At 38.6% G+C, this 50,994-nt stretch carries 40 protein-coding genes; 19 read left to right on the forward strand and 21 right to left on the reverse strand.

Annotation, left to right across the window (positions count from 1 at the left end):
- Positions 1-63: 63 nt before the first annotated feature.
- Both ACEW8U_RS17080 and ACEW8U_RS17085 read left to right on the forward strand, forming a co-directional pair.
- The gene (locus ACEW8U_RS17080; protein WP_373523267.1) at positions 64-1,410 is read left to right on the forward strand and encodes a PhoH family protein; all 1,347 of its coding nucleotides are present in this window, start codon (positions 64-66) and stop codon (positions 1,408-1,410) included.
- A 294-nt stretch (positions 1,411-1,704) separates the two neighbouring features.
- On the forward strand, positions 1,705-2,067 hold the full coding sequence (locus ACEW8U_RS17085) for a hypothetical protein (RefSeq protein ID WP_373523268.1): 363 nt from the start codon (positions 1,705-1,707) through the stop codon (positions 2,065-2,067).
- 84 nt (positions 2,068-2,151) lie between these two features.
- On the opposite strand, the gene ACEW8U_RS17090 is transcribed toward ACEW8U_RS17085, so the two are convergent.
- The 7 genes from ACEW8U_RS17090 to ACEW8U_RS17120 all read right to left on the reverse strand — a co-directional run bounded on the left by ACEW8U_RS17090 (position 2,152) and on the right by ACEW8U_RS17120 (position 11,432).
- The gene (locus tag ACEW8U_RS17090) at positions 2,152-2,907 is read right to left on the reverse strand and encodes a LytR/AlgR family response regulator transcription factor (RefSeq protein ID WP_373523269.1); all 756 of its coding nucleotides are present in this window, start codon (positions 2,905-2,907) and stop codon (positions 2,152-2,154) included.
- Between the two features lie 140 nt (positions 2,908-3,047).
- A complete protein-coding gene (locus ACEW8U_RS17095) occupies positions 3,048-3,782 on the reverse strand; it encodes a LytR/AlgR family response regulator transcription factor (RefSeq protein ID WP_373523270.1) in 735 nt (244 codons plus the stop codon).
- 13 nt (positions 3,783-3,795) lie between these two features.
- On the reverse strand, positions 3,796-4,848 hold the full coding sequence (locus ACEW8U_RS17100; protein ID WP_373523271.1) for a sensor histidine kinase: 1,053 nt from the start codon (positions 4,846-4,848) through the stop codon (positions 3,796-3,798).
- 95 nt (positions 4,849-4,943) lie between these two features.
- A complete protein-coding gene (gene uvrA / locus ACEW8U_RS17105) occupies positions 4,944-7,790 on the reverse strand; it encodes an excinuclease ABC subunit UvrA (RefSeq protein ID WP_373523272.1) in 2,847 nt (948 codons plus the stop codon).
- 101 nt (positions 7,791-7,891) lie between these two features.
- Positions 7,892-9,682: a hypothetical protein gene (locus ACEW8U_RS17110; RefSeq protein ID WP_373523273.1), complete on the reverse strand. Its 1,791-nt coding sequence runs from the start codon at positions 9,680-9,682 to the stop codon at positions 7,892-7,894.
- A gap of 65 nt (positions 9,683-9,747) precedes the next feature.
- Positions 9,748-10,695, reverse strand: coding sequence for a lytic transglycosylase domain-containing protein (locus ACEW8U_RS17115; protein WP_373523274.1), 948 nt, complete (start codon positions 10,693-10,695; stop codon positions 9,748-9,750).
- 2 nt (positions 10,696-10,697) lie between these two features.
- The gene (locus ACEW8U_RS17120; protein WP_373523275.1) at positions 10,698-11,432 is read right to left on the reverse strand and encodes a TIGR00730 family Rossman fold protein; all 735 of its coding nucleotides are present in this window, start codon (positions 11,430-11,432) and stop codon (positions 10,698-10,700) included.
- A gap of 264 nt (positions 11,433-11,696) precedes the next feature.
- Between ACEW8U_RS17120 and ACEW8U_RS17125 the strand changes: the two genes are divergently transcribed.
- From ACEW8U_RS17125 to ACEW8U_RS17140, 4 genes are read left to right on the forward strand one after another with little or no spacing between them, the layout of a single operon-like run.
- Positions 11,697-12,308, forward strand: coding sequence for a YkgJ family cysteine cluster protein (locus ACEW8U_RS17125; protein WP_373523276.1), 612 nt, complete (start codon positions 11,697-11,699; stop codon positions 12,306-12,308).
- A 53-nt stretch (positions 12,309-12,361) separates the two neighbouring features.
- Positions 12,362-12,718, forward strand: coding sequence for a phage holin family protein (locus ACEW8U_RS17130; RefSeq protein ID WP_373523277.1), 357 nt, complete (start codon positions 12,362-12,364; stop codon positions 12,716-12,718).
- A complete protein-coding gene (locus ACEW8U_RS17135; RefSeq protein ID WP_373523278.1) occupies positions 12,705-13,082 on the forward strand; it encodes a hypothetical protein in 378 nt (125 codons plus the stop codon). The genes ACEW8U_RS17130 and ACEW8U_RS17135 overlap by 14 nt, the downstream gene beginning before the upstream one ends.
- Positions 13,072-13,836 (forward strand): geranylgeranylglyceryl/heptaprenylglyceryl phosphate synthase, encoded by a 765-nt coding sequence (locus tag ACEW8U_RS17140; protein WP_373523279.1) that lies wholly within the window; start codon positions 13,072-13,074, stop codon positions 13,834-13,836. The genes ACEW8U_RS17135 and ACEW8U_RS17140 overlap by 11 nt, the downstream gene beginning before the upstream one ends.
- Before the next feature lie 123 nt (positions 13,837-13,959).
- Here the strand turns inward: ACEW8U_RS17140 and pheS are convergent, their stop codons facing one another.
- Positions 13,960-14,988 (reverse strand): phenylalanine--tRNA ligase subunit alpha, encoded by a 1,029-nt coding sequence (gene pheS, locus ACEW8U_RS17145; protein ID WP_373523306.1) that lies wholly within the window; start codon positions 14,986-14,988, stop codon positions 13,960-13,962.
- A 374-nt stretch (positions 14,989-15,362) separates the two neighbouring features.
- On the opposite strand from pheS, the gene ACEW8U_RS17150 reads away from it, so the two are divergent.
- A complete protein-coding gene (locus ACEW8U_RS17150; protein WP_373523280.1) occupies positions 15,363-15,929 on the forward strand; it encodes a fasciclin domain-containing protein in 567 nt (188 codons plus the stop codon).
- 346 nt (positions 15,930-16,275) lie between these two features.
- Here ACEW8U_RS17150 and ACEW8U_RS17155 read toward each other — a convergent pair whose 3' ends face one another.
- Complete coding sequence (locus ACEW8U_RS17155; protein ID WP_373523281.1) at positions 16,276-19,152, reverse strand: outer membrane beta-barrel protein; 2,877 nt, start codon at positions 19,150-19,152, stop codon at positions 16,276-16,278.
- Between the two features lie 148 nt (positions 19,153-19,300).
- Here ACEW8U_RS17155 and ACEW8U_RS17160 point away from each other — a divergent pair, with 148 nt between their 5' ends.
- The 4 genes from ACEW8U_RS17160 (at position 19,301) to ACEW8U_RS17175 (ending at position 21,649) form a co-directional block, all read left to right on the forward strand.
- Positions 19,301-19,426 (forward strand): hypothetical protein, encoded by a 126-nt coding sequence (locus ACEW8U_RS17160; RefSeq protein WP_373523282.1) that lies wholly within the window; start codon positions 19,301-19,303, stop codon positions 19,424-19,426.
- Positions 19,427-19,535: 109 nt separating this feature from the next.
- Positions 19,536-20,585, forward strand: coding sequence for an RHS repeat domain-containing protein (locus ACEW8U_RS17165; RefSeq protein ID WP_373523283.1), 1,050 nt, complete (start codon positions 19,536-19,538; stop codon positions 20,583-20,585).
- Positions 20,585-21,241, forward strand: a complete 657-nt coding sequence (locus ACEW8U_RS17170) for a hypothetical protein (protein ID WP_373523284.1) — start codon at positions 20,585-20,587, stop codon at positions 21,239-21,241. Before ACEW8U_RS17165 ends, ACEW8U_RS17170 begins: the two co-directional genes overlap by 1 nt.
- A 99-nt stretch (positions 21,242-21,340) precedes the next feature.
- Positions 21,341-21,649 carry a hypothetical protein gene (locus ACEW8U_RS17175; protein WP_373523285.1) on the forward strand — a complete coding sequence of 103 codons (309 nt, stop codon included), beginning with the start codon at positions 21,341-21,343 and terminating at the stop codon, positions 21,647-21,649.
- Here the strand turns inward: ACEW8U_RS17175 and aspS are convergent.
- A complete protein-coding gene (gene aspS / locus ACEW8U_RS17180) occupies positions 21,631-23,394 on the reverse strand; it encodes an aspartate--tRNA ligase (protein ID WP_373523286.1) in 1,764 nt (587 codons plus the stop codon). The genes ACEW8U_RS17175 and aspS overlap by 19 nt on opposite strands.
- 290 nt (positions 23,395-23,684) lie before the next feature.
- Here aspS and ACEW8U_RS17185 point away from each other — a divergent pair, with 290 nt between their 5' ends.
- The gene (locus ACEW8U_RS17185) at positions 23,685-24,959 is read left to right on the forward strand and encodes a peptidoglycan DD-metalloendopeptidase family protein (RefSeq protein ID WP_373523287.1); all 1,275 of its coding nucleotides are present in this window, start codon (positions 23,685-23,687) and stop codon (positions 24,957-24,959) included.
- Between the two features lie 223 nt (positions 24,960-25,182).
- Here the strand turns inward: ACEW8U_RS17185 and ACEW8U_RS17190 are convergent, their stop codons facing one another.
- From ACEW8U_RS17190 to ACEW8U_RS17215, 6 genes are all read right to left on the reverse strand, one after another.
- Complete coding sequence (locus tag ACEW8U_RS17190) at positions 25,183-25,347, reverse strand: hypothetical protein (protein ID WP_373523288.1); 165 nt, start codon at positions 25,345-25,347, stop codon at positions 25,183-25,185.
- 218 nt (positions 25,348-25,565) lie between these two features.
- Entirely contained in the window at positions 25,566-27,923 is a 2,358-nt protein-coding gene (locus ACEW8U_RS17195; protein WP_373523289.1) for an OmpA family protein, read from the reverse strand.
- 2 nt (positions 27,924-27,925) lie between these two features.
- A complete protein-coding gene (locus ACEW8U_RS17200; RefSeq protein ID WP_373523290.1) occupies positions 27,926-28,900 on the reverse strand; it encodes a type IX secretion system membrane protein PorP/SprF in 975 nt (324 codons plus the stop codon).
- A gap of 12 nt (positions 28,901-28,912) precedes the next feature.
- Complete coding sequence (locus tag ACEW8U_RS17205; RefSeq protein WP_373523291.1) at positions 28,913-33,211, reverse strand: gliding motility-associated C-terminal domain-containing protein; 4,299 nt, start codon at positions 33,209-33,211, stop codon at positions 28,913-28,915.
- Between the two features lie 19 nt (positions 33,212-33,230).
- On the reverse strand, positions 33,231-33,752 hold the full coding sequence (locus tag ACEW8U_RS17210) for a hypothetical protein (protein WP_373523292.1): 522 nt from the start codon (positions 33,750-33,752) through the stop codon (positions 33,231-33,233).
- A gap of 244 nt (positions 33,753-33,996) precedes the next feature.
- Positions 33,997-34,122, reverse strand: a complete 126-nt coding sequence (locus ACEW8U_RS17215; protein ID WP_373523293.1) for a hypothetical protein — start codon at positions 34,120-34,122, stop codon at positions 33,997-33,999.
- Between the two features lie 196 nt (positions 34,123-34,318).
- Between ACEW8U_RS17215 and ACEW8U_RS17220 the strand changes: the two genes are divergently transcribed.
- On the forward strand, positions 34,319-35,752 hold the full coding sequence (locus ACEW8U_RS17220; protein WP_373523294.1) for an aldehyde dehydrogenase family protein: 1,434 nt from the start codon (positions 34,319-34,321) through the stop codon (positions 35,750-35,752).
- Between the two features lie 228 nt (positions 35,753-35,980).
- Positions 35,981-37,084, forward strand: coding sequence for a P1 family peptidase (locus ACEW8U_RS17225; protein WP_373523295.1), 1,104 nt, complete (start codon positions 35,981-35,983; stop codon positions 37,082-37,084).
- 9 nt (positions 37,085-37,093) lie between these two features.
- Here ACEW8U_RS17225 and ACEW8U_RS17230 read toward each other — a convergent pair whose 3' ends face one another.
- The 3 genes from ACEW8U_RS17230 to lysA all read right to left on the reverse strand — a co-directional run bounded on the left by ACEW8U_RS17230 (position 37,094) and on the right by lysA (position 42,480).
- Complete coding sequence (locus tag ACEW8U_RS17230; RefSeq protein ID WP_373523296.1) at positions 37,094-38,623, reverse strand: cryptochrome/photolyase family protein; 1,530 nt, start codon at positions 38,621-38,623, stop codon at positions 37,094-37,096.
- 45 nt (positions 38,624-38,668) lie between these two features.
- Positions 38,669-40,552: a gliding motility-associated C-terminal domain-containing protein gene (locus ACEW8U_RS17235; protein WP_373523297.1), complete on the reverse strand. Its 1,884-nt coding sequence runs from the start codon at positions 40,550-40,552 to the stop codon at positions 38,669-38,671.
- A 692-nt stretch (positions 40,553-41,244) separates the two neighbouring features.
- Positions 41,245-42,480: a diaminopimelate decarboxylase gene (lysA, locus tag ACEW8U_RS17240; protein ID WP_373523298.1), complete on the reverse strand. Its 1,236-nt coding sequence runs from the start codon at positions 42,478-42,480 to the stop codon at positions 41,245-41,247.
- 214 nt (positions 42,481-42,694) lie between these two features.
- Here lysA and ACEW8U_RS17245 point away from each other — a divergent pair, with 214 nt between their 5' ends.
- From ACEW8U_RS17245 to ACEW8U_RS17255, 3 genes are all read left to right on the forward strand, one after another.
- On the forward strand, positions 42,695-44,407 hold the full coding sequence (locus ACEW8U_RS17245) for a sensor histidine kinase (RefSeq protein ID WP_373523299.1): 1,713 nt from the start codon (positions 42,695-42,697) through the stop codon (positions 44,405-44,407).
- Positions 44,404-45,096, forward strand: a complete 693-nt coding sequence (locus tag ACEW8U_RS17250) for a response regulator transcription factor (RefSeq protein ID WP_373523300.1) — start codon at positions 44,404-44,406, stop codon at positions 45,094-45,096. Before ACEW8U_RS17245 ends, ACEW8U_RS17250 begins: the two co-directional genes overlap by 4 nt.
- An 89-nt stretch (positions 45,097-45,185) precedes the next feature.
- Complete coding sequence (locus ACEW8U_RS17255; protein ID WP_373523301.1) at positions 45,186-46,325, forward strand: exo-alpha-sialidase; 1,140 nt, start codon at positions 45,186-45,188, stop codon at positions 46,323-46,325.
- 290 nt (positions 46,326-46,615) lie between these two features.
- On the opposite strand, the gene ACEW8U_RS17260 is transcribed toward ACEW8U_RS17255, so the two are convergent.
- Together ACEW8U_RS17260 and rlmH are read right to left on the reverse strand one after the other, a co-directional pair.
- The gene (locus ACEW8U_RS17260; protein WP_373523302.1) at positions 46,616-47,443 is read right to left on the reverse strand and encodes a hypothetical protein; all 828 of its coding nucleotides are present in this window, start codon (positions 47,441-47,443) and stop codon (positions 46,616-46,618) included.
- Positions 47,444-47,889: 446 nt separating this feature from the next.
- On the reverse strand, positions 47,890-48,363 hold the full coding sequence (gene rlmH, locus ACEW8U_RS17265; protein WP_373523303.1) for a 23S rRNA (pseudouridine(1915)-N(3))-methyltransferase RlmH: 474 nt from the start codon (positions 48,361-48,363) through the stop codon (positions 47,890-47,892).
- 231 nt (positions 48,364-48,594) lie between these two features.
- Between rlmH and ACEW8U_RS17270 the strand changes: the two genes are divergently transcribed.
- Positions 48,595-49,554, forward strand: a complete 960-nt coding sequence (locus tag ACEW8U_RS17270; protein ID WP_373523304.1) for a S41 family peptidase — start codon at positions 48,595-48,597, stop codon at positions 49,552-49,554.
- Positions 49,555-49,694: 140 nt separating this feature from the next.
- Positions 49,695-50,528, forward strand: coding sequence for a TlpA family protein disulfide reductase (locus tag ACEW8U_RS17275; RefSeq protein ID WP_373523305.1), 834 nt, complete (start codon positions 49,695-49,697; stop codon positions 50,526-50,528).
- The last annotated feature ends 466 nt before the right edge of the window (positions 50,529-50,994 follow it).

The following is a 50,994-nucleotide window of genomic DNA, read 5'->3' on the forward strand; positions in this document are numbered from 1 at the left end:
ATGGTAATCCTATATTTAAATTTCTATATTATTCCCAATAATCATACAGTAACATTTTAACTTATGCCAAGAGCTAAATCCGATAAAGACCGAAAAATTTTTGTGTTGGATACCTCAGTCATCCTCTATGCACATAACTCCATCATGAACTTTGCGGAACATGATGTAGTCATCCCGATTACGGTATTGGAAGAGCTCGATCAGTTTAAAAAGGGCAACGACACCAAGAATTTTGAAGCCAGAGAGTTTATCCGTTTGTTGGATAAATTGTCAAAGGATAACATGATTCACAATTGGACACCCTTGAATGGAAAGACAAAAGGTTTTTTCAAGGTTTTGATGAATCCGGATAATTCCATCAATGCCAACCTGGTGTTTGGAGAGGAAAAAAACGACCATAAAATCTTGAATGCGGCCCTCCATCTTCAGCAAAAAGAGAAAAACAGAAAGGTCATCCTTGTCAGTAAGGACATTAACCTGAGACTTAAAGCGAAGTCTCTGGATATTCATGCGGAGGATTACGAAACAGGGAAAATCAAAAACATATCTGAACTTGAAAATACCGGAAAATATTACCTAGATGGCATTGATCAGAATGTCATCAACAACCTGTACGAAAGCCATTCGGTAGAAGCAAAGTCTGTTTTGGGAACAAGAAAGCGAAAGGCCAATGCTTTTTATATCCTCAAAAGTGAAAAGAATTCTGTCCTTGCTTATTTCAATTCCGAGGACAACACCATGGAAAGGGTGGATAAAAAACTGGCCTACAACATCAAGCCGAAAAATGCAGAACAGACCTTTGCCCTTCATGCCATATTAAACCCAAGAATTAAGCTTGTTTCCATCCAAGGAGTGGCTGGTACAGGAAAAACATTGTTGGCCTTGGCAGGTGCTTTGGAGCAAAGGAGGGATTTTAAGCAGGTCTTTCTGGCGCGTCCAATTGTTCCGCTCAGCAACAAAGACATCGGTTACCTCCCTGGCGATATCAAATCCAAATTGAACCCTTACATGGAGCCTCTTTGGGATAACCTGAAATTCATTCAAAATCAGTTCAAAGAATCTGACAAAGAATATCAGAAGATCACTGAAATGATCAATCAGGAGAAATTGGTAATTCAGCCTTTGGCTTATATCAGAGGCAGGTCTCTTTCGAACATTTTCTTCATAGTGGATGAGGCGCAAAACCTTACTCCTCATGAAATCAAGACCATCATCAGTAGGGCCGGAGAAAATACCAAGATCATCTTCACAGGGGATATTTTCCAAATTGACACTCCCTACCTGGACAGCCAAAGCAACGGACTTTCTTATTTGATTGATAGGGTAAAAGACCATCCCCTTTATGCACATATCAAATTGGAAAAAGGAGAAAGATCCGAATTGGCCAACTTAGCCAACGACCTGCTGTAATTACAATTGTTTTTTTTAAATGAGCCGATAAAATATACCCATATTTTATCGGCTTTTTGATTTTTTTAAAATCCGGATGCAACCTCTTCTCCGGAATTTGAATCAGAATAACTGTATCACAAAACAAAAGGGTGTGTACGCCACCGTACACCCATTTATAGTAAAATAACCTTTAATATCTTGATTTTCAATTATTTACAAAATTAGGATCAGATTTTGGCATATACCTGATACCATGCAGCCATCGAGCTGACAAAATAAACAGAAACCAAGTCAAACAAAAAAAATACGAAAATGAAAACGACTATTTTAACTCAGAAAAATGTTTGTGCCTTTTTAGGATTATTAATGGCATTGACAATCTTGTGGTCTGCACAGGCAGTAGCGAAAGTTGATACAACTATCAATGAGGTAATCCCAATGGAAATTGAAATTGAAATGGGATTAGGATCAGTACAGGAAGAAGCCATCCAAATGGAAAATATTGATCTTTCTGATATTAAAGAAATTCCGACCATCACCATTATCAATAAATATGGAGATATCGTGGCGGAATTTTATGGAGAAAAATCCGAACTGGAAAAAAAATTCAAGGAAACATTTAAAAAAGGACAATTCGTTACCGCTTCAGGAAAACACGAATTTTACTTAATATGACAGTTTAGTTGATTGTTTGGTTTTTGAAAATAAAAAAGGTGGGTCATACCCACCTTTTTTATTGCTATTATTTAATTCGGAAAATTAACTTTCAGTAATGGTGTTCAATTTGGCCAAAAAGCTGTTATAATATTGCCTTCCAACCTGAACCACAGAACCCATATGGAGTGTGATGTCTTTGGTGTTGAAACTTTCGATTTGTCCCAATTGGACGATGAAAGATTTCTGAACCCTCAGGAAAAGATGTGAAGGGAGTTTTTCTTCCATGTCTTTCATCGACTTTCTGATGGTGAAATTTCTATTTTTGGTAAAGATGGTAACCATGTTTCCATTTGCCTCCACATAGAAGATATCCTCATAAGGGACTCTTTCATAAGCATTGTCAGCTTTAATGAATACGGCATCAGTGACGAGGTAAGGACTTTCATCCTTAGACCTGACTACAGCTGTTTCGGGCGCAGGTTTTGCCCTTTTGTTGTAAAGAACAATTTCAACGATGGCATGTATATCATTGGTGTTGAAAGGCTTTACAATAAAGCCAGCAGGATTGATTCTTTTAGCCCTTTCAATAATGGTAGGGTCACTATAAGAGGTGACAAAAACCAAAGGAGCATCCACCATTTGTTTGATGATTTCACCCAATTCGATTCCGTCTTTATCACCTTTTAGTTTGATATCCATAAAAACCAAATCCGGCCTATATTTTTTGACCACCTTGATGGCTTGATTGGCTGAATTAGCAATATCAATATTGACATAACCTAAAAGTTCTAAAATTTCCTCAATGTTTTCTGCAATATTAATGTCATCTTCAACGATCAGGATTCTTTCCTCTTTCATAGTGTTTTATGGGAAATAATACGTTATAATAAATATTAAATAGATTTTTATATAATTAAAATAATAGCCACTATTTACAAAATTTAGTTTTGTGAATCAATATTTATTTAAATTTTCTGAAATAATCAACTTTCTAATTCCTACAAACTCATCATGTCCTTAAATCTAGCGGCTTGTCTTCTGCTGACCTCTATTCTGTCACCTCCTTTAAGAGTGACCACGAGGCCACCATTAAACCAAGGTTCGATGGCTTCCACCCAACTGAGGTTGATGATATGTTTTCTACTTGCCCTGAAAAAAGACTTTTCATCCAATCTTTCATCCAATGCATTGAGAGACTTGTGGATCATAGGTTTATTGTTATCAAAATAGACTTTGATATAATTCCCATCAGATTCAAATAGCCTTACGTTGGACAATTTTACAAACCAACATCTATCACCGTCTTTTACAAAAACCTGATCATCCAAAGTCAGTTTTTTGGATGAAAAAGCATCACCGTCATCAGACCTTTCCGGTGCTTCATTGAGTTTTTTGAAAAGTCTTTCAATGGCTTCATTCAATCTCTTAGGCTCTATGGGTTTGAGAAGATAATCAAGGGCATTTACCTGGAAAGCCTTCAGGGCATATTCATCATACGCCGTGGTGAAGACCACATGAGGTACATTATCCAATTCTTCCAATAAATCAAAGCCTGTTTTTTCCGGCATCTGAATATCGAGAAATACCACATCAGGCGACAATGCTTCTATTTTTTCTTTGGCATCATCGACGTTATTGGCTTCTCCTACGACTTCAACCTGATCATATTGGGACAATAAATTGATTAGCTCTTTTCTTGCCAGTCTTTCATCATCAATTACTAGTGCTCTCATTTTAGTTGGATTTTTAACCTAATGTAAGGTTTTGTTTTGGAATTTTGATTTCTGTCACTACAAATTCATTATCCGAATTATATATTTTGAAAGAGGCCCGGTCTCCATATATCAATTTCAACCTTTGAACGGTATTGTTGATTCCATGTCCTTCTCTTTCTTTCTTTTTACTAAATGCCTGGCTTTTTAATTGCCCACTGTTTTTGACCTGAATAATCAGATCATCGGTAACGCCTTCCCGACATTTGATTTCTATTACGCCACCTTTCACCCTATTGGAGATCCCATGTTTGATTCCATTTTCCACTATGGTTTGCAACATCATGGGGGGAATCTTATAATCATAGGCGGATGGTTCGATATCATACTTCACGTGAAGTCTTTCCTCAAACCTGATGGTTTCCAAATTTAAGTAATCCTTGACAGTATTGATCTCATTTTCAAAATCAATGGTCCTTTTTTTATCCATCATCAATGAAAATCTAAGGATATTGGACAATTGGGTAATTGCAAGCTTGGCTTTGGACGGATCTTCATCTACCAAAGCCCTCACAGAGTTGAGGGCATTGAAAATAAAATGGGGATTTAGCTGACTCTTTAAGTGATTTAATTGAATCTCATTGATTTTGGCCTGGTACTTCAACGATTGGTTGTAATTGTCCAAAAAATGGAAAAGGAAATAAAGCATCACCCAAAGAGAATAAAATAGGAAACTGAGAAAAATATTAACCGAGATGACAACCAATCTAAAGTCTTGCTCAGTATCCAAAGTATCAAAAGCCAGGTTGATCAAGATTTGGGCTATGGTATTCAGCACACTTAATGCCGCCAATGCCAATAAAGTGTTGGGAAGGAGTTGGATGAATCCTAAATTGAACCATCCGTACTTTTTGATGACTAACCTTAGTGCATGGGTAGACAACAGGTAGAATGATGCCAAAGAACAATAGGCACCTATTTGAATCGGAGATACCCCCCGCTCAAGCGAAACAAAAAAAAGATTGATCAAGGCAAAGCCCAACCAACCAAAAATCTGCAAAAACCAATATAGTCTTGTTTTGTTCATGGTATTGGTTCAAAGATAGTCAAGCCATCTCATGTACCGTGAATATTTTTAAAGAAGGGTAAAATACTGGTTTTGGTAGGTTAATTTTCCTTTTGTCAGTTAAGTTCTTCTTTCAAAAACTTGGCAGTATAACTTTTTGAGTGTAGTGCAACGGCTTCAGGTTTACCCTCTACCACAATGTGCCCACCTTTTTCACCACCCTCCGGTCCAAGATCAATGATATAGTCTGCCACCTTGACCACATCCATGTTGTGTTCAATGATCAATACCGTATTGCCCTTTTCAACCAACCGATTCAATACTTCCAGTAAATGTTCGATATCCTGAAAATGCAATCCTGTAGTGGGCTCATCCAAAATATAGAAGGTCTTACCAGTATCTTTTTTAGAAAGCTCGGTAGCAAGTTTTACCCTTTGGGCCTCTCCTCCAGAAAGCGTTGTGGCATGTTGTCCCAAGGTTATGTATCCTAAACCAACATCATTAAGTGTTTTGATCCTTCTTAGAATCTTAGGCTGGAATTCAAAAAAATCAACTGCCTGCTCCACAGTCATGTCCAAGACATCTGAAATGGACTTTCCCTTAAACCTTACCTCAAGCGTTTCCCTGTTGTATCTTTTGCCTTTGCAGGTTTCACAAGGAATATGGACATCCGGCAAAAAGTCCATTTCAATCAGCTTCATACCACCGCCCTCACAATCTTCACATCTGCCACCTTTTACATTGAAGCTGAATCTACCTGGTTTATATCCCCGGATTTTAGATTCCGGTAGCTCAGTAAATAAGGTTCTGATATCGGAAAATACTCCGGTGTACGTCGCAGGATTAGATCTTGGAGTTCTGCCAATGGGGGATTGGTCCACTTCGATTACTTTATCCAAGTGGTTAAGACCTTTGATTTCTTTATGGGCTAAAGGTTCTTTTTTAGAATTATAAAAATGCCTGTTCAGTAATGGGAACAATGTTTCATGGATCAAAGAACTTTTGCCACTCCCGGATACACCAGTCACACAAATCATTGTTGCCAAAGGAAGTTTGAGATTGACATTTTTAAGGTTATTGCCGGTAGCGCCCTTGAGTTCCAATACATTCCCTGAACCTTTCCTTCTTTTTTGTGGCACTTCAATTTTCAGAACCCCTGAAAGGTATTTGGCTGTAATACTTCCTTGCTTCAAAAACTCCTGTGGGTTCCCCGCCGCTACAATCTGACCACCATGTCTACCAGCTCCCGGACCTATATCAACCACAAAATCAGACTGCATCATCATGTCTTTGTCATGTTCAACCACAATCACAGAGTTTCCAAGATCCCGAAGATCTTGTAGGGCCTTGATCAATTTCACATTATCCCTTTGGTGCAGACCTATACTTGGCTCATCTAAAATGTAAAGCACACCGACCAATTGGGTACCGATCTGGGTTGCTAATCGTATTCTTTGAGCCTCACCACCTGACAAGGTTCTAAGTGGTCTGTTCAGGGATAAGTAGTCCAATCCAATATCCAACAGAAAACCTATCCGTTTCCTGATTTCTTTCAGTACTTCTTTGCCGATAATCTGCTGTCTTTCAGACATCCGGTCCTCTAGGCCTTCAAACCACACCCCCAAACTGACAATATCCATCATGGCCAGTTGACCAATATGCTTTTCATCAATTTTGATATGGAGTGCTTCTTTTTTTAGCCTGTAGCCTTCACAGTCGGGACATGTCTTAGAAGTCGTGAATTCATTGACCCAATCCTGTATTTTTTCAGTGCTACCTTCCTGTTGTTTTTTTAGAAAATTGACTATACCCTCAAAGGTAGTGTGCCATTTGGTACCAGGGTATTTAACAGAATCTACAGCCACCTCCACTTTGTCTCCATACAACAATATGTCCACCACCTCTTTTGGAAGTTTTCCTATGGGGGTGGAAATACTGCATTTGTAGTGTTTGAGTATGGCTTCAACTTTCTTGAAAATCCAAACATCCCTGTATTCACCCAAGGGCGCAATGCCTCCTCGTGTAATGCTCAGGCTGGGGTCAGGAATGATATTGTCTATGGTAATCTCATCGATGACTCCCAGACCGTTACAGGTCGGGCAGGCACCATAGGGGCTATTGAATGAAAAGGTATTCGGTGCGGGTTCGTCATATGAAAGTCCCGTGGTTGGATCCATCAGGTATTTGGAAAAATGGTGGATATTACCCTCCTCATCCCGAAGCATGATGATTCCCTTTCCGTGCTGTAATGCAGTTTTTAGAGATTGGGTAATCCTAAACCTATCATCTTCCTCTGCAACTATTCTGTCCACGACAATCTCAATGTCGTGGATTTTATACCGGTCTACCTGCATTTTGGGCTGCACGTCCATGACCACTCCATCCACCCGGATTTTGGAAAAACCCATTTTTCGAATTTGTTCAAAAACCTCTCGATAATGACCTTTTCTGCCTTTTACAATTGGTGCAAGGATATAAAGTTTCTTCCCTCCAAAATTCTCAAAAAGTTGTTCTACAATCTGATCTTCGGTCTGTCTAATCATTTTCCTGCCAGAAAGGTAAGAATAGGCCTCTCCTGCCCTGGCAAAAAGAAGTCTCATAAAATCATAGATTTCAGTAACAGTACCTACTGTTGACCTTGGATTTTTTGAGGTCGTTTTCTGTTCAATGGAAATAACCGGAGAAAGTCCGTTGATTTTGTCCACATCAGGACGTTCCATTCCACCCAAAAATGTTCTTGCATAGGCAGAAAAACTCTCCATGTACCTGCGCTGACCCTCTGCATAAATGGTATCAAAAGCCAATGAGCTTTTTCCACTTCCACTCAGGCCTGTGATGACCACAAGCTTGTTTCTGGGAATATTAATATCAATGTTTTGGAGATTGTGCTCCCGGGCACCATATATCTCAATCAACTCTTCTTTTTTCTCAACTATGAGTTCGGACATGTAGGATTCTAGCATTTCATTCAAGCTTGCAAAAGTACAAATTATTGATGGGTAATCCCATTGGGGACCAAAAGTTAAAACCCCGAGGGATGAACAAAGTTTATGCTTTAAAAAAATTAATTTGTTTTCCTACTTTCTCTTCTTGCCTGCCTTTTCTCTTTTCCTGTAGGTTTAGTAGCGTCATCAGTATTTTTAGAAGTAGGAGGTGAAATTGTCCTATTTGAATCGGATGTCCCGGATCTTTTCTGGATTTCTTTTTGCCTCAACTCATCAACAGTCTCTCCTGACAAGGTTGACTTTAAACCTGAAAAAATTAACTGCCACCAATAGTTGAACATAGGCTTGTGAGGTTCTCTGATAAAATAAACACTTCCTTCCTTCAATTCACCCCTATTGTTAGGATTATTGGATTTGATGATTATCGTATTAGCCAGGAAGGCCCCTATTTTCCGGATTAAATTTTGATCTTGCTCAAAATCCTTGTTGAGAAGTTCAATTTCAAGGTTTTGATACCGCACGATCAAATCACCTGAACCCTCGTAATCATTGGCCAAAATATTGAAATCCAACCTGTCAATCATTCCCGATTTAAGACTTGCTTTTGCCTCGGGTTCAATCATGGAATTTACTTTGGTGAGATCCATTTTTTCAAGAGTCCCATTTAAGGTAAATTTTCCTTCCGGGTCCTCTAAGTCATATGCTATCATAGCATTGATTTGTCCTTCTCCCATCAATTTCCCATTGGCATCAATGGAAATGGTACGGTTCTCCCCCCTCCTGTCAATGTAATTGGAGACATTGGTCACATGGGCGTTCAAATCAGAAAAAAACATAGTCCCCGATCTTGGAGATTGGTTCTCGGGCCGCTCTTCTATCCTGACAAAGGCATTGTTCAAAAAAAGATGCTCAATATGTAATACCTGCTGCAGGTCCCTAAATACCTCATGAATCATCTGCGTACGTTTCATTTTATCTTCAGGTATCCTTTTATCCACAAAGGATTCAAGTTGGAAATTATTGGCAAATACAGTATCAACCTCTATGATCCCTTTTCTCAGAAAACTACCAAAATTCACTCCTCTGAGCTCCATTTCCGCTTTATCTATTTCCACCCAACCTTGTCTTTCCTTAAATTGTGAGGTATACTCATATTTATCCATCTTATTGAGCAAACCCATGTATCCAAAAGACATTTTTTCTTTTTCAGTGTCAAGACCTATATCTCTGACCTCAACATATTGCCTGAATTGATCGAAATGGAAAACTGCCTGATGGATATCTCCTGTAATTTTGCCGACAACAAAGAGACTTTTGGGGTCATTTAGATCCTCTATTGTCAGTTGGAAATCCTGTGCCTTTACGTTGAGGTCCCGGAGTGAAATCCTAACCGAGTCGTACAGGTTGTTTTTGATCTCTATTGAAAATTCTCTCAGCTCAAAGTTTCTTACCTCAATCAAATCATAATCATTGGATTCTATTTCCTTCTGTTTTTTGGGCTCACTTTTGAGAGAATCCATAGGGGGAGTAGATGAAATGATTTTGATATTGTTCAAAGTCGCCGAATCAACAGAAATAGAATTGTGGAAAAGAAAAGGAATCCACCTAAAGCCGGTCACATTAACATTGTCTGCCGATAGATTGACCTTTACTCGCTTATTGTCCAATTTTTCCGTTGGGGTGACTTTGATATTGCTAATCTTCAGAAAAGTGCCTGAATAATTATAATCCAGGTCTATGGCCCCAAAACTCACATCATGATTTCCAAATTCGCTTGTCCTGGTGATCATGTTGGTCACAATCCGGGCTGCATTTTGGTTGAGGTAAATATTGATCAGAAAAGGCACACCTCTTAAAATCAAAACGGCCACCACCAATATCATAAGAATGCCTACCAAAATCTTCTTCATAAATAACCGCTTAAATGGAAAGTATTAGAAAAATAGGCAAAAACTATGATAAAATATCAAACAGGTCAATTAACAGGTAATTTGATCAGGTATTCCTTTCCCTTATTCACATCCAATTTAGAAGTCCTGAGCCATGGGTTATGAATTTTGAGTATTTTGTAATTAGAATTGTGTCTGATTGCCCATTGTGCAAGATTGGAAATGGATTGGTCTACCATCAACTCCCTATACACGGGCTGCCTGTATACATCCTTTTCGGAAAGTTCAAACCCATATTTAACAGGATTTTCAAAGATCTCTTTAAAGGCAAGAAGCCTGAAAAGATACCGACTCGTTTCTTCAACAAGGTGAAGGTCATAATAATCAGATTGATTCTGTTCTTTCTTTCGATTCCCAATACCTGCAATACCCATGTTGTAGCTTGCAGCCACCGAGGTCCAATTGCCAAACTTACTGTAGGCTGATTTCAGATATCGGCAAGCGGCAATGGTAGACTTTTCTAAATGATATCTTTCATCGACATCATTGCTCACTTCTAAGTTGAAATCCTTGGCAGTGCCAGGCATAAACTGCCAAAATCCTCTTGCACCGGCAGGTGAAACCACATTCAACAATCCGGATTCAGCCATTGCCAGGTATTTAAAATCTTCAGGTACACCTTGTTCATGAAGGATTTTTTCTATAGTGGGCAAAAATTTACCAGCTCGCTTCATTAACAAAATCATATTGGACTGCCAATAAACGTTGACATAAATCTCCCGCTCGAATCGCTCCCTCACGTCAGCTTCTTTCAATGGAACCGGTTCTTCTGCAAAAGAAATCTTGTCAGGTAGTTCAAATATCCGGATTTTGGGTTCAGGTATGGTCAGAGTCATTTTTTCCCCTTCGGCTGATTCGATGACAATTTCTTCGCCGGAAACAGCTTGGTTTATTTCTCCTGCTTTTTGGAAAATGAGAAAAACAAACAAAATTCCTAACAATCCATAAATGATAAATAAATGATAGCTTCTCAATGTCAATAATTTGGGGTGAGTAAATATTTGCTGTAAAATTCATCTATGACTTTTACAGCTTCGGTGGCATCATCTACCAAGTAGAATAAATTCAGGTCCTCGGCATTGATATAATTGTACTTTTGAAGTAGGGTGTCTTTGATCCAACCCAATAGACCACTCCAGAATTCTTTCCCAACTAGCACAATGGGAAATCTCCCGATTTTGATGGTTTGCATTAGGGTCATGGCTTCAAATAGTTCGTCCAAGGTGCCAAACCCTCCTGGCAGCACAATAAATCCTTGTGAGTATTTGGTGAACATCACCTTTCTGACAAAGAAATAATCAAAAATGATCATCTTATCCGGGTCAATATAAATATTACCCCTTGACTCAAAGGGAAGCTTAATGCAAAGACCGACCGATTTACCGTTTTCTGAGTTGGCCCCTTTGTTGGCCGCTTCCATGATTCCAGGTCCGCCACCTGTGATTACGCCATAACCATGTCTGACCAATTTTGCAGAAATTTCTTCAGCCATAATATAATGTGGATGTTCAGGGGAAGTCCGTGCCGAACCGAATACAGAAACACATGGACCAATTTTGCTCAGTTTTTCGAATCCCTCCACAAATTCAGAGATTACCTTAAAAATAACCCAAGAATCCGTACTCTTTATCTCATTCCAATCTCTTTCCTTAAAAGCCTTTCGGGTTTTTTCTTCCCGCTTTTCATCAAAATTATCAAATCTACTGCTCATAATATTCCTATTTAATCCACAACGAATGTTTTTCCAAAATTATCCTTTCAAATGGATAAATATAATATGGTTATCTGCATTCTTGGTAATAGGCTACTTTTCTTTGAAAATAGACGTAAGACACAAGATGTGTGACGTTAGATGTGAGAAGGAGTTTGAATAAAGTATTTTTTGTTATTGAGGGGGTGGAAAAAATAGTTCTTTCACCCCTATTGTTTTGATTCTTAACTTGATCTACCTTCGCAGGCTTTTAATTTTCAATCTATGAATCTCGAAGAAAAGTCCCAGGAAGTCAGAAAGGTTTTTGAAGAACTTGATCTTGAGATCAAGTCCTTTCTTGATGCCAGTAAGCTGACCTGTATATCAGGCTGTGGCTTTTGTTGCTCCAACCCTAAAGTGAGTGCCTCTGTGTTGGAATTCCTCCCTTTGGCCTTTGATCTATACGACAAAGGCAAGGCAGAAAAGGCTTTGGAAATGTTGGACAAAACCAGCGAAGAAGATGCCTGTATCATTTATAAATCTCTATCTGAAGACGGTCATTCAGGCTTTTGCTCTGATTATAATAATAGAGGAATGATTTGCAGACTTTTTGGATCAAGTGCCCGGAAAAACAAAGAAGGCCAAAAGGAAATCATCACTTGCAAAAAGATAAAAGCAGAAAAAAAAGATTTATATGAAAGTGCTATTGAAGGTATTAAGTCAGAAATGCCCATCCCATCAAGCACAGATGCATATCGTAAAATCAACAATATAGATTTTAGGTTGACCGAGCAGCAATTACCGATCAACAAAGCCATTAAAGAAGCGCTTGAGTCTGTGATCACCTTCAAATTTTACACAGAAAACCAAGAACCAGAAAGCGTGGATAATTTTTGATGTGAGCTTTTTGGCGTATATTGGCCTTGATATTCACAAACAAAAAAGTTTTTATGTTCAATGTTTCTGAAATAATTCAAACGATCAAGCAACTTATTGAGGTCCGTGTTACCCTCGTCAAAGAAGAAATCAATGATCACATAACCGCCCTATTCGCACGGATTTTTTTATTGGTCATGATGGCTACAGTATCTCTGATGGCCTTGTTATTTGCAAGCATCTCACTGGCATTTTATCTTAGTGAGAAAATGTATTCCCCATATATAGGATTTTTATATGTTTCTCTAATTTATATATTGGTTTTCGTTTTATTGTACTTTATCAAAGAATCCAGTAGTATAACCAATCCCACCCAAAAGTTCCTGAAGAGATTTATCTTTAGAAGAAAAAAAGGCAATGGAGAGAACTGAACTAGAAAAAAAAGCCCTTGAGCTGGAACAGACCCTAGGAATGCAGCTAAGTCTGGTCAAAAAAGAATCTGAAGGATTTGCCAAAATTGGTGGTGCAATCATACTTGGTGGAGTCGTAGCTTTTTCCGCTGTGAAGCTATTGGGCAGGAAAAAAAACAAAAAAACAGATAAAGTACTCCAAACACTTGAAAAGGAAGGTTTGCTGGATGAAGAAATCAAACAAAAACTTACTCAGAGAACTCAACCGGGAATGTTTGGAAGGCTGGGAGCTATTTTACTGCCCATTGCCATTAATTATGGCAAAGAACAGTTCTTCAAAAAAATGAATGAGTCAGAAAACAGCCCTGAAAAAAATGTCAAATAAAGTAGGGGCCAAACTCGAAGAGCTTAGTCATTCCGGCAGAAAAGCTGTTGCCTGGCTGATTGATCCTGATGATGTCAACTCCTCTGAAGTTTTTGAAGACCGGCTTTTGGAAGCTATAAGTCTCAAGGTTGATTTTATTTTTTTGGGTGGCAGTTTGATAAAGCAAAACAGCATCTACGAAATCATCAGATTTATCAAAAAAACACAGGAAGATATTCCTGTGGTCTTATTTCCTGGAAATTCTATACAGTTCAGCCCATTGGCAGATGCATTGCTTTTTCTTTCTTTGATTTCGGGTAGAAATCCTGACCTATTGATAGGCCAACATGTCAGCATCGCACCACTGTTGGAAAACAGCAATGTGGAAATCCTTTCTACCGGATACATGCTGGTAGATGGAGGGGAAACCACAAGTGCGCATTACATCAGTCAGACCATTCCCCTCCCAAATCATCGCCCCGAATTGGCAGCAGCAACAGCCCTTGCGGGTAAGTATCTAGGGATGCGTTATTTTTATCTTGATGCCGGAAGCGGAGCACCAAATCCGGTTTGCGCCGAACTAATTCGGGAAGTAAAACAAAAAACAAATTCTCCGCTGATTGTTGGGGGAGGCTTGACATCCCTTGAAAAAATCAAAACAGCCTATCATGCTGGGGCAGATTTGGTCGTCATCGGAAATGGTGCCGGAAAAAACCCAAAGCTTCTTTCTGAAGTTTCCGCTTATTTGGAGTCGATTAGGATATTGGCTAATTGAGATGTGAGAAGCGAGATGCGAGAGCCGAGAGGTGAGACAATTTGAGTATCAAGAAACGAGCGCCAAGAAGACCTCGGAATTGAAAAAAAGAATTTTGCTTGTTTATTAGACTTTCCAAGATAATCATAGCATTGATTTGAATTGCTTTAAAAACCGCACATCATTTTCGGTAAAAAGCCTCAAATCCTTGATCTGATATTTGAGCATGGCGATTCTTTCGATTCCCATTCCAAACGCAAATCCAGTATATTTTTTGGAGTCAATACCGCAATTTGCCAATACATTGGGATCGACCATACCTGAACCACCGATTTCTACCCAACCTGTTCCTTTACATACGTTACAGCCCTTGCCTCCACAGATTAGACAGCTGATATCTATCTCTGCGCTGGGTTCAGTAAAGGGGAAGAAAGACGGCCTAAACCTGACTTTGGTTTCTTTACCAAACATCTCTTTGGCAAAATGATAGAGGGTGTTTTTCAGATCCGCAAAACCCACATTTTCATCCACATACAAGCCCTCCACCTGATGGAAGATACAATGGGCACGGGCAGAAATAGCCTCATTCCTGTAAACCCTTCCTGGTGACAAAGTCCTGATGGGTGGTTTTTGGTTTTCCATTACCCTCACCTGCACAGAGGAAGTATGTGTCCTCAAAGCAATATCGGGTTTTTTCTCGATGAAAAAAGTATCCTGCATTTCCCTGGCCGGATGGTTTTCTGGGAAGTTCAATGCAGTAAAATTATGCCAATCATCTTCTATCTCAGGACCTTCGGAAAGGTTGAATCCTATGCGCTCAAAAATTTCAATGATCCTTTGTCTGGTAGCTGTCAAAGGATGGATTCCTCCTGCGCTTACAGCAGTAGGGGGCAGTGTCAGGTCAAGGTCGGATGATTTTGACTTTTGGGATGAGGAATTGACTTTATCTATAAGTTCCTGAAACTTTTGATCGGCGAGTTCCTTCACTTCGTTGACCAATTGACCATACTCCCTTTTCTCTTCGTTGGGAATATTTCTCATTTCAGCAAAAAGTTCTCCTACCACACTTTTCTTGCTGATATACTTCATTCTGTAAGCTTCCAACTCATCCACATTGTTGGCATCTGCCAAAGCGATGGATGATTTGAGGGCTTCTATTTTTTCCTGATGCATTTGTTGTCCATTTTTCAGAACCACAAATCTAAAAGAAACTCTTGGAATATGGGAATTGGGTTTTGAAAGTTTATGTTTTGGGTTTGTCAAGAATTGATATTGGGATATTGGATATTAGGATATTTGGGGTAACATCAAATTAGAGAGTAATATTTGGTAATTCAGTTTTTTGATTTCTCTCAAAAAGTCTCAACACCCAAATTTCCGGCTGCAACTTCAAATAATATCGATAAATATCAAATATCAATAAATATCAAATTGATAGGGATATCCTCAAAAACATAATCTGAAATATTTTTTCAATATCAAAATCCAAGATATAAAATCACCTCGTATCTCCCCACATAATCAACAAAACCAAAAATTATTTATTTATGAAAACCATGAGATTATTTCAGGCCGCTATTTTAGCGATGTTTATTTTGAGTGCCAATGCAGCTTTTGGCCAAAAGGAGAAAACAGTTGAGGTGGGCGGTTCCCCGATGTACCCATCCAAGAATATTGTTGAAAACGCAGTCAATTCAAAAGACCATACCACTTTGGTAGCCGCAGTTCAGGCCGCTGGTTTGGTGGAAACTTTGCAGACTGCAGGCCCATTTACTGTCTTTGCCCCTGATAATGCTGCTTTTGCCAAGTTACCTGCAGGTACAGTGGAGACTTTGGTCAAGCCTGAGAACAAGGCTACTTTGACTGGTATATTGACTTACCACGTGGTGTCCGGAAAATTAGGCTCCAAAGAAATTGCCGATGCTATCAAAAAAGGTAATGGCAAAGCGACTTTCAAAACAGTACAGGGCGGAACATTGACCGCATGGATGCAGGGCAAAGACCTCTACATTTCAGACGAAAACGGCAACAAATCTAAAGTGACCATTGCAGATGTCTTCCAATCCAATGGGGTGATTCACTCTGTGGATACAGTAGTGCTGCCGAAAAGCTGATTACCCATAATTGTTTAGTTTAAAAAAGGTGCCTTGAGGGGTGCCTTTTTTTGTTTTGAAGAGATGGAAAGAATTTTTTGATAAAATTGCAGATTACTAAGTGCTAAACTGGATTACATTATAAGTTTAAATAAAAATAAGTGGATAAAAAAATAGAAACGCATCCTAAACTAGGAGTCTACATTCCTGAAAATACCAAAACTTTGATTATGGGTACTTATCCCCCGAAAGGCTATCAAGACCCAGATACTTTTATCTTTTTATCCCTCTCCAAAATCATTTCTGGAATAGTTTGACTCAGTCCTTCTGGTTTTTTCCTCTCTGTTTCACGTCTCATTCTCCCATCCTACCAACTCCTTCCCCCACCTCCCCAAGGTCGACCCGATGGGGCTTCTTCACCTCTTGCAGGTTGTTTGAAATTACCGATGTTATAGGTGAATGATAGAAGGGCATATCTAGTCAAAACCCTAGTAAAGGTATCTTCTATGGTCACATCATTGATAGTTCGGGCGATGGCATTATTCTGGTTGAGCAAATCAAAGATGCTTAGCTTAACTTCGCCTTTGTTTCCTTTCATAAATCTATATCCAGCCTCTATATTCCAAAGCCAAACGGATTGGTCTAATCCCGGAGACAGCCCCCTAAATAGGTTGTTGCCTACTACATTGGATAAAAACAACTTCCCATTGTTGGGAGAGTAGTAGAAACGGACATTGGTGTTTTGGATATAATAATCATTGTTGAGATTGGCTTGCAAGGAACTGTTGACGATGGTGTAGGTTCCGGTGGTCGAAAGGGTAAAATCAACGTCCTTACTGATATTACTGGTCAGGGTAAGACCTTGGCTGAGGTCAATGTTGTCGTTGAAGTTTTTCTGTCCATTGATCATGCCTGGAGTTCTGTTGTAGGACATACTTGAATTTAGGTTGAACTGAGACTTCAATTTCTTGATAGGTGTTCCGTAAGTGACAAACAACCTTGATCTGAAATTTCCGGAGAGGTTTTCAGGACGGCTGATTTGTCCTCCCGGTCTCAGAAGCACTTCCCCATTGACAAGGGTATCCGTTTGGGCGACAAAGGTGTTGTTTCCAATAAAATTATCCGTCACATTCAGGAAGAGAAAGGTGAAGAAGGTTTTTGATTTCTCTAGGTTAATTTTGGAATAGTTGGTAAATACTGTATGGCTGAATGCTTGTCCCAAATTAGGATTTCCTATCGAAAGCTGCATAGGGTTTTGGTTGTTGATGACATTCTGCAGTTGGTTTACCCCAGGTTCCTGGGTGTTGGTTCTATATCTTAACCTTAGTGAAGTACCCTTCTGCTGATTTCTGTAGGAGGCGTTCATGCCCGGAAGAAAATTGCTGAAGGACCTGTTGAACGTCTGTTCTTGTGGAAAAAAGCTCTCATTGTCTTGCACTGCATATTGGTAATCCAAATTGGCATTGACATTCCAGTTTTTGAAATTGTAGCTATACCCCACACTTGGCCGCTGTACTATAAATTTGTTGTCAAATACGTTGCTGAGCGCAGTATCCAATACCATAATACCAAGCTCAGGAATCATACTGAAAGTTTTTTGGTCAGATGCAGTTTTGTTATTGCCGACCTGATAGGACATGGTCACCAAAGAATTTTCTCCCACAGGCTCGGTCAATTGCAAGGTTGCGCGGTAATTGAATCCGTCAGATAAACCAAAAGTCTCTTGATTGATGGTGTCATTGATATCCCTGATGTAGTCCCTATTGGCTGCAATCAATTCGGAAAGCTGATCCCTTTTGTTCCAGGAAGTGAAAACTGTAGTGGAAAGTGTTCTCTTAGGCTTTTCAAATTTATACCGGTAAACGAAATTATTGGAAATATTATAACCCTCAGTAGTAGCATCAGAAAGTGTCCTTGCACTGCTCAAAGGATCACGGATTGCCGATAGATTCAATCCATCCCGGTCACTGTAATTGGTGTTGTTTTGGAAATTGATCGAAGGGGTTATGATAATCGCATGCTTGGGATTAAGGTCATACTCAATCCTACTATTGATCCGGTGATTGTTGTTTTTTACAGTGTTAATTAATCTTTCATCATAAAACTGTCTGTTAGTTTCGGACAGGATTATTTCTCTATTGGTCAGTTTGAACAGGTTGTTTAGGGTAGAATTGAAAAAATAACTTCCAGTGAAATTCATCTTCTTGCCAAACTTGTCGCTGTAGTTCAGACCCAGACTATTGGTGGTGATGATTCCCTGATCCTGACCTACCAGGAAGTTGTTGTTGCCTCCGCCGCCGGGACGTCCACCACCGCCACCACCAGGTCTTCCACCACCGCCACCTTGTCCTCCGGCTGTTACTCCGACAAGATCCTGGGAAGAGAAGTTTTGTTGGTTGATATTATTGAAAAGGCCGATGATGGAGATTCTTTTGTCTCCCTTAAAGAAATTCAAATTTCCGCCTGCAGCATACCTTTCCTGTGTACCTGCCCCGGCATAGACTCTTCCAAACTGTCCGTTTCTTTTTCCCGGTTGGGTGACTATATTGATAGTCCTAGCATAATTACCATCATCAAATCCAGTCAACCTCGATTGGTCAGATCTTTGGTCCAATATCTCTACTCTGTCAATCACATCTGCCGGCAAATTCCTTAAAGCCAAAAACGGATCACTCCCAAAAAACTCCCTTCCATCTACCAAAACTTTTTGGACTGTTTCTCCTTTGGCCTGAATTTCTCCATTCTGAATGGTGACACCTGGAATTTTTCTTACCAAATCCTCAGCGTCTGCATTTTCTCTTGTTTTGAAAGCATTGGCATTGAAAGAGGTGGTATCCCCTTTGACTTCACCAACCGGGATTTGACCTTCAATGACCACTTCACCCAATAGCTTACTGTCCTCTATCAGAACCAAAGTCCCAAGATCTAGGGCATCTCCTCTATTATGGATTCTGGTGATTTTCTGGTATCCCAAAAATGTTATTTCCAGTTTGACACTTGGAATCCTTGGCCTCCCTATTTCAAAAGAACCGTCAACTCCTGTTACCGTGGAACGAAGAAGCGAATCGGTAACCGTTTTGATCAGGACATTGGCACCGATCATGGTTTCCTGGTTTTTGCCTTCCACTACAATGCCTTTCAAAAGCATTTCCTGACCTCGGTCTTCTCCTCTTTGTGCTTGTGAATCAAAGGAATAGGCTATCAAAAATAGGAGTAAAAATAATCTGAACGTAGAAATCCTCATATTGCTGTTTAATTAAATCAACCATTAGACTTTGCGATTTGATAAAAAGTTTAATTCATTATTGCTGTAAATTTTGAGTGGATTATTTTTAGGTTAAAAGGTAGAAAAAAGGGCTAAACCAACTAAATGATTTTATTTAGAATTTTTAATGAAAAAATCCCTCCAACGAAATAACAATAATACACTGATTGACAACCTGGTGGCTACAGACCTTCAAAAAAAGAAAACCCCTGAAGCCTATATGGGCTATGCGTTGTATAGCCTGTCCCGATGAGCAAAGCGATATCGGGAATTCTGACTCGGTGCTTTATGAAAAAGAGGATTGAGCGTTAATATCTAATCCCTTTGGTTCCGATAGCTATCGGAATTAGCAAAATGCCAGCTTGCAGGGAAAAATTTTATTATCTTCCCAAGCGGAAAACATACATGAGAACCTGAACCATGGGTTCCGGATCGAAAAGGGTGGATTCATGGAAGCCTTTTTGGTAAATGAAACCTCCCAGGATGTGTTCTTTGACAATTTTCGGATACAGAGTACCCCATCTACCACAGTGCAGGTGACGCATTATTACCCGTTTGGGATGGAGATGCCGGCGTTGGGTTATCAGGCTGGTGGGGTGAGTAAGAACAGGTACCTGTACAATCAGGGCGCAGGGGAAGTTACCTTCGATACCGAAAGGATTCCCGAGTTGAACATGGACCTGACCCAGTTCAGGGCCTATGACCCAGCTTTGGGAAGGTGGTGGCAGGTAGATCCGCTAGCAGACATGATGTCAAGCTGGACTCCCTACAACTACAGCTTCAACAATCCCATCAGGTTCAATGATCCTTTGGGGGATCGCCCCTCGGCGACGTTTAATATTAATCAAACCAATGATAACATAGGGCAAGACCAGTCTAAAGACTGGTTTGGGGAGCAAGGTGCAATGTTTTCCAATGGGGGAAGAGATGGACAAGATAATGTGCCGAATGGTGGGGATAAGGACAAGAAAAAGGAAGAGAAGGAAAAAAAAGATGTGGTATATAATGATCTTGGTAAACCCATGGCAACAGGGCAGGCAGATCATGATTATTCAATAGAAGGGTTCACACTTCCAGTCTTTGGATTTCTAAAAGCATTAAAGATTCCTGGGGTTCAATCTTTATTCAAGGGGGTTTTTGGTAAAGGGGGAATTAAAACAGTTGATGATTTATTTGCGACAGGGATAAAGATGCCAAATGTTAAAGGAGGAGGACAGATTTCTTTTAAAGGAAATATTGATGATGTGTTTAATTCGATATCTAAAGGAGGCAAGACGAAAACTCTTGATGGGGGAAAACTTCAGACAACATTGTCAGATGGAACAATTTTAACAAAGTATCCTGCTTCTTCAGGTCCTACAAAAATTCAGGTAAATCAAGGAGGTAAAATAACTAAAGTGAGGTTTGAATAATGGATACTGAATTAATACAAATATTAAGAGAATACGATAGCCCAGAACTAGGTTTTCAGGATCGAGACTTATCCAAACCTTATTTAGAAAAATATTGGCTGGATATAAACGAGTTCAACAGTTTTTGGCATTTTGTTAAAAACAAAATATTTAATCCTGATTCAAAAGATCTGCCTGAGTTAATGTTTAATAAAGGCTTTGGATTATTAGCCCAAAAAGCCGGAATATTGTTTACCAAAGAGGAATATTATGCTTTACAAAAATGTATGAAGGCAGCAGGAGATCAATTTTTTGTAATTATTGAAAACAAACGGACACTGCACTCCATAAGAAGCAATCATATTCGGTTAAGGTTTAATTATCCTGTTAATACTACTTGGAATGAGTTATGTAATGATAATGAAGAACACTTAACTGCTGAAATATCATCATATGACTTACTTATTAATCCTCAGAAACATTTTTTTGTTTTTGGTGATAGTGGAAAGTGGGGGAAATATACAGCGAATGCTTATGATTACACTCCTCTTAATATAATCGGTTTTAAACCGGAATTATCTTCCATTTTCAGAGAACAATTTAAACAACAAGAAGATGAACAAGAAGAAATACGAGAGTGGTTGCCACAGGAGTACAAAGCATTAATAAAATTTTAGTGATCAAAAATTAGCTTGTGGATTTAGAAATCACATTCTAAAATCTATCAGGCTAGGTTGTAATCGAAGGGTGAAGTTTCAAACTGCACCTACAAGGCATTGAAAAACAAAATTACACTTAGGCGGGTGGATAAGCAGAACCGGTACCTTTACAATCAGGGCACAGGGGAAGTCACCTTTGATACCGAAAGGATTCCTGGGCTGAATATTGACCTGACCCAGTTCAGGGCCTATGATCCGAACCCCATCTGGGTGAAGATTGGCGAAGGTGCTAGGTGTAGATTGCCAGCCCTACATTCCGGCTACTCGCTAAATAGCTTCACTGAAGCTATTCTAGACGCTCGTCCCAACCTTCTTATTTTTGGAATTCCAGTTTTGTATGAGGACTTTTATAATGATTTATTTTGAATTTTCACCTGAATGGAAAGCTCTTTCAATTGCTCATCCGCAATAGTACTTGGAGAATCGATCATCACATCTCTTCCGGAGTTGTTCTTTGGAAATGCGATATAATCCCGGATTGAATCCGAGCCTCCGAAAATCGCACAAAGCCTATCAAAACCAAAGGCAATACCACCATGCGGCGGTGCTCCATATTCAAATGCCTCCATTAGGAACCCAAACTGTTTCTGCGCCTCTTCATCGGTAAACCCAAGATGTTTGAACATCAATTGCTGGGTAGCACGATCGTGGATTCTTATGGAACCTCCCCCGATTTCCACACCATTGATGACCAAATCATAAGCGTTTGCCCTTACTTCGCCAGGGTTTGTTTCCAAAAGCGGAATGTCCTCTTTTTTGGGTGAAGTAAATGGATGGTGCATGGCATGGAATCTTTGGGTTTCTTCATCCCACTCCAGCAATGGGAAATCCACCACCCAAAGCGGTTTGAATATATTTCTGTCCCTAAGTCCCAATTCTTCACCCATTTTTAGACGCAGTTCGGACATTTGTTTTCTGGTTGATTTTTCGTCACCACTCAAGACCAATAATAAGTCCCCGGCTTCTGCACCTATAGCTTCTGCCCATTCCTTCAGGTCATCATTGGAATAGAACTTATCTACTGAGGACTTGAATGTCCCCTCTGCATTACATTTCACATATACCAGGCCTTTGGCACCAATCTGTGGCCTTTTGACCCAATTGGTCAGTTCATCCAACTGCTTACGCGTATATTCTCCCGCACCTTTGGCACAGATACCAAGGATGAGTTCTGCTTGGTCAAATATTCCGAAACCTTTGCCTTGGGCCAATTCATTGAGTTCAGCAAATTTCATATCGAAACGCAGGTCAGGCTTGTCATTGCCATAGAATTTCATGGCATCATCATAGGTCATCCTTTTTACTTCTTCCAATGCTACACCTTTCACAGTGCTGAAAAGGTGTTTGACTAGACCTTCAAAAGTATTCAATATATCTTCTTGGGTGACAAAGGCCATTTCGCAGTCTATCTGTGTAAACTCCGGTTGTCTGTCTGCCCTTAAATCCTCATCACGGAAACATTTCACAATCTGAAAATACCTATCAAATCCACTCACCATCAGCAATTGCTTGAAAGTTTGGGGAGATTGGGGTAATGCATAAAATTCTCCCGGATTGACCCTACTTGGTACCACAAAATCCCTTGCACCCTCAGGCGTTGATTTGATCAGAACGGGAGTTTCCACTTCGATGAAGTTTTCACCATCCATATATTTTCTGGTCTCCTGCATCATTCTGTGACGAAGTTGAAGTTTTTCCCTGATCACATTTCTGCGTAGGTCCAAGTAGCGATATTTCATTCTCAACTCTTCACCTCCATCAGTTTCATCTTCAATGATAAATGGAGGGACCTTAGCGGCATTGAGTATTTCAAGATGTTTTACTTTTATTTCGATGTTCCCTGTGGGCATTTTATCGTTTTTGGAAGTTCGCTCAATCACCAAGCCTGTAGCCTGAATCACAAATTCCCTTCCCAATGAGGCCGCTTTTGTCAACAGTTCTTTCTCAGTCGAATCCTCTTCAAAAATCAATTGGGTGACGCCATATCGGTCTCTCAAATCAACCCATATTAAGCCTCCTTTATTTCTGACCCGCTGTACCCATCCTGAAAGGCTAACGTCTTTATTGACATCTGAAATCCTTAATTCTCCGCAAGTATGTGTCCTAAGCATTTTTTGAATGGTATTTTTTTAAGTGGTCAAAGATAAACAAAGCTTATTGACAATTCTAAAATGGATAAAAAGAATGGGAAAACTTTTTTTATCTTCAACATCAAGGCATTAATGATGGCAATTCCATAAAATCCGTAGCTCGTAAACAAATATTTGTCCTTTAGATGAAATCATTGGAAAAATTGAACGTTATCAATTTGTAGCTGGATATTATTTATATCCCGAAAATTTGGAAAATGACTTTAATTTCAATTTATTTGGTAATTACACCATAATTCACCCCATCAGTTATGAATAAAAAATGGATTTTTGCTGCATCAGCTTTTATGGCTTTCTGTGCATTATACTACTTTCAAAACAACAGTTCTAATGTACAGGAAGAATTCGAACCCTTGAATGAAATCATAATCGAGGAAGAAGAGGAGGAACTTTTACTATATGGCATCAAAGTCAATGAACTCGACATCATCGAAGGAGTAGTAGGCAGGAATGAAACGCTGTCTTCAATTTTAGCCCCATTCAATGTTTCCTATCAAATGATAGACGAAATAGCCAGAAAGTCAAAGGATGTTTTTGATGTAAGGAAAATCGCTTTCAACAAAAAATTCACAGTCCTCAGTTCAAAGGATACTTCACTGGCCCAGTTCTTTATTTATGAACCCAATCCAGCTGAATACGTGGTTTTTAAATTAGAGGAGGGTGAGGTTTACAAAGAAGAAAAACCAATAGAATGGAAAAAAGTTGAAATTGGCGGAACCATCAGCAGCAATCTTTATGTGAACATGACTGAGTTGGGACTGGGCCCGGATCTGATCAACCAATTTGCAGATTTGTACGGATGGATGGTTGACTTTGGAAGCCTTCAAAAAGGGGATAAATTCAAGGTTGTCTTTTCTGAAAAAATAGTGGAAGATCAGACTGTCGGAATCGGAGATATTGAAGCAGCTTTTTTTGAGCATAAAGGGACTCCTTATCATGCCATCCCTTTTGAACAAAATGGGGAAAGGACTTTCTTCGATCAAGACGGAAACAGCTTTAAAAAAGCATTTTTGAAATATCCCGTGAAATTCACAAGAATTAGTTCAGCATATAACCTCAAGAGATTCCACCCTGTCCAAAAAAGATACAAGGCTCATTTAGGTACCGATTTTGCAGCACCGACCGGCACGGAGATCAGGACTGTAGGTGATGGTACGGTAGTAGAAGCAAGATATACAAGTGCTAATGGCAACTTTGTAAAAATCAAGCACAACGGAACTTATACCACCCAATACCTGCACATGTCCAAAATTGCCTCAGGGATGAAGCCCGGTGCAAGGGTAAGCCAAGGTCAGGTCATCGGGTTTGTAGGCAGTACAGGATTGGCAACCGGTCCTCACCTATGTTTCAGGTTCTGGAAAAACGGTCAACAGGTCGATTGGCAAAGAGAAAAAATTCCGCCATCTGAGCCGATATCCAATGAAAACAAGTTGGCATTTGAGCAAGTGAAAATTGAAAAAGAACGGCAGATTGCCGCTATTCCTTACAGTGGAGCACCAACAAAATTGGTCGCTAAAAATAATTAACATAAATGGTCCTAATTTGATTGGGCTTAGGGAAGGTGTTCTCTAAGCCTTTTTTTATCCCTCAAAGAAAAATTTTATTTGAACCACAAAAGAAACAAAAGGGAACAAAAGACAATATCACCAAAAGTTGATATTCAGTAACTTTTGTATTCTTTTGTCACTTTTGTGGTTCCATCATTTTTTTGTTAAAACAATAAAGTCAGCCAATTTGGTTGCCAATGACCTAATTCGGAGCAGCCGTCGTGCTGATCCCGATGGCTATAGGGAGAAGAGTCTCTCGAGGATCAGGAAATGTATTATAAACATAAATAGGACTTCTGGAGATTCTTCGTACCTCAGAATGACGGCTGCCTTGCGGGTAACTTGTTGTCATTCCTTTTCTGAACATTTTAGTAATGTTGGGGACTCAGAATGACGGCTGCCTAGCGGGTAACTTGATGCCATTACCTTTTCTGAACATTTACGAAATGTTGGGAACTCGGTATGAAGGAAGCAACGGTCATCCAACATCGGTCAACTTACACTTTTTCAAAAAAAAAGGACCTCCCAGAAGGAGGCCATTTTTACTTATCTATCTCGCAAGTTTAAAAAATATATTCTTTGTGGTTATTTTCCTCCTTTTAGGTGAAGTTCTGTTCTCCTGTTTTCCTGATGCATCGCTTCGGTGCAAGACCCACAATCATTTATCGGTTGAGATTTCCCAAACCACTCGTATTGCATTCTGGCAGCATCTACACCCCTGTTGACCAGGTATTCCATCACTGCTTTGGCTCTTCTTTCAGCCAGTTTCATATTGTAATCTTCATTGCCTCTTTGGTCTGTATGACCAGCAAGGTATAATTGAAGGTTTTTCATTTTGTTGAGCATGATCCCAACCCTTTCAAGGTCTTTTTGGTGGACGGATCTGATGGTTGATTTATCAAAATCAAAATAGACAGTTGGCACAGAATTAAATTCTCTTTGTAAGGCTTCAAAAAGCGCTGATTCATCACAGACATCTTTGCCAATCAGCTCTTTTGGAAAATCATATTCTCTATCCTTGTCGGTGAATGCCTCCAATACAAGTTCACTTCTTCTGTTCAATTGATGTTTGGTCTCAGGACATGGAACACCGTCCCCACAGTCGTTGGCAAGTTTTTCTTTACCGAACCAATCAATCCTAATTCTATTTTCCGGAATTCCGAACTTGGACAAATATTCTCTTACTGCATCTGCCCTTCTTTGGCTCAATGCTTTATTGTATGCATCTGATGCCCTAGAGTCAGTATGTGAAGCAACCGCTAAATCTAGAAAGTCATATTTTTGCATCAACTCGGCCATCTTATCCAAGACAGGCAGGGCATCATTTCTGATTTTTGATTTATCCAGGTCATAGTAAACAATGTCCACAACGACAGGAAGATTGTAAGGTATTCTGGATAACCTATATTCTCTTTCCAAAACATCCTCTTCTAATCCTACTGTGCTCAATGTACTGTCGGAAATACTGAAATATCCTTTTTTGCTGATGTTCAATTGGAAATTCTTTTCAGGTTCCAATTCAGCGGTCAGTTCTCCCTTTTCATTTCTCATCGTGGGTATCAAGCCCATGTCATCAACGATGCTCAAAGAAGACTCGAATGCTTCACTGATAATATTTCCGTCACAATCAATCACCCTTGCGATCAACATTTTGAAAAGATCCTCCACAAGGTAAATGTCATCCAAACCAAGTCCTCCAATTCGATCAGAGCTCAAATACCTTTTTCCTTCGGTACTTACAAAGTATCCAAAATCATCCCTAGGAGAATTATAAGGCACTCCAAGATTCTGTAAATTCTGAAATTCGTTTCCTGAAATTGTTGCACTAAAAATATCCATTCCACCTATTCCAGCATGTCCTCTGGAAGAAAAGTAAAGCAAATTCTCAAAGACTGTTGGATGACTTTCATTTTGGGAGGTGTTGATCGCATTGCCCAAATTGATTGGTTCACCAAAATTCAAATCTTCGTCATAGGTAATATAATACAGGTCAAACCCTCCAATTCCACCCGGCATATCAGATGCGAAGTATATCCTTTTCGATCCCTCATCTACAAAAGGGTTTTGTACACCATAATTCACAAAATCATTGAATGGCAATCCTTTGCTTTCCGTAAGGCTTCCATCATTGGATACCTTGCTGTAATAAATTTCAGGATTGATATCGTATTCACGGTTTCCTTTGATCTTATTGATGTCCCTAAAAACGGTGTAAAAGATAATGCTATGACTTTCCATCAGGCTCGGATCACTGACATGCAGCGCATCCGGTAAGTCTGAAACTACCTTTGAAATATTTCCGTCTTGATCAGATTTATAGAGGCTGAAAAATTCTCTGTCGTTGAAACTGCTCTTTTCCGAGCTATAGAGCTTACTTTTTGCGTCTAATCTGATTGACTTTTTTTCTGTAGGGACAACCTGACCTCTATCACTGGAAAAGTATTTGATACCCTCACTGTCGGTTTTAAGACCAAAGTCCGAACCGTCGCTGTTAACCCCTTCTACAGAAACCAATTTAACTTTAGGCTTTTTGGAAGACATTTGCCTTACCATCGCAAAATCAATCTCAGGAAAATCATACTCTTCAAATGAAGTGGCATTCAATATATCATTGATCTGATCACCTTTACCTACTTTAATAGCCGCAGTTAAATAATTGTAATAATCCGATCTTTCCGCTTCCTCGCTACTTACTACTGCCTCCCACCATTGGAATGACTTTTGATAATTTTGGATCAATTGATATGTCTCGGCTGCTTTTTTGGCTGTCGTATATCTGGCTTTACTTTGATAAGCTTTTTCATATGTTTCAGCTGCATGCTGATAATTTTCCAGTTCCAATTGCCTGTCGGCATAGCGTAACTGTCTGTTTTGGGCAGCCACAAAATGGGGGCTTAATCCCATTGAGACCAATAAGAATAATAAACAAAATAGTTTTTTCATGATCAGAACCATCTAGGGTTTTTCATTGTAACTTTTCGGGGAGATAGATAGTAACCGACAGAAAATTCATGGGAATTATTGCGGTTATTTTGGAGGACATTTAGATTTGCGTCATAGGCATATCCTATCCTTAAATTTTCGGTTGCGAACATTTCAAAAATAAAAGCTACTGCATTTCTTCTGCTCAGGTTGCTTTCAAGGTTGTCATTCCATACATGTAGATTTGACCTATAAGAGGCCCCAAGCCAAAGCCTTTCCATAAACAACACCATGCCATTTAAGTCCACATTGGTTGGAGATCCTTTTACCTCTTTTATAAGAAATGAGGGTTTGAATTGAATGTTATCGGTGATTGGAACTAACATTCCTGCAGTCAAAAAGAAATGCAGGTCATGGAATGAGAGCGCGATGTCTTCACGCTCCAAAGCCCTTCTTCCTATCATGTTGTAGCTGCTTAATCCTGCGTAAAATCTATTGTTATGGAAAAATAATCCCACGTTCATATTTGGACTGATCATGTTGTTGATTCCACCTGGGATTTCCACATCATCTCCATCTAAAGGATCTAACAGATCTCCATTGATCTGATACTGTGATGCACCTGCACTGACACCAAGTCCAAGAAATGATTCCTTACCAGTCTGTATCCTATAAGAATAGGTAAGCAATCCAGTAGTAGTACTTGTTGGACCCATTTGGTCACTCAGTACTGAGGCTCCGAATCCCATCATGCCTTCATTAGCGCTCAGGTCAGCAGTGACTGTAAATGTCCTAGGCGCCCCGGGGAAATTATTCCATTGATTTCTATATGTACTTTGAATATATCCCTGATTTTTATACCCTGCATATCCTGGATTGATATGAAGGCCATTGAAAATGTACTGGCTGAACTGAGGCAGCTGCTGCCCATTTGCCTGATTGGAGGCCAGAAAGGCGACCATCAAGCAAAATCCAATTAGATTTAAATTCCTTTTCATAACCTGCGAGATTTATTTTTTGATAACCTGTATCCATCCTTTGAATTCATGGACCCTACCTTCACTATCAATACCTTTCAGCACATAGAAATAGGTACCGGCTACCAGACCCTGAGCACTCCAATTATTCTCATAATTTTGGTTTTCATAAACATGGTCTCCGTAACTATTGAATATTACTATCTCTGTTCTATTGAATTTCTGTAGGCCTTTGATGATAAATCTATCATTTTTACCATCACCGTTAGGTGTGATTACATTAGGTATAAAGAAAGGATTGATCTGATTTTGATCTTCTGCTGCATTATCCAATGGGTCGGTGTCATCTTCCGCTGAAGAAACTGTGACTCTATTGGTGATATTCAAAGGATTTTCTCCATTGATCGCATTGGCTTTGACTCTGATGTGGAATACAATATTAGCTCCTGCAGGAAGAACTGGGACCAAGAACCTTACCCGCGATCCGCTTATTTCGGTATTCACACTGATTCCATCAGCACTGGCAGTAAATCTTGAGCTTACATAAGTTACAGTGCTTGGAATATCATCAATGACTTCCACCTCTGTGGCATCTCTACTTCCGAGGTTTGTCAGTGTAATCTCATACTCAAATTCATCCCCTTCAAAAATCTCGGTACCATTTGAGGTCTTGATAACACTTAGATTCACATCAGATTCCACCAATCTAAAAGTCACAAATGCTTCATCGGAATTGGTCGGGTTCAGACTTTCTCTAAGAATATACTTCAATGTATATTCTCTGACTTCATTCACTCCCGGAAGAAGACTCAATTCACCTTGTTCATTGGTAAGAAGACCAATGACTCCATCCAAATCAATGAATTCAAAGTTCACTTCCTCGAAATTGACAGGTAATCCATTGAGCAGGTCATTTTCTAAAATCATGCCCAAAACTCCACCATAATCCGCCGGGAACTCTCCAAATTCATCATCATTGGCGATAATCTGGTTTGCTGTAGCTCCTACAGTGGCTTCATCCTCAGCGGTGACTTCGTTTCCTTGCGGATCTTCTGCAGTCACAAGTACTGCGTTGAGTACGCTTCCTGCAATCAGATCATCAAGCTGAACCTCGTAAGAAGTCTCAAAAATTACAGTCTGTCCAGGAACAAGACTTGGTATGGTTTCATCAAGACCAGTCAAGGGATCTGTGATTGATACATTCGTCAGCGTAAGGTTTCCAGTATTGGTAACTGTGATGGTGTAATTCAGAACATCACCAACCACTGAATACGTAACCTCTACTGCTTCTTTTAGGATACTGATACCACTGACTTGGGTAAATACTTGTACATCTTCATCAGTCGCTTCTATTTCTGTATCGTTAAAATCTCCCTTTACAATCGCAACATTTGTAAATGAGCCAGCATCTATGTCTTCTTGAGTAATTACATATTCGGCTGAGAAAGTTGTACTATCGGTTTCTCCAGGTGCCAGAGATTCCAATGGGCCACCAATAATGTCAACTTTAGGATCATCTATGGTGATATTTGTCAGGGTTACATCACTGGTATTGGTAATTGTAAAGGTGTAGACGATTTTATCACCTGCATTGGTTATTCCATTTCCATCCTCATCTACAAGAGTACCTGATTTTTCGAATTCAAAACTGCAGTTGTTAACAGAAATGGTCACGGGAACTCTTGAACCTGTACAATCAGCCGTCACTCCCTCAGCCACCCAGATAATATATGTTCCGGTAGTGGAAGCATCAATTTCAAATCCTGATAAAGCATCTACTCCGTCTTCCTCGGTAAAGAAAAATACTGTGTATTCACCCGCTTCACCTTGGTTGCTAGGCAAAATCAAAGTGTTGAAATTCGGAACTTCACTACCAAGACAGAATTCAAAAAGGTCAGCACCTTCATTGATTGGATTGGTATTTACGATCGTAACCTGAATGTTGAATTCATATATACAATCACTGGAATTAGCAGGGATGGCATAGTACGTACCTGAAACAGCAGGGAAAGGATTATTATCATCAAATTGCTTATCCTTGGTCGCATCTGGCCCATCAAAAAATCTGATACCTGATGGAAATGAAGCTCTAATATCGGAAACAGCTATTCCATTTTCAGGATCAATGTTGCAATATTCGAAATCCAAAAAGAGATCAAAATCACCACAATTAGCATCCACAAAATCTGCTACTCCAGAAAACTTCAATACCAATGGATCCTGAACTGGTTCTCCTTCACAATCCCCATCCAAAAAGCCTTGCGTCAATGGGATACCACCGAATTCACTTTGTGAAATCTGGCCCTTACCTGAAAGGTTACCATTGACGGACACAAAAGGATCACATGCTTCATTGGTTAAAATAAAACAGTCTTCTGTGGCTTTTAAGGTATAAGTAAGTTTTGCAAAAACATCATTGATGTTTTCTAATAAAGGGATATCTCCAATCTCCCATACAATGGAACCAGTAGGTCCCAATTCAGGGTCAAAATAAGGTATACTTGCTGTATTAGGCGTGAAGTAAACTTCAAAATCAGCACTTACAAATGTGGTAGTAAATGGTAAAGGAATGATCACCTTACCATCTTCAATGGCTTCTGTACCCAAATTCCTGATTTCCAATGAATATTCTATTTCTTCTCCGGGACGAACCGTTGGGTTTTCACCTGGGTTCTCTCCTCCTATTGTTACTATTTCATTGAAGCCTTGTATTTCGGGAACATAGGAATCTACTGCGAAAGCTATGGCATAAATATTATATACATCCCTGTTGGTTCCATACCTAAAGGTCGTAGAAGTCTGACCGTTTGAGATAATTGAGTTTCCGGGATTGGGCACATCCCACATGGCAATGTCAATACCTGTATTATTTAAAATATCCGGATTTCGGGGATTTGCCACCAATTCACCCAAACTGTTACTTACTGGAGTGTAAATGGAGGAATTGAAAAAGTTATTGGTTGAATTTAATGGATGGCTTAATCTTACCCATTCAGTATCCAAGGAATTCCTGATTTCAAGAAAATCACCATTTACCCCTCTATCTCCTTCACCTGCCATCACGCCCAACTTCAAATTTACATCTCCATTCTGAACAGCATTAAATCCTTCGATGACCAACTCTCCAATTACGGTATCTATATTGTTAGGAGAAAGATTAAAAGAATATCCATCAAAAACAGTCACATCTCTCCAATTCATTTTGGAATTTTCGTAAACCACAATTATTCCCCAATGTCCAAAAAAGCCGACAGGGCCACCATTGCCTTCTGTGAGTGCAATGTCAGCAACTGTATATTCTCCAATTCCATTTTCTTTAACATATTGGGTAACATCTGCATAGCCGGCATACATGTCTTCCAATTCATTGAAAGGATATAAAATATTATTGGTTGGGGCCGTCACTTCAGTGTAAGTAGAAGAGGAGGGACCTTTTAATTTTACTTTCCTCTTATCAAAGCTGACAGTAGTGACAATATCAGGAATATGGACTCCATTAGCCGATAACCTGATATTGTTGTTTGATAGCCTGTAAAATTCAACAAAAGCATTCGTTTCATTGATCCGACGCATTCTATCTATTGTCAAGGTGATATCACCATCGGTAATCATTATTGGATCAAAAGTCACTATCGAATATTGCTCAAAAGTCTCTACCACCTGATTGGTGAGGTTTATCCAGTTACCGTTTCCTATTCTATACCTTCCCGGGTTTGTCTCCAGGTTTCTGAATTCAAAAGAAAAAGAATCTCCACCTGCATTTGAAATAAAATTGAACCTTGGAAATCTGTTATTTTCAGATCCGCCCCTTGCAATAGACATGGAATAAGATGAAAAATTCACATCCTCTAAATGATAAACAACCTGCTCTTGATTAGAAACAGTCTCAGGTAGGTTGCCCGGCTCAGAGCTTGTAATGACATCAAATTGTAAACCTGATCTTGGTTTGGCTCTTCCTGACCAATAAAGGCCTGCATAAATGATTTCTGAACAACTTGGATCTGCACCATTCTCCTGAGAAAAAACCAAATTGGCAGATGAAGAATTGAGCGTGGATTCATCCCCGTCAATATCCACATATATCATTTCATTATTGGAATTGTTCACCAGGCTCATGTCAGCCAAAGTGAGGTTTGTATTTCCAATAATGGCAAAGTCCCCCCTAATGTTAAATAAATTGTTCTGTGGTGCAGGATTTCCTACTCTTTGTCTGAAGGGAACCCTATTGTCGTTTTGCGCAAAAGAAACTGTACTGAAAAATAATAAGGTGATTACTAGAAAGAAGTTGGTAATTATTGCGCTGTTGGTAAAATTAATCTGTAGATTTTTCATTTTTTCTTCTGTTTAAAAATTACATGATCGAATTGACTGTAAAAAGAATTACATACTGACCTTCTTCAAATCCGGATACCATGGAAGAAACCTCCGCTTGGGTTAAAGGAATTGTGGAATTGATGAGTACATAATTAAGATTGAAGAAATTCTTGAGCAATTCAGGATTTAATCTCAAAGCAGATTTGTCCTGCTCCTTTGTTAGATTGACCTGTAGAAGTTTGACTGTCCGAAAAAGCTCATAGGCATTGGAAACAGATCCCAAAGAGGAAGCGTCCAATGTAGCCCTTTGTGGATATCCGGACCTTACTTCCTGAATGCCCTCACTGCTGATCAAAATCGCAGGAACATTATCATATAATAATGTCTGAAGGTATTCGGAATTTTCAATTCCCTCATCTATGATATACTTTTCAAGAAGAATGGGATTTTGAGCATGTAGTTTGGTCAATGAAAAACCGAGGACCAAACAAATGAGCATGAGTTGAAGAAACATCCTGTTGAAGATTTTTCTATCAGCGAGAGTGAGATAGTTTGCCATAGCGATGATATTTATAATAAAATGTAAAGGCGGGTGAGATAGATAGAAGCCTTAAATTTGAATCAGGGTGATGATTGAAAGGTGAAATACAATTATCAGGTGTAAAAATACATTTAAATGTTTTTCATTTCCTAACATTTATCAAAAAATTTTATTTAAAATACATTTTTTTGTGTTTATCTTGATTTTAAAAAATTCAAAACCACGTAATATATGAGTGTTTTTGAAATAAAAAAAGGCTTTCTCAAGCCTTTTTGATTTTTCTTACATTTTCTTTCTTTAATTGACTGAGATATTCCTTAATCAATCTCAATCTCTGATTATCTCCCAATAAACTTTGGGGAATAATCCTTTCCAAACTCCAATTCATAATTTAATTGTTTTTAAGGTGATAAGTTAATAACGTTAAATCTAGGGAATAGTTTTTGACAAAATATAGATTGAAATTGATTCTTAACCTAAACTGAAGTAAATAGAGGTTCAGAAATAAAATTGACAACTGTATAAATTCTTCAGTCAAATTCCATCCTTATGAAAAAACTTCAATTGCAAGAAAAAAATTGGAAATGATGAATACAGATAACGACATGATCCAAGAACAAATCAATGAGATTTTTTCAGCCCAAAAAGTTCAGGCTTTAAAAATGCGAAGCAGTACTTCTTTGTTAAGAATCGCACTTTTGAAAAAGTTACTGAATTGGATAAAAGTTAATCACGAAGATATCCGAAGGGCTGTGTATGCTGACTTTAAAAAGCCATACCCGGAAATTGACATCAGTGAAATATATGTAGTGACCAGCGAAATCAACCATGCCATCAAGCACTTGGAAGGTTGGATGAAATCCAAGAAAGTTCCTACACCTATTATAATGCTTGGAACCAAGTCTTATATTCAATTTGAACCCAAAGGAACCGCACTGATAATTGCGCCTTGGAATTACCCTTTCAATCTTGCCATTGGTCCTTTGGTTTCGGCCTTGGCTGCAGGTTGCACTGCCATCATCAAACCCTCCGAAATGACACCACACACCTCAGCTTTGATAAGAAGGCTTGTTGAAGAGACTTTCGACAAAAGCCTAGTAGCTGTAGTTGAAGGAGAGATCCAAGTTTCACAAATGCTGCTGGCAAAACCTTTTGACCATATTTTTTTCACAGGTAGTCCTACTGTTGGGAAAATAATCATGAAAGCGGCTGCAGAAAATCTCAGTTCTGTGACACTCGAACTTGGGGGAAAATCACCGACCATCATTGACCTTAAAGCTGACTTAAAGGATGCCGCAGAAAAGGTCATTTATGCCAAATTCCTCAACTGCGGCCAAACCTGCATCGCCCCTGATTATGTATTAGTTCATGAATCTGTAAAAGACAAATTTCTTAGCTTGCTCAAAGCGCAGGTCGAAAAAATGTATAATCCCAAAAATAAGGGTATTGAAAATTCAAGAGACTATGCCAGGTTAGTTAATTCAAAACATAGCAAAAGAATCAAACATTTACTTTCTGATGCAAAAATGAAAGGCGCGATTATGTATTCAGGAGGGAATAATAATGAACCTGAAAAATATTTTGAGCCCACCATCATTACCAATCTGACAGGGGATATGGAAATCATGCAGGATGAAATTTTTGGACCACTGCTTCCTGTTATTGGGTATGCGGATCTTGAAGAGGCAATCAACTACATCAACCTAAAGCCTAAACCATTGGCACTTTATCTTTTCACGACGGACAAGGAAATCCAAAAAAGAGTTTTAAAGGAAACAACATCAGGTGGCGCAGTCATCAATGATTGTGCGCTAAACTTTCTCCAAAATGAACTGCCCTTTGGCGGAGTCAACACAAGTGGGATTGGCAAAGCACACGGTTATCATGGATTCTTGGCTTTCAGCAATGAAAAATCTGTGATGAAACAAAGAATTGGCATGACTTCAACCAAGCCTTTGTATCCTCCTTATGGCATCACGGGAAGGAAAATAATTGACGGATTACTGAAATGGTTTTAGTTATGAATTGAATAAATGCGCCACTTTACCAATGACGTAATTCGGAGCCGCCATTACCCTGACCTAGGAAAGCCTGCCCCGTCCCGATAGCTTGGGATTCGGGGGGTCTCTTGAGGATCAGTAAATGATAGAAATAAACATAACAAGAAAAGTCACAATTATACCACCTACTTTCACTAAATATCAATGCTCAAAATCAATACAATCCTTTTAACTGCAATCCTAATAATGCTAACTACCAATTCAATATTTGCACAAAAAAGAGCAAGAGACTTGGGGATAAATATTGGAGTGCTTCAAGTGGGAAAAAACAATACCATTACGGATGTGGAAGGAGTAAGTGTGGGTCATTTTACCAAAAATGAAGGTTCTTCAATCAGAACGGGAGTCACAGCAATCCTTCCCCACCAAGCAAATCTATTTCAGGAAAAGGTGCCGGCTGCCGTATTTGTTGGCAATGGTTTTGGAAAATTAGCAGGAAGTACACAAATAGAAGAACTCGGAAATATTGAAAGCCCAATAATCCTTACCAATACTTTGAGTGTTGCCGCAGGCTTGCAGGGTATCATTGAATATACCCTGAAACAACCGGGAAATGAAAAAGTACAATCTGTCAATGGAATAGTGGGAGAAACCAATGATGGAACTTTAAATGATATCCGAGGACAGCATATCAGCAAAGAAGACGTACTTTTTGCCATTGAAAATACAAAGCAGGGTGCTGTGGATGAAGGAAATGTTGGGGCAGGTACAGGGACAGTATGTTTTGGATTCAAGGGTGGAATCGGTACTTCTTCCAGAAAACTGCCTGATTCCCTTGGAGGATATACCGTGGGGGTTTTGGTCCAATCAAATTTTGGGGGGATTTTAGAAATTGATGGAGTGCCTGTTGGGGTTGAATTGGGGAAATATAGTTTTATGAACCACTTGGCTTCTGCGGATGGTTCCTGTATGATTGTAGTGGCCACAGATGCACCCATAAATGAAAGAAACCTGAAAAGAATCGCCCAAAGGGCAATGATGGGATTAGCAAAAACTGGAGGAATTGCTTCCAATGGTTCAGGGGATTATGTAATTGCTTTTTCGACCAACACTGAAAATCTAATCAAACATCAAAAACCACCTTTAAATCTTGAACAAAATACATTCCTCAGGAATGACGATATGAGTCCCTTATTTTTGGCGACCATTGAAGCTACCGAAGAAGCTATTATCAATTCCTTGTTTGCTGCAACTGATATGCTAGGTAAGGATGGAAATCACATCAAAGGAATTCCTGTAGAAGAGGTCATCACCATCATGAAGAAATATAACAAGGTAAGAATTCAATGATTTGATTTCCTAAAGTTCATTCAACCGTTCCAAATTAAACTCAGCTTGATCAAGGATAGCCGATTTGTCTTTCATTTTTTCCCAAGTTCTATACATCATTCCGATTCTTGGGTTTTTGGATAACAAATCAGTATTTCTATTATAAAAATGCCAATATAGACTATTGAAAGGACAAGCCTTTTCTCCCACTTTAAGTTTTTTGTCGTAGTGACATCCCTGACAGTAGTCACTCATTTTATCAATGTAGTTGGCAGAGGATACATAGGGTTTGGTTCCTACAATTCCTCCATCTGCAAATTGACTCATCCCCCGTGTATTGGTAATTTCTACCCATTCAATCGAATCAATATAAATCCCCAAATACCATTGGTCTACCTCATACGGGTCTATTCCCGCCAACAATGCGAAATTACCCGTGACCATCAATCTTTGAATGTGGTGGGCATAAGAAGTTTTGAGGGATTGCCCAATACTGTGTTTGAGACAGTTCATTTTTGTTTTGCCTGTCCAAAAGAAATCGGGAAGCTTTCGATCATGCCCGAAATAATTCATTGTTGCAAAGTCGGGCATCTTGGCCCAGTAAATGCCACGCATATATTCTCTCCAACCTAATATCTGCCGGATAAATCCCTCCACCTGCGCAATTGAAACAGAATCCTGATGAGATTCAAAATATCTTTCCACCTCACTTACAACTTCTAAGGGTGAAAGCATTTTGGTATTTAGACTGAAACTTAGTCTACTATGAAACAAGAATTCGTCCCCACTGTACATGGCATCCTGATATTCTCCAAATCTCTTAAGTAATTGTTCACAGAAATAATCGAGCACCTCAAGGCTTTCTTCTCTCGATACAGGCCAGTCAAATTTGCTTTCTTCAATGGAACCAATCGTTTCAACTTCCATTTTCTCCAACATTTTTAAAATTGAAGAAACATTTTTCGGGAAAACCTTTGGTCTTTTGAGCAATAATGGATCCTTGAGTTTATTTCTGTTTTCTTGGTCATAATTCCACTTACCGGTCAAAGGCTCTTTGCCATCCATTAGGATATTATATTTTTTTCTCATTTCTCTATAAAAAGTTTCCATGAGATAGGTTTTCTTACCTTTAAAAAATTCAGCAAGGAAAGTCCTCTCCGTCAAAAAATGTTCAGAATCATACTTTTTGAAAGAAATTTTAAGGTTCTCACAGAAATCACTCAACTGAATATCCAACCTATATTCATCTGGAAGCTGATATTCAAAATGACTAATCTGATGTTTTTCAATAATGAAAGAAAGATTGTCGGAAAGGTTTTGGGAATTGTTTTCCTGGTCAAGGTTCCAGTACAGGACCTGATGCCCCATTTTTTGAAGCTCTTCCGAAAAATTTCGCATAGCCAAAAAGAAGCCCACAACCTTTTGGACATGGTGCTTTACATAGCCTGTTTCTTGCTTCATTTCCATCATCAGATACAAAATATCCGAGTCTGTCTTTTCAAACCATGAATGTTGTTGGTTTAATTGGTCTCCTAGTATAAGCCTTAAAGTCTTCCCCATAAGAATGTTATTTCTTAAAGAAAAGTTTTTAAAGGGGAATTTGTTTCACCTGATCAAAGTAACTGTCCCTGATTTTTGAATTTCCTCTCCCTTTGAGGTAGTGTAATTTACTTTGTAGACGTAGTTGCCATTGGGTAGCAACTGCCCGTTCAAAAAACCATCCCATCCTTCACTGCCTCTTCCTGCACTGGAGTACAGATGCTCACCCCAATTGTTAAAAATATCCATTTTATAATCTGCAACACCCTTCATCACAGGATGAAATCTATCATTGAGTCCATCTGCATTGGGTGAAAAGGCATTTGGCATCAGAAAAAACTCTTGATATTCTTTAATCCTCACTTCTTCCGTCAACACAGAAGAACAACCAAACATGTCATATGCCCTCAAAACAACTTCAAATTCACCAGGTTTTTTGAATATGTGGATGGGGTCTTTTTCGTTTGATTTGGTTCCATCTCCAAAATCCCATTCCCAAGCAATAAAATCTTCTGCAATGGCACTTTCGAAAAGCAAAGGTTCATCAACTGAGATTTCATCTTCAAAATCCAAATCAAGTTTTCTATAGTTGAATTCCAACCTCTCCGCCGCTGCAATGATAGAAAAATCCACAGTGACCGTTTCCATTACTGTACATCCAAAGGCATCAGTGACTTCTACAGCAATTTCTTTTTCATCCGCTATTTGGATTTCCCTGATATCATCCGAACCATTTTGCCAATGTACTTTGTAGGGTGCTTTACCTCCTTTGATAGTCACCCAAGCCACGCCTTTGGCTTCTCCAAGTTCGCAATTGATATCAAGGGCTGTCTCGATTTTTGCTGTCAATTTTTCAGGGCCAGCAATATTGAAAATTTTCTCTTCTGAACATCCATTGGCATCCGTGACTTTTACCCCGTATTCCCCAGGACCTAGATTCTGAATTTTGTTTGTCTTGCCACCATTAGACCAATCGTATGTATATGGCGCTATGCCACCTTCTACATTTAATGAAATGAATCCTTCTTCAGAATGAAAACACAATAATTCAGATTTTACCTCCCCAGAAATTTCAATTGGACTTGAGGCTTCAACTTGGAATGTTCTGAAAACTGAACAGCCTCCTGCATCGGTTATCAAAACATCATAATTTCCGGGATTTAGACCTTTATTTGATTTTGTTGTCACTCCGTTTGACCACTGATAATTGTATGGCGATTTTCCTCCGGAAACCTGAACTGAAATAGAGCCATCATCCCCATTGGAACAGGACACATTTGTGAGCTCTTCGGAAATGTGCATTTCGGCATGACTAGTTTTGATTTCGAAATATATTGTCTGATTACATTCAAACTGATCCGATACTTTTACTGAATAGGTACCGGGAGTCAATCCTTTTGCATGCATTTGATTTTTCAGGCCATTGCTCCATTCAATTTTATATGGTTCTCCTCTACCCTTTAAGATATTTATTTTAGCTTCTCCATCATTGCTGTTCATACAGCTAGCCTCTTTTGTATTTGCCATTTCTATCACAAGCGGGAAAGGAGGCTGAACCACGATTCTTTCCTGAATTTCATAACCCAAACTGTCCTTGATCCAAACTGAATAAGTTCCTGACAAAAGATTATACCTGTTTTGAACGGTCTCCAGATTATTCCATCTAAAAGTATATGGAGGAACTCCTCCAATGATGTCTAAAATGATATGACCCCTATCGTTGTGGGTACAGAGGGCCAATTGTCCACTGACATTTACACTCATGATGGCATCCCCAGGTCCTGCATTTACCCTAGCATGAGTATCAAAGTTTTTATCTTTCGCAAAATCATTTTTGGTGGCAAAAGATAAATTGAAGAACCTACTGCTTTGGGAGTGGACAATAGGCTGAATTGCCTGACTCAAGATCAGGAAAAACAGTACTTTTAATGTAAAAATGTGCCTTTTCATTTTAAAACTATTTATAATCAATAGCCTTGTTGCTCTAAGAAAATCTGTCATTAAAAAGCAAAATTTTGCTTTTTGTAAATTGAAATATTATTTTATGTAATTGGCATTCATCAAAATGATATTTCTAAATAATCGGGTGATTGATTAATAAAAGAAATTTTATTCCAAAAAAACAAAAAATGGCACAAAAGATTTTTTACCTGAAAACGCCTAAAAATCACAAACATGGATGCGTTTTTATTCCAATTTCAAATTCGGGAAGTGGATTTACTTTTTTGTTGATATGAAAGAAAAAAATGATGGCTTCTGGTGGAGGAAAAAAAATAAAATATTTTTCGTCAAATGTTGGTCATTCCAAAATTTGATGAAAATACTAAAAATATTGTGGTTAAACGCTTTCTTGCCAGTAACCCGGAATTCTTTAAAAAACGGGACTGCAGACCGAAGTCGAAAGACCGAATTACCGGATATTTAAACAACCAACCGAGAATTGTATGGAATACCAAATTACTGGCAACATTGCGGATAACCATTAAAAATATCATTCAGTCTAATAATTTGTGTGATATAATAATTAGACAGGAGAGTCGATTCGATCTAAAAAGACTTAAAGGACTAAAAAAATCAATTCACAAAAAATTGATAAAAAAAATCCCGACAATCTATGCCGGGATTTGTTGAATCCAAGGTTTTCAATTGATATCAATATCCACTTGGTTTTTTAAGATATCTGTAAAGGTTTCCCTTTCACGGATTAAATTGGCTTTTCCGTCCAATATCAATATTTCAGCAGGCTTCAACCTTGAGTTATAATTGGAAGACATGCTGAAACCATAAGCTCCGGCATTTTTAATGGCCAAAATATCTTCTTCCTTAACTTCTTTCAACTTGCGGTCAGCGGCGATTGTATCTGTCTCACAGATATAACCAACGATGGTATACACCCTTTCTGGACCATCTAGTTTAGATACATTGACCACATCATGATAGGCATCATACATCATTGGACGGATAAGATGATTCAGGCCGGAATCCACCCCAACGAATGTGGATGCGGGAGTTGATTTTACAACGTTGACTTTGACCAATAAGAAACCGGATTCAGAAACTAGAAACTTGCCTGGTTCAAACCATATTTCAAGTTCTGTTCCATATTCTTTGCAAAATTTCTTAAAAGCAGAAGAAACCTTTTCCCCTACTTCCATCATATCTGTCGAAATATCTCCTAGCTTGTACGCTACCTTGAATCCACCTCCAAAATCAAGAAACTTCAATCCTTTAAATTCCCTTGCTGCATCAAAAAGGATTTCTGCACCCTTCAGGAATACCTCCGCATCCAATATATCTGATCCAGTGTGTATATGAAGCCCGATGACATTGAGGTCATAAGCCTGTACCACTTTTAGCACATGTTTCAATTGAAGAATGGATATCCCGAATTTACTGTCAATATGGCCCACTGAAATCTTTGCATTGCCTCCAGCGAGAATATGGGGATTGAGTCGAATACAAATAGGTACCTGATTGCCATAAAAGGTTCCAAAGTGCTCCAATATCGGGATGTTGTCAATATTGATCATTACGCCAAGATCTACCGCAGATTTGATTTCCTCAAAAGATACGGAGTTGGGTGTATACATAATTTCGTGTGGTTCAAATCCAGCATGAAGGCAAAGGTGTACCTCTTCGATGGATACGGCATCAACTCCTGTTCCGGCTTTTTTCATCAACTTCAGGATATTGATATTTGACAGGGCCTTGGTAGCGTATTTTATTTTCAAATTCACAGTTGAAAAAGCCTTTTGCAGCAGGGAAACTTTTTCCAAGATCTTTTGCCCATCATATACATATAATGGAGTACCATAGGTCTTGGCCAAATCTATCAGAGAAACTCCCTGTATCCTAAATTGCTGATCTTCGATATTCATAAATCTAAATTTTGAAACGCAAAGATAAGGAATGACCTACAATATAAAAGGGTGAAATCCTGCTGTGTTTTATATAATTTTATTTCCTTAAATGAACTCTACCGATCAGAATGTTCTCAATTCAGGCCAAAAAACTTTAGATATTGAGAATTCTTGTTCGGTTAAAAAACGTTAAGCATTCACCATCCCATTCAATAAGGTATAAATTTGTAGCATGTCCAAGTCTAAAATGAAATTGATTATTATGCTGATGTCCATAGCAAGCGTCGGCTTGATCGGGTTTCAGTATTATTGGGTAACCAATGCCCTTAGGATCAATGAAGAAAGATTTGAGCAAAACGTTTATCAGTCTCTCATCTCTACAGTTTCGCAAATTGATAAAGGTGAAACAAGTGATATTTTCCTAAGTTATTTGGCCAAAGACACCTTATTGCAGCAGTCATTGTTCCAAAGGATAGAGCCCATAGTAGTGCAGGTCAGGCAAAGACCCACAGAAAGAAGGAGGCCTTCCGTCATGGATTCTTTGTTGCAGCAACCTATTCCCCAGATCAGCCAAAGTTTCAAAAGACTGATTGAATCAAGAGGTATGGACCTATCATTGTTTGCTGATTTAGATAACTTTTTCACCAATCTGACACCGGAAATCGCTTCAAGCCTATTTACACCGGATGAAATGGAAATCCTTTTAGAAGAAAGACAAAGGCAATATCAATTCCTTAATCAGGCTGAAACCCAATTTCGAAGAAGGTATGGTATTGGAAGGGATGCTGATTTTATTGAGGAATACAATATCCCAAGGGATGCGCTTGACAAAATCAGAAGTGCCAACCTCAAAATAGAATTTATGAACAGGGCATGGGAAGAACTTTTGGAAGGCCAAAAGGATATCCTGTCAAGATTAGATACAGGCCAGGTGAAAAGTATTCTAAAAAATAATCTTAAAGAAAGGGGAATAGCTGAATCCTTCAACTTAGGCATCAGGGAAGATAACGGAACACTTATTCCAATATCAGGTATTTTTGATTCCACTAAAATTGTAACTAGTAATCTTCAAGCAAGGCTATTTCCAAGTGATATATTAGGTAAGGAAAATTATTTGGTGGTACATTTCCCAAGTAAAAACGCCTATATATTCCGTCAAATCTGGTTACCCGTGCTTAGTTCTTTGCTTTTTATCGGTATAGTTATATTCTGTTTTGTGTACGCCATCAGGGTAATCATCCGGCAAAAAAATCTTTCGGAAATCAAGAATGACTTCATCAATAACATGACTCATGAATTCAAAACCCCCATTGCCACAGTTAGTTTGGCGATAGAAGCTTTACAGGATCCGGATTTGATAAGTCAGGATTCATTTCGCAATAGGTATCTCAGCATAATCAAAGATGAGAACAAACGGCTTGGTGGCCAAGTAGAAAAAGTGCTTCAATCCGCTGCCCTAGACAAAAAAGAATTCAAACTCAAATTTGAAAAGCTGGATATTTCTGAAATTCTTGAAAGTTCCAAAAAACTAATTGCTTTACAGATAGAAAACAAAGGAGGAAAAATTGACTTGGGAAACAAGTTACGTGATCCTTACCTAGAAGCAGACACTTATCATCTTTCCCATATTATCAACAACCTTTTGGACAATGCCATCAAGTATTCAAAAGACAAACCAGACATCCAAATCAGGTCATGGGATGATAGCGGAAGCATATTTGTCTCAGTAAAAGACCATGGTATCGGTATGACAAAAGAGGCCTTAAAAAAAATATTTGATAAATTTTATCGGGTTCCCACCGGAAATCTACACGATGTAAAAGGGTTTGGATTGGGTTTGGCTTATGTCAAAACCATGATAGAAGCCCACAAAGGAGAAATAAAAGTGAGCAGTGAACCAGGAAAAGGAAGTATATTCACCCTTAAACTCCCCAAAATACAATGAGCAAAGCCAAAATATTGGTAGTCGAAGATGATCCCAACTTGGGAGACATCCTACAGGAATACCTGACCATGAAAGGATATGAAACCACCCTATGCAGAGATGGTGAAGAAGGTTGGTCCAAGTTTAAAAAAGACAAGTTTGGGCTGGCCATTCTTGACATCATGATGCCCAAAAAAGATGGATTCACCTTGGGTAAAGAAATCAAAAAAGTGCAGGAAGACCTTCCGATTATATACCTCACAGCAAAAAATCTAAAAGAGGATATCATTGAAGGCCTTAAAATCGGTGCGGATGATTATATCACCAAGCCTTTCAGCATGGAAGAGCTACTCTTAAGAATAGCCGCCATACTTAGAAGGACCCAAAAATCAGAAGAGGTCAATATCCTCAAGGTCTACAATTTTGGTGCTTTTGAACTGCATTATGATGAACAGTATATCATCAGCCCATCCGGCACACACAAGTTGACTTCCAAAGAAAATGAACTGATTAGGCTTTTAGCTTCTGAGATGAACAAGTTGGTCAACAGAAGCCATGCACTCAAACAGATCTGGGGAGATGATTCCTATTTTAATGCCCGTAGCATGGATGTATATCTCAGCAAAATCCGAAAAATACTCAAGGAGGACCCGAAGGTTCAGATTATTACTATTCATGGGGAAGGATTTAAAATGGTAGTAGCAGAATGATTCCTTTATTTGAAATCTTAAGGCCATTCTATATTCTAACGATGTTGGGAATGATTTTTTTTTCTTGTTCGGAAAAAACTATTGAAAGTATGCTACAAAATATAGAGCTGGTAAAAGTTTTGGAGTCAGAGGAAAATCATCTTGAGGAACCATATCTATTCACTTCAAATACAGGCAAAACTTACCTGTCTTGGGTAGAGAAATCGGCTGATAGAAATTATTTTAAGTACTCCGTTTTAAAAGACAGTACCTGGTCAGATCCCTATTTGATCGCTGATGGATCAAACTGGTTTGTCAATTGGGCAGATTATCCACAAATGGCATCCTTTGAAGACGGGACATTGCTAGCATTCTTTTTGGAAAAAAGTGGTCCAGGAACATTTGCTTATGATATCAAAGTAACTTTATCTGCGGATGGGGTTGATTGGACTTCTCCTTTTGTGCTTCATGATGACAATACCCAAACTGAACATGGTTTTGTTTCTATGGCAACTTGGGGTGAGAATATGCTTATCACGTGGTTAGATGGAAGAAATACGGAAACCAATAACGATGATGATCATAGCCATAGCCACCATGGTCAAATGTCGTTGAGGGCTGCCCTTTTAGATTCTAAAGGGAATAAACTGGACGAATGGGAATTGGATGACAGGGTTTGCGACTGTTGCCAAACAAGTATTTCCATGTCTGTCAATGGACCGATCATCGTATTCAGGGACAGGTCAGAAACTGAGATCAGGGATTTGGGAATCATCAGATGGCTTGGTGACAAATGGTCAGAGACGGGTCCTGTATATATGGACCTATGGCAAATAGCCGCATGTCCTGTAAATGGCCCAAGAGTGACTGCACATGGAAATCAAGTTGCTGTAGCATGGTATACCGCATCGAAAGACAGTCCTGAAGTGAAAGTAGGGCTATCCAAAAATGCTGGTAAATCTTTTGATCAAACAACTCGAATAGATCTGGGCAAAACAATAGGAAGGGTTGATATTGACTGGATCAAGAACAACTTAGCAATGGTCACTTGGATGGAAGAAGGGAAAATAATGGCAAGGACTGTTACCATTGAGGGTAAACTGGGTCAACCCATGACAATTACTGAAACTTCCGAAAAGCGCTCAAGTGGATTCCCACAATTGTCAGTCAATGGCGATCAGGTTTGGTTTGCGTGGACTGACGATACTTCAGAACGGAAAAAAATAAAAGTATCTAAAATGATACTTTAAAAGCTTTTTGGTTAAATAAATCAACAAAAGGTTAACCAAATTTTTTGTCCCTTTAGGGACATCATGTTGGTAGAAAAATTCAAATTATGATTGGTTTTTGTGCCTTTAGGTACAAAATACATTCCGTACCTAAAGGCACGGCAACCTAATTTTAAAATCTGTTCTACCCATATTTTGTCCCTACAGGGACATGGAGTACAATTTATTTTGGGTTTTGGAAAATTAAATCAGGAATACTCGACTATACAAAAAAGTAGGATTTTCTATATCAAAATCCTAAATAGCGCATCTTACTGAATCTCCCCATTATCCACAATCCCTAGAAGAAGCTCCATTTTTTCTTTCAGATCTACAATTCTAGAAGAAGGGTAAAGAAATTCGGCTTTTAATAGCTGGACAAAACTCCCTTTGAAGTCTTTTTCGTGAAACTTTTCGATGGCATAGTTATAATACTGCAAACCTGCCAATTCCTTAAGTCCTATATGCTCAAAAGTTCTGTTCTTATTTGAATTGTTGAAATTGCTTCCTAAAACAAGAAGCTGATTTGGTTCACTTGATTTTGATAAGGTTATAAATTTTTCTTCGAACTGTCTGACATTAATTTCGCCAAGAATAAGCCCGTTTTGTGCAAATGTGCTCTCAAAAATAAAAGGTATTCCTTCATATTGACCTTTCAGATAAATATGTTCATCTGTTTCGACCAAAATGTAAGGAATACCATAACGCTCTAAAAGCAGTGCATATGCACCCGAACCCGTAACGCAATCAAAGACGCCATTTTTCAGTGTTCCCGAAAAAAAGGAATGTGGGGCATAAGTCTTTAATAAGTGATTATGGGTTTTAAAAAAGATATCCGACAGCAATTGAACATCTACGTTTTTTCTTTGCGCTTTTTTGTCTAAAATTTTGATCAGTTTATCCCAACTTTTAAAATTCGGTTCTTCTTCCGGATGAAGGGCCTGAAGTAATAGAAAGGGATTATCTTGGTGTTGGGTGAAATATTTCTTCTCCAAGTTGGTTTCAAAAAGTGTCAGCTTAATTTCCACATAATCATCCTGGGACTTTGCATGAAAGCCCAAAAATAAGATCAATATCAGGATGGTCAATAACTTTTTCATGACTGACAGAATGCATATGATAACCTTTGGTTAACTCAAAGTTAACATTAAATTAACATTGACAAAACAATTCATGAAAATGTTAATGTTAAGTTAATATTGGGGATGAAAGATATGTTCTCTCCAGTAATGAAAATTGGCATTTAAAGAAATGAGATGACATCAAATTTCTCCTACCTACGGCAGGCAGGCGTCATCTCAAGTCGAAAACATTATGGAAGTGTTCAGAAAAGCTAATGACATTAAGTTACCCGATAGGCAACCATCATTCTGAGGCACGAAGGATCTCCAGAGGTACAGTTAGTCGGTTGAATTACTGGAAAAATATTTAACCCTTTTGGTCAAAGCCATCCTTTTCCTGAACCTCGAGAGATGCTTCTCTATGTTCAGCATGACGGCTGCTCCGATTCATGTCCTTGGTAGGCACGAGGTATCTCTAAAGGTTATCACTGATGATGATAGGGCTCATTTTTCAAAATAGTAAAAGCCCTATACAGCTGCTCCACAAAAAACACACGCACCATTTGATGCGAAAAAGTCATTTTGGAAAGGGAGATTTTGCCGTTGGCCCTTTGGTAGACACTTTCAGAGAATCCATAGGGTCCACCAATGACGAAAATCAATTGCTTCAAGCCTGCATTCATTTTCTTTTGGAGATAGTCCGAAAAATCCACGGAGGAATATTGCTTTCCCTGTTCATCAAGCAAAACCAATTCATCAGAGGTCTGTACTTTTTTTAGAATCAGCTCTCCTTCTTTTTCCTTTTGGGCTGCTTCAGACAGATTCTTGGCATTTTTAATATCCGGAATGATTTCCATTTCAAACTTGATATAAAACCCCAAGCGCTTGATATACTCATCCAAAAGGGTTTGGATAGCGGAATGGTCTGTTTTGCCGACGGCGATAAGTCTGATCTGCATCCTGCAAAATAATTAAAGCTTCTCCGAAAAACCCTGATCAGGTGGATTTTATTAGGAAGAAGATTGCATTTGGTAGATTTGGGTAAAAAGACAGATTGGATATTTAGGATTTTAGTTCTAAATTTAGATATGTCAAATATATCTGTAATAATTTAGCTATGTCTGTCATATGGAACAAAGAGTGCAATAGTTTCCAGAAGCAAAACGTACGGAAAATTAAATTAAATTATCATGAATCTACGAGCTGTTTTTTTATCCCTATTTTCCTTCCTGCTAATTGCTTGCGGAGAAGATGAACCCCCTGTCCCTAATGAGGCTGATAATTTTCTAAACCAAGTATTGACTATTATGGAAAAAAATTCCATTTATAAAAATGAAATTGATTGGAAAGATTTCAGAAATCAGGTTACTAAAAGAGCAGAAGCAGCAAAAAATATAGATGAAACCTACCCTGCAATTCAATTAGCTTTAACACTTCTGGGTGATAATCACAGTGTTTTCATGAAGCCAGATGGAAGTACTATACGGGGCACTTCTAGTTTGACATGTGGAGGTGAAGCTTTCAGCAGACCAATACTACCCGAAAATATAGGATATATTGCTGTTAAGATATCTTCAGGGTCAGACAATGAAAAAATGATTGCTTATGCAGAAGAAATTCAAAAGGCGATAAAAACAGTAGACAATGAAAATGTTCTGGGTTGGATAGTAGATTTAAGAGGGAGCGGTGGAGGCAATATGTGGCCGGCATTGGCGGGTATTGGTCCGATACTTGGAGAGGGTATCGCCGGATATTTTATTGATCCAAATGATAAACAAACCTCCTGGGGATATTCCAATGGTGCATCCGTAGTTAATCAGACTCGTGTGGTACAGCTTTTAAATCCGTATGAATTGATAAATCCTAATCCCAAAGTTGCAGTTTTGTATGACAAGGGAATTGCAAGTTCAGGGGAGGCAATTGCTATATTCTTTATAGGTAGAGACAATACCAAAAGCTTTGGAACTCCAACCTGCGGATTATCCACATCCAATAGTGGCTTTAATTTAAGCAATAACGCCACTTTATATTTAACAGTATCTTATATGGCTGATAGGAAAAAGCAAATATATGGTCTTCCTGTAGCTCCTGATATGGAATCATTTAATCAGACAATTATTCAGCAAGCCATAGAGTATATTGAAAATTAAAGAAAACACTCTGTAACAGTATCCAAAATACAATATTTACGAATTTTTGGAAATTCCCTTAAAATTTCGTTTAAAATAATTATTTTGGTAAAATCCCAGTACTGGATTTGCATTCATCGCTGTGCATAATTTTAAAGAAAATGAGAAAACACCAAATAATCATAATATTACTTTTTCCAACTCTATTTTCTGTCTGTAAGGAAAAATCAGAAGATAGATTAATATCCGATAAAGGAGAAAACCTTGAATCTAAAGTAAATCTCAATAAAATTGAAACTGATTTCATTCAATGGTGGACTTACCATTATAACAACATCTCATTATCATCGAATTTTATAGCTGTAAATGAAAAATCCGATACAATCGATAAAAAACAATTTTTGGAGAAATTAACTTCTGGTGATTTTATTCCTTTAAAGTTAAAATCTAAAGATAAGATAGAGACATATAAACTGTACAAATTAGACTCTTTAGCTGATAAAAGTATTGGAAATACAATGAAAAATGAGTCGTCAACTAATCTTAAACACTTCAATATGGAAGGTAAAACCTTTCCCAAATTTGATTTTACAGATTTGAATGGTAATCACTTTAACAATGAAAACACCAAAGGAAAAATTACCATAATTAAAACTTGGTTTATTGGTTGCACGGCTTGTGTTGCAGAGTTTCCTGAACTAAATAAGCTTGTGGAAAATCATATAAATGCAAACGATATAGTTTTTGTTAGTCTAGCATTGGATTCTAAACCTGAATTAGAGAAGTTCCTATTAAAGAAACCTTTTAAATATCAGGTGGTTCCAGAAAAAAAAGATTTTTTAGAAAAAAAATTAAACCTACAAATCTATCCGACGCATATAATAGTAGATAAAAATGGAACAATAATAAAAGTGGTAAATAAGGCATCGGAAATGATTGCATTTCTTGAAAATGCAAAAAGACTGACTGAAAAAACTTCACCTGTACCGATGTAAAGAAACTATGCACAATATCAACTTAGATACAGCCTGCCTTCCGCAGGCAGGCGGGTGGTAACGAATAATTATGAAAATCAGTATCTTTAAGAAGTTAGGAGTATGCTTGAAGCATACGGCTCCAAATGCCCGCCGCATCCAAGCTGAATCCCGTTAACTACTATTTTAAAAAGCACGGCATCAACTTAAATCTAATTTTATGAGACTGATTTTAACAAGACAATTACATTTTAAAAACATCATCTTTTTCCTTTTATTTATGTTCGCGACAATTATTTCAAATGCTCAAATTCTGGAGCCAGTCAAATGGACAATTGAGAGTAAACTCTATGAAAATTATATCAACCAATTTAGGCAAACCAACTAAGTTCATTTGGAACGGTAAAGAAGAAATAACCGGGATTTATAAAAAACCTGTGGATACGCCTGTTTATTTAACCAAAAATGATGTTTTAAACGATGAAGT

The sequence above is a fragment of the Aquiflexum sp. genome, assembly GCF_041751335.1.
GTDB lineage: Bacteria > Bacteroidota > Bacteroidia > Cytophagales > Cyclobacteriaceae > Aquiflexum.

Coding starts and splice junctions, on each gene's coding strand:
- ACEW8U_RS17080 (WP_373523267.1), top strand. CDS start 64: ATGCCAAGAGCTAAATCCGATAAAGACCGAAAAATTTTTGTGTTGGAT.
- ACEW8U_RS17085 (WP_373523268.1), top strand. CDS start 1,705: ATGAAAACGACTATTTTAACTCAGAAAAATGTTTGTGCCTTTTTAGGA.
- ACEW8U_RS17090 (WP_373523269.1), bottom strand. CDS start 2,907: ATGAAAGAGGAAAGAATCCTGATCGTTGAAGATGACATTAATATTGCA.
- ACEW8U_RS17095 (WP_373523270.1), bottom strand. CDS start 3,782: ATGAGAGCACTAGTAATTGATGATGAAAGACTGGCAAGAAAAGAGCTA.
- ACEW8U_RS17100 (WP_373523271.1), bottom strand. CDS start 4,848: ATGAACAAAACAAGACTATATTGGTTTTTGCAGATTTTTGGTTGGTTG.
- uvrA (WP_373523272.1), bottom strand. CDS start 7,790: ATGCTAGAATCCTACATGTCCGAACTCATAGTTGAGAAAAAAGAAGAG.
- ACEW8U_RS17110 (WP_373523273.1), bottom strand. CDS start 9,682: ATGAAGAAGATTTTGGTAGGCATTCTTATGATATTGGTGGTGGCCGTT.
- ACEW8U_RS17120 (WP_373523275.1), bottom strand. CDS start 11,432: ATGAGCAGTAGATTTGATAATTTTGATGAAAAGCGGGAAGAAAAAACC.
- ACEW8U_RS17125 (WP_373523276.1), top strand. CDS start 11,697: ATGAATCTCGAAGAAAAGTCCCAGGAAGTCAGAAAGGTTTTTGAAGAA.
- ACEW8U_RS17130 (WP_373523277.1), top strand. CDS start 12,362: ATGTTCAATGTTTCTGAAATAATTCAAACGATCAAGCAACTTATTGAG.
- ACEW8U_RS17135 (WP_373523278.1), top strand. CDS start 12,705: ATGGAGAGAACTGAACTAGAAAAAAAAGCCCTTGAGCTGGAACAGACC.
- ACEW8U_RS17140 (WP_373523279.1), top strand. CDS start 13,072: ATGTCAAATAAAGTAGGGGCCAAACTCGAAGAGCTTAGTCATTCCGGC.
- pheS (WP_373523306.1), bottom strand. CDS start 14,988: ATGCATCAGGAAAAAATAGAAGCCCTCAAATCATCCATCGCTTTGGCA.
- ACEW8U_RS17150 (WP_373523280.1), top strand. CDS start 15,363: ATGAAAACCATGAGATTATTTCAGGCCGCTATTTTAGCGATGTTTATT.
- ACEW8U_RS17155 (WP_373523281.1), bottom strand. CDS start 19,152: ATGAGGATTTCTACGTTCAGATTATTTTTACTCCTATTTTTGATAGCC.
- ACEW8U_RS17160 (WP_373523282.1), top strand. CDS start 19,301: ATGAAAAAATCCCTCCAACGAAATAACAATAATACACTGATTGACAAC.
- ACEW8U_RS17170 (WP_373523284.1), top strand. CDS start 20,585: ATGGATACTGAATTAATACAAATATTAAGAGAATACGATAGCCCAGAA.
- aspS (WP_373523286.1), bottom strand. CDS start 23,394: ATGCTTAGGACACATACTTGCGGAGAATTAAGGATTTCAGATGTCAAT.
- ACEW8U_RS17185 (WP_373523287.1), top strand. CDS start 23,685: ATGAATAAAAAATGGATTTTTGCTGCATCAGCTTTTATGGCTTTCTGT.
- ACEW8U_RS17190 (WP_373523288.1), bottom strand. CDS start 25,347: ATGTTCAGAAAAGGAATGACAACAAGTTACCCGCAAGGCAGCCGTCAT.
- ACEW8U_RS17195 (WP_373523289.1), bottom strand. CDS start 27,923: ATGAAAAAACTATTTTGTTTATTATTCTTATTGGTCTCAATGGGATTA.
- ACEW8U_RS17200 (WP_373523290.1), bottom strand. CDS start 28,900: ATGAAAAGGAATTTAAATCTAATTGGATTTTGCTTGATGGTCGCCTTT.
- ACEW8U_RS17205 (WP_373523291.1), bottom strand. CDS start 33,211: ATGAAAAATCTACAGATTAATTTTACCAACAGCGCAATAATTACCAAC.
- ACEW8U_RS17210 (WP_373523292.1), bottom strand. CDS start 33,752: ATGGCAAACTATCTCACTCTCGCTGATAGAAAAATCTTCAACAGGATG.
- ACEW8U_RS17215 (WP_373523293.1), bottom strand. CDS start 34,122: ATGAATTGGAGTTTGGAAAGGATTATTCCCCAAAGTTTATTGGGAGAT.
- ACEW8U_RS17220 (WP_373523294.1), top strand. CDS start 34,319: ATGATGAATACAGATAACGACATGATCCAAGAACAAATCAATGAGATT.
- ACEW8U_RS17225 (WP_373523295.1), top strand. CDS start 35,981: ATGCTAACTACCAATTCAATATTTGCACAAAAAAGAGCAAGAGACTTG.
- ACEW8U_RS17230 (WP_373523296.1), bottom strand. CDS start 38,623: ATGGGGAAGACTTTAAGGCTTATACTAGGAGACCAATTAAACCAACAA.
- ACEW8U_RS17235 (WP_373523297.1), bottom strand. CDS start 40,552: ATGAAAAGGCACATTTTTACATTAAAAGTACTGTTTTTCCTGATCTTG.
- lysA (WP_373523298.1), bottom strand. CDS start 42,480: ATGAATATCGAAGATCAGCAATTTAGGATACAGGGAGTTTCTCTGATA.
- ACEW8U_RS17245 (WP_373523299.1), top strand. CDS start 42,695: ATGTCCAAGTCTAAAATGAAATTGATTATTATGCTGATGTCCATAGCA.
- ACEW8U_RS17250 (WP_373523300.1), top strand. CDS start 44,404: ATGAGCAAAGCCAAAATATTGGTAGTCGAAGATGATCCCAACTTGGGA.
- ACEW8U_RS17255 (WP_373523301.1), top strand. CDS start 45,186: ATGCTACAAAATATAGAGCTGGTAAAAGTTTTGGAGTCAGAGGAAAAT.
- ACEW8U_RS17260 (WP_373523302.1), bottom strand. CDS start 47,443: ATGAAAAAGTTATTGACCATCCTGATATTGATCTTATTTTTGGGCTTT.
- rlmH (WP_373523303.1), bottom strand. CDS start 48,363: ATGCAGATCAGACTTATCGCCGTCGGCAAAACAGACCATTCCGCTATC.
- ACEW8U_RS17270 (WP_373523304.1), top strand. CDS start 48,595: ATGAATCTACGAGCTGTTTTTTTATCCCTATTTTCCTTCCTGCTAATT.
- ACEW8U_RS17275 (WP_373523305.1), top strand. CDS start 49,695: ATGAGAAAACACCAAATAATCATAATATTACTTTTTCCAACTCTATTT.